The sequence below is a fragment of the Polaromonas sp. genome, assembly GCF_036676035.1.
In the GTDB taxonomy this organism is placed as follows: domain Bacteria; phylum Pseudomonadota; class Gammaproteobacteria; order Burkholderiales; family Burkholderiaceae_C; genus Polaromonas.
This window is the reverse complement of the sequence record NZ_JAKFDR010000029.1, coordinates 1-45,397: the sequence shown is the minus strand read 5'-3', so window position 1 is coordinate 45,397 and position 45,397 is coordinate 1. Positions and strand designations below refer to the sequence as shown.

At 63.1% G+C, this 45,397-nt stretch carries 32 protein-coding genes and 1 rRNA gene; 28 read left to right on the top strand and 5 right to left on the bottom strand.

Translation table 11 applies throughout. The features are described 5' to 3' along the window. Window positions 1-192: 192 nt before the first annotated feature. A complete protein-coding gene (locus V6M61_RS05515) occupies window positions 193-1,149 on the bottom strand; it encodes a LysR family transcriptional regulator (protein ID WP_332775565.1) in 957 nt (318 codons plus the stop codon). Between the two features lie 107 nt (window positions 1,150-1,256). Between V6M61_RS05515 and V6M61_RS05510 the strand changes: the two genes are divergently transcribed. From V6M61_RS05510 to V6M61_RS05465, 10 genes are all read left to right on the top strand, one after another. Next, on the top strand, window positions 1,257-2,708 hold the full coding sequence (locus V6M61_RS05510; RefSeq protein ID WP_332775564.1) for an aldehyde dehydrogenase family protein: 1,452 nt from the start codon (window positions 1,257-1,259) through the stop codon (window positions 2,706-2,708). Between the two features lie 50 nt (window positions 2,709-2,758). Beyond that, window positions 2,759-3,724, top strand: coding sequence for an ABC transporter substrate-binding protein (locus V6M61_RS05505; protein ID WP_332775563.1), 966 nt, complete (start codon window positions 2,759-2,761; stop codon window positions 3,722-3,724). Between the two features lie 121 nt (window positions 3,725-3,845). Beyond that, window positions 3,846-4,907: a multiple monosaccharide ABC transporter substrate-binding protein gene (chvE, locus tag V6M61_RS05500; RefSeq protein ID WP_332775562.1), complete on the top strand. Its 1,062-nt coding sequence runs from the start codon at window positions 3,846-3,848 to the stop codon at window positions 4,905-4,907. A gap of 96 nt (window positions 4,908-5,003) precedes the next feature. Next, on the top strand, window positions 5,004-6,521 hold the full coding sequence (mmsA, locus tag V6M61_RS05495; protein WP_332775569.1) for a multiple monosaccharide ABC transporter ATP-binding protein: 1,518 nt from the start codon (window positions 5,004-5,006) through the stop codon (window positions 6,519-6,521). Window position 6,522: 1 nt separating this feature from the next. Then, on the top strand, window positions 6,523-7,800 hold the full coding sequence (gene mmsB / locus V6M61_RS05490; protein WP_332775561.1) for a multiple monosaccharide ABC transporter permease: 1,278 nt from the start codon (window positions 6,523-6,525) through the stop codon (window positions 7,798-7,800). Between the two features lie 114 nt (window positions 7,801-7,914). Then, complete coding sequence (locus V6M61_RS05485; RefSeq protein ID WP_332775560.1) at window positions 7,915-9,438, top strand: sugar ABC transporter ATP-binding protein; 1,524 nt, start codon at window positions 7,915-7,917, stop codon at window positions 9,436-9,438. Next, a complete protein-coding gene (locus V6M61_RS05480; protein WP_332775559.1) occupies window positions 9,431-10,480 on the top strand; it encodes an ABC transporter permease in 1,050 nt (349 codons plus the stop codon). Before V6M61_RS05485 ends, V6M61_RS05480 begins: the two co-directional genes overlap by 8 nt. Before the next feature lie 8 nt (window positions 10,481-10,488). Then, on the top strand, window positions 10,489-11,511 hold the full coding sequence (gene yjfF / locus V6M61_RS05475) for a galactofuranose ABC transporter, permease protein YjfF (RefSeq protein WP_332775568.1): 1,023 nt from the start codon (window positions 10,489-10,491) through the stop codon (window positions 11,509-11,511). Window positions 11,512-11,535: 24 nt separating this feature from the next. Next, on the top strand, window positions 11,536-13,272 hold the full coding sequence (locus V6M61_RS05470; RefSeq protein ID WP_332775558.1) for an IlvD/Edd family dehydratase: 1,737 nt from the start codon (window positions 11,536-11,538) through the stop codon (window positions 13,270-13,272). A gap of 36 nt (window positions 13,273-13,308) precedes the next feature. Further along, on the top strand, window positions 13,309-14,238 hold the full coding sequence (locus V6M61_RS05465; protein WP_332775557.1) for a dihydrodipicolinate synthase family protein: 930 nt from the start codon (window positions 13,309-13,311) through the stop codon (window positions 14,236-14,238). A 280-nt stretch (window positions 14,239-14,518) separates the two neighbouring features. On the opposite strand, the gene V6M61_RS05460 is transcribed toward V6M61_RS05465, so the two are convergent. Continuing rightward, the gene (locus V6M61_RS05460; RefSeq protein WP_332775556.1) at window positions 14,519-14,800 is read right to left on the bottom strand and encodes a LysR substrate-binding domain-containing protein; all 282 of its coding nucleotides are present in this window, start codon (window positions 14,798-14,800) and stop codon (window positions 14,519-14,521) included. 135 nt (window positions 14,801-14,935) lie between these two features. On the opposite strand from V6M61_RS05460, the gene V6M61_RS05455 reads away from it, so the two are divergent. Further along, on the top strand, window positions 14,936-16,261 hold the full coding sequence (locus V6M61_RS05455) for an MFS transporter (protein ID WP_332775555.1): 1,326 nt from the start codon (window positions 14,936-14,938) through the stop codon (window positions 16,259-16,261). Here the strand turns inward: V6M61_RS05455 and V6M61_RS05450 are convergent. Beyond that, window positions 16,238-17,152, bottom strand: coding sequence for a LysR family transcriptional regulator (locus V6M61_RS05450; RefSeq protein WP_332775554.1), 915 nt, complete (start codon window positions 17,150-17,152; stop codon window positions 16,238-16,240). The genes V6M61_RS05455 and V6M61_RS05450 overlap by 24 nt on opposite strands. A gap of 107 nt (window positions 17,153-17,259) precedes the next feature. Here V6M61_RS05450 and V6M61_RS05445 point away from each other — a divergent pair, with 107 nt between their 5' ends. The 9 genes from V6M61_RS05445 (at window position 17,260) to V6M61_RS05405 (ending at window position 23,263) form a co-directional block, all read left to right on the top strand. After that, the gene (locus V6M61_RS05445) at window positions 17,260-18,648 is read left to right on the top strand and encodes an acyclic terpene utilization AtuA family protein (protein ID WP_332775553.1); all 1,389 of its coding nucleotides are present in this window, start codon (window positions 17,260-17,262) and stop codon (window positions 18,646-18,648) included. Continuing rightward, window positions 18,645-19,028, top strand: coding sequence for an AtuA-related protein (locus V6M61_RS05440; protein ID WP_332775552.1), 384 nt, complete (start codon window positions 18,645-18,647; stop codon window positions 19,026-19,028). Before V6M61_RS05445 ends, V6M61_RS05440 begins: the two co-directional genes overlap by 4 nt. A gap of 51 nt (window positions 19,029-19,079) precedes the next feature. Further along, the gene (locus V6M61_RS05435) at window positions 19,080-20,027 is read left to right on the top strand and encodes a Bug family tripartite tricarboxylate transporter substrate binding protein (protein ID WP_332775567.1); all 948 of its coding nucleotides are present in this window, start codon (window positions 19,080-19,082) and stop codon (window positions 20,025-20,027) included. Window positions 20,028-20,385: 358 nt separating this feature from the next. Beyond that, window positions 20,386-20,724, top strand: a complete 339-nt coding sequence (locus V6M61_RS05430; RefSeq protein ID WP_332775551.1) for a hypothetical protein — start codon at window positions 20,386-20,388, stop codon at window positions 20,722-20,724. Continuing rightward, on the top strand, window positions 20,721-21,170 hold the full coding sequence (locus tag V6M61_RS05425; protein ID WP_332775550.1) for an SRPBCC family protein: 450 nt from the start codon (window positions 20,721-20,723) through the stop codon (window positions 21,168-21,170). Before V6M61_RS05430 ends, V6M61_RS05425 begins: the two co-directional genes overlap by 4 nt. Beyond that, complete coding sequence (locus tag V6M61_RS05420; protein WP_332775549.1) at window positions 21,151-21,642, top strand: winged helix-turn-helix transcriptional regulator; 492 nt, start codon at window positions 21,151-21,153, stop codon at window positions 21,640-21,642. The genes V6M61_RS05425 and V6M61_RS05420 overlap by 20 nt, the downstream gene beginning before the upstream one ends. A gap of 79 nt (window positions 21,643-21,721) precedes the next feature. Beyond that, complete coding sequence (locus tag V6M61_RS05415; RefSeq protein ID WP_332775548.1) at window positions 21,722-22,153, top strand: GNAT family N-acetyltransferase; 432 nt, start codon at window positions 21,722-21,724, stop codon at window positions 22,151-22,153. Between the two features lie 78 nt (window positions 22,154-22,231). Beyond that, on the top strand, window positions 22,232-22,771 hold the full coding sequence (locus V6M61_RS05410) for a L,D-transpeptidase (RefSeq protein ID WP_332775547.1): 540 nt from the start codon (window positions 22,232-22,234) through the stop codon (window positions 22,769-22,771). A 141-nt stretch (window positions 22,772-22,912) separates the two neighbouring features. Further along, complete coding sequence (locus V6M61_RS05405; RefSeq protein ID WP_442957731.1) at window positions 22,913-23,263, top strand: DUF1304 domain-containing protein; 351 nt, start codon at window positions 22,913-22,915, stop codon at window positions 23,261-23,263. Window positions 23,264-23,390: 127 nt separating this feature from the next. On the opposite strand, the gene V6M61_RS05400 is transcribed toward V6M61_RS05405, so the two are convergent. After that, entirely contained in the window at window positions 23,391-24,074 is a 684-nt protein-coding gene (locus V6M61_RS05400; RefSeq protein WP_332775545.1) for a response regulator transcription factor, read from the bottom strand. A 102-nt stretch (window positions 24,075-24,176) separates the two neighbouring features. On the opposite strand from V6M61_RS05400, the gene V6M61_RS05395 reads away from it, so the two are divergent. The 5 genes from V6M61_RS05395 to V6M61_RS05375 all read left to right on the top strand — a co-directional run bounded on the left by V6M61_RS05395 (window position 24,177) and on the right by V6M61_RS05375 (window position 39,030). Beyond that, on the top strand, window positions 24,177-26,228 hold the full coding sequence (locus tag V6M61_RS05395) for a sensor histidine kinase (protein ID WP_332775544.1): 2,052 nt from the start codon (window positions 24,177-24,179) through the stop codon (window positions 26,226-26,228). A gap of 448 nt (window positions 26,229-26,676) precedes the next feature. After that, window positions 26,677-27,177 carry a hypothetical protein gene (locus V6M61_RS05390; RefSeq protein WP_332775543.1) on the top strand — a complete coding sequence of 167 codons (501 nt, stop codon included), beginning with the start codon at window positions 26,677-26,679 and terminating at the stop codon, window positions 27,175-27,177. A gap of 102 nt (window positions 27,178-27,279) precedes the next feature. Then, entirely contained in the window at window positions 27,280-29,931 is a 2,652-nt protein-coding gene (locus V6M61_RS05385) for a beta strand repeat-containing protein (protein ID WP_332775542.1), read from the top strand. A 126-nt stretch (window positions 29,932-30,057) separates the two neighbouring features. Next, window positions 30,058-36,069, top strand: coding sequence for an SdrD B-like domain-containing protein (locus V6M61_RS05380; RefSeq protein ID WP_332775541.1), 6,012 nt, complete (start codon window positions 30,058-30,060; stop codon window positions 36,067-36,069). Between the two features lie 72 nt (window positions 36,070-36,141). After that, window positions 36,142-39,030, top strand: a complete 2,889-nt coding sequence (locus tag V6M61_RS05375; protein WP_332775540.1) for a hypothetical protein — start codon at window positions 36,142-36,144, stop codon at window positions 39,028-39,030. 90 nt (window positions 39,031-39,120) lie between these two features. On the opposite strand, the gene V6M61_RS05370 is transcribed toward V6M61_RS05375, so the two are convergent. After that, on the bottom strand, window positions 39,121-41,058 hold the full coding sequence (locus V6M61_RS05370) for an ABC-F family ATP-binding cassette domain-containing protein (protein ID WP_332775539.1): 1,938 nt from the start codon (window positions 41,056-41,058) through the stop codon (window positions 39,121-39,123). Window positions 41,059-41,200: 142 nt separating this feature from the next. Between V6M61_RS05370 and V6M61_RS05365 the strand changes: the two genes are divergently transcribed. The 3 genes from V6M61_RS05365 to V6M61_RS05355 form a co-directional block, all read left to right on the top strand. Then, complete coding sequence (locus V6M61_RS05365) at window positions 41,201-41,683, top strand: (2Fe-2S)-binding protein (RefSeq protein ID WP_332775566.1); 483 nt, start codon at window positions 41,201-41,203, stop codon at window positions 41,681-41,683. A 169-nt stretch (window positions 41,684-41,852) separates the two neighbouring features. Continuing rightward, on the top strand, window positions 41,853-44,168 hold the full coding sequence (locus V6M61_RS05360) for a xanthine dehydrogenase family protein molybdopterin-binding subunit (RefSeq protein ID WP_332775538.1): 2,316 nt from the start codon (window positions 41,853-41,855) through the stop codon (window positions 44,166-44,168). Window positions 44,169-44,643: 475 nt separating this feature from the next. Beyond that, window positions 44,644-45,397 (top strand): 16S ribosomal RNA (locus V6M61_RS05355); the annotation flags it as partial.

Here is a 45,397-nt window from a genome sequence, read left to right as displayed (position 1 = left end):
CACGAAGTGACAAGCGTGGGGGCTAGACGGCCGCAGCGCCGGGCCGCCCCAAGCAAGGCCAGCCCCCTCGGGGGGCAGCGCAGTACACGAAGTGACAAGCGTGGGGGCTAGACGGCCGCAGCGCCGGGCCGCCCCAAGCAAGGCCAGCCCCCTCGGGGGGCAGCGCAGTACACGAAGTGACAAGCGTGGGGGCTAATCTTCCAGCTTGCGCCCATACAGGGTCAGGCTGGCGGCCTTCAGCGCCTTCATCATGACCTTGGCTGCCGGGGAGGGCAGCCGGTCGGTGCGCGTGATGATGCCAAAGGCGTCCATGTGGCAAGGCATGGCCAAGGGCAGCACCGAGACGATGCCGTGCGCCGCATAGTAGCGCGCCACGTCGGCCGCGAGCACGGCCAGCATGTCGCTTTGCTGCAGCATGCGCGTGATGAACAGCAGCGCCGCCGTCTCGATCACGTTGATCGGCGGCGCAAGCCCGTCCTCCTGGAACATCAGCTCGAAGCGGTGGCGCAGCACGCTGCCGGTGGGCGGCACAATCCAGCCGGCTGCAACCACGTCGCGCAAGGTCAGGCCGGTCATGCCCAGCAGCGGGTGGCCTGGCCGCGCCACGGCGCAGACCGGCTCCTCGGTCAGCGGCTCATAGCGCAGATTCGTCTTGTCATGCTCGGCGAACAGGCGCGCCACGAGGATATCGAGCTTGCCCTGTTCAAGCCGCTCCAGCAGCACCGGGCTGGTCTCGATGTCGAGCGAGATGCGCAAACTTGGATGTTCCTGCTTGACGATGGCCACCGCTGGCGGCAACAAGGCCAGCCCCGGCGACGTGATCGCGCCGATGCCAACCTGCCCGAAGTGGCCGGCCTTGAGCGCGGTGAGTTCGTCGTGCGCCTGGTTCAGGCTGGTGAGCGCCATCCGCGCATGGCGGATCATGGTCTCGCCATACCAGGTCGGACGCATGCCCCTTGGCAAGCGCTCGAACAGCGTCACCTCCAGCACGTCCTCCAGATCCTTGAGCAGCTTGGAGGCCGCCGGCTGGGTCATGTTGAGCACTTGGGCGGCCCGGTGAATGTTGCCCTCCTCAGCCAAGGCAACCAGCAGCAGCAATTGCCGGGTCTTGAGCCGTGCGCGTATGAACCAGTGGGTGTAAGTGCTCATCGGGTTTTCCAGAATGCCTGTATTGATATCTATTTTGTCAAAAAAACGATTGGATCGATACGAATTTTGTTTATAGACTGGCTACCCAACTGAACAAGAGGTATTCATTGAAACTCGGCGAGCTACAGCAACACGCCCGGCATTACATCAACGGCCGCTGGGAAACCGGCGTCACCACGGGCATCAGCGAGAACCCCTCTGACACCAGGGAAGTGGTCGCGGAATATGCGCGGGCGGACCGCAGCCAGGCCGAGCTCGCCATCCGGGCCGCGGCCGAAGCGCTACCGCACTGGAGCCACAGTGCGCCACAGCGCCGCGCCGATGTGCTCGACCAGATCGGCAGTGAACTGCTGGCACGCAAGGACGAGCTTGGCGCGCTGTTGGCGCGTGAAGAGGGCAAGACACTGCCTGAAGCGGTCGGTGAAGTCGCGCGTGCTGGCCAGATATTCAAGTTCTTTGCCGGGGAAGCGTTGCGCATTCCGGGCGAAACCATGGCCTCGGTCAGGCCAGGCGTGCAGGTGGATGTGACACGCGAACCCGTAGGCGTGGTGGGCTTGATCGCCCCATGGAATTTTCCGTTCGCGATCCCCGCCTGGAAGATCGCGCCGGCGCTGGCCTATGGCAACACCGTGGTGTTCAAGCCCGCTGAATCGGTACCCGCCTGCGGCTGGGCGTTGGCCGAGATCATCAGCCGCTCCACACTGCCCGCGGGCGTGTTCAATCTGGTCATGGGCAGCGGCCGTGAAGTGGGGCAGGCCTTCGTGGACAGTCCGCTGGTCAATGCGCTGAGTTTCACCGGCTCGGTGGCGACCGGCGAGCGCATTCTCCAGTCCGCCGCCGCACGCCGCGCCAAGGTGCAACTGGAAATGGGCGGCAAGAATCCCCTGGTGGTGCTGGCCGATGCCGATCTCGAGCAAGCGGTCGAGTGCGCGTTGCAGGGCTCTTATTTCTCGACCGGTCAGCGCTGCACCGCGTCGAGCCGCCTGATCGTTGAGGCACCGATGCACGATGCCTTCGTTGCGCGGCTGCGGCAGCGCCTGGCGGCACTCAAGGTCGGCCACGCGCTGGAGCGCGGCACCGAAATGGGGCCGGTGGCCGATCGTAGCCAGCTTGACCAGAATCAGGCCTACCTCGAAATCGCGCGCAACGAAGGGGCTGAGCACGTCTGGGGCGGTGAATTGCTGGAGCGCCCGACACCCGGGCACTACATGAGCCCGGCGCTTTTTCTGGCCCGGCCGGAGCACCGAATCGCGCGCGAAGAGGTGTTCGGGCCCATTGCCTGTGTATTGCGCGCCGATGACTATGAGCACGCGCTGGCCCTGGCCAATGACACGCCATTCGGCCTGTGCGCGGGCATTTGCACCACCTCGCTCAAGCACGCCATGCATTTCAAGCGCCATGCCGAGGTGGGCATGACCATGGTGAATCTGCCCACCGCAGGCGTCGACTTCCATGTGCCGTTTGGCGGGCGCAAGGGGTCGAGCTACGGCCCGCGCGAACAGGGCCGCTACGCCGCGGAGTTTTACACCACCGTCAAGACGGGTTACATGCTGGCCTGAGCCGCCAGCCCGCAACAGTTGCTTTTTTCCATTTCAACCAAGGAGACAACATGAAACTGAACCGTCGTACCCTCGCTGCCGCACTCGCCTGCGCGCCCCTTGCCGGCTTGCTCCCGGCCTCGGCACTGGCCCAGAAATCCATCGTGCTGGGCTTTAGCCAAGTGGGCGCCGAGAGTGAATGGCGTACCGCCAACACAGAGTCGATCAAGTCGTCCGCCAAGGAGGCCGGCATCGAACTCAAGTTTTCCGATGCGCAGCAGAAACAGGAGAACCAGATCAAGGCGATCCGCGCCTTCATCGCCCAAAAGGTGGACGTGATTGCGTTCTCGCCGGTGGTCGAGTCGGGCTGGGAAACCGTGCTGCGTGAGGCCAAGGCCGCCAAGATCCCGGTGGTCCTGACTGACCGCTCGGTCAATGTGAAGGACACCTCGCTCTATGTCTCCTTCATGGGCTCCGATTTCGTCGAGGAGGGCCGCAAGGCCGGCCGCTGGCTGGTCGAGAAGATGAAAGGCACCAGCGGCGCGGTCAATATCGTTGAACTGCAAGGCACGGTGGGCTCCGCGCCGGCCATCGACCGCAAAAAGGGCTTTGAGGAAATCATCAAGGCCGACCCCAAATTCAAGATCATCCGCTCGCAGACCGGTGACTTCACCCGCGCCAAGGGCAAGGAAGTGATGGAGGCCTTCCTCAAGGCCGAGGGCAAGAAGATCAACGTGCTGTACGCGCACAACGACGACATGGCCATCGGCGCGATCCAGGCCATCGAGGAAGCGGGCCTGAAGCCGGCCAAGGACATCACCATCATCTCGGTCGATGCCGTCAAGGGCGCCTTCGAGGCCATGATCGCCGGCAAGCTCAATGTCTCGGTGGAGTGCAGCCCCTTGCTTGGGCCTCAGTTGATGGCGGCCGTGAAGGACATCAAGGCCGGAAAACCGGTCCAAAAGCGCATCGTGACCGAGGAAGGCATCTTCCCGATGGAAGTGGCCGCCAAGGAATTTCCCAAGCGCAAGTATTAGCCCACCCCCGAAGCGCCTTCGGCGCCTCCCCCTCGAGGGGGCGCCACCAGCGGCCCGGCAAAGCCGGTTCCGCGGTGGCCCCGCATTGATCGGACACCATTTGAAACTGGAGACAAGAAACATGAAACGCACTCTTCTCAAGGCCGCACTGGCCACCTGCATCGCCTCCCTGTTCGGCCTGGCCCAGGCGCAAGACAAAGGCAGCATCGGCATTTCGATGCCGACCAAGTCCTCGGCCCGCTGGATCGCCGATGGCGACAACATGGTCAAGGTGCTCAAGGAGCGCGGCTACAAGACCGACCTGCAGTACGCCGACGACGATATTCCGAACCAGCTGGCCCAGATCGAGAACATGATCACCAAGGGCGTGAAAGTGCTGGTGATCGCCTCCATCGACGGCACCACCCTGTCCAAGGCGCTGCAAAATGCCGCCGACAAGGGCATCAAGGTCATCGCCTACGACCGCCTGATCAAGGCTTCGAAGAACGTGGATTACTACGCGACCTTTGACAACTTCCAGGTCGGCGTGCTGCAGGCCGGCTCCATCGTCGACAAGCTTGGCTTGAAACAAGGCAAGGGGCCGTTCAATATCGAGCTCTTCGGTGGCTCACCCGACGACAACAACGCCTTCTTTTTCTACGACGGCGCGATGAGCGTTCTCAAGCCCTACATCGACAGCGGCAAGCTGGTGGTGCGCAGCAAGCAGATGGGCATGGACAAGGTCGGCACACTGCGCTGGGACGGCGCGGTGGCCCAGGCCCGCATGGACAACCTGCTGTCGGCCTTTTACGGCAAGGACAAGATCCACGCGGTGCTGTCGCCGTATGACGGCCTGTCCATCGGCATCCTTTCCTCGCTCAAGGGCGTGGGCTATTGCGCGGCGCAGCAGCCCTGCCCGGTGGTGAGCGGCCAGGATGCGGAAGTGCCCTCGGTCAAGTCCATCCTGAAGGGCGAGCAGTACTCGACCGTCTTCAAGGACACGCGCGAACTGGCCAAGGTCACGGCCAACATGGTGGACGCCACGCTCTCTGGCAAGCAGCCCGAGATCAACGACACCAAAACCTACAACAACGGCGTGAAGGTGGTGCCGTCCTACCTGCTCAAGCCGGTGGCGGTGGATGCTTCGAACTGGAACAAGGTCCTGATCGGTAGCGGTTACTACAAGGAATCGCAGGTCAAGTAAGGCGGCAATGTGCCAAGCGGTCCTGCGCTGCAAGGCGCGGGACCGTTCTCAATCCGAAGTTCAAATCTGCTTTAACTGAAAAGGCCGGCGTTGGAAATGATCCTGGAGATGCACGACATCCGCAAGACCTTCCCTGGGGTGGTTGCGCTGAACAAGGTCAACCTGCGCGTGCGCGCCGGCGAGATCCATGCTGTCGTCGGTGAAAACGGCGCCGGCAAATCGACCTTGATGAAGGTTCTATCAGGGGTCTACCCGCATGGCTCCTACAGCGGCGAGATCGTCTACCAGGGACACGAACGCCAATTCGAGGGCATCCACGACAGCGAACAGCTGGGCATCATCATCATCCACCAGGAGCTGGCGCTGGTGCCGCTGTTGTCCATTGCGGAAAACATCTTCCTGGGCAACGAGACAGCGACGCACGGCGTGATCGACTGGATGGCCGCGCACAGCAAGACCCAGGCCTTGCTGAAAAAAGTGGGCCTCAAGGAGTCACCCGCCACGCTGATCACCGACATCGGCGTGGGCAAGCAGCAGCTGGTGGAAATTGCCAAGGCCTTGTCCAAGCAGGTCAAGCTGCTGATCCTGGACGAGCCCACGGCCAGCCTCAACGAGAACGACAGCCAGGCGCTGCTGGATTTGCTGCTGGAGCTTAAGGGCCATGGCATCACCTGCATCCTGATTTCGCACAAGCTCAACGAGATTTCGCGCGTGGCGGACTCCATCACCATCCTGCGTGACGGCTCCACCGTGGAGACGCTGGATTGCCGCGACCAGGCCATCAGCGAGGACCGCGTGATCCGCGGCATGGTGGGCCGCGAGATGGCCGACCGCTACCCCAAGCGCCAGCCGCGGATTGGCGACACCGTGTTTGAAGTGCGCGACTGGAGCGTCTACCACCCGCTGCATACCGAGCGGCAGTTCATCAAGGGCGTCAACCTGCAGGTGCGGCGCGGCGAGATCGTCGGCATTGCCGGGCTGATGGGCGCGGGGCGCACCGAGCTGGCGATGAGCGTTTTCGGCCGCTCCTGGGGCCGCCGCATCAGTGGCCAGGTGTTGCTGCATGGTCAGCCCATCGACGTGAGCACGGTGGAAAAGGCCGTTCGCCACGGCCTGGCCTACGTCACCGAAGACCGCAAGGGCAATGGGCTGGTGCTGAACGAAGACATCCAGTTCAACATGTCGCTGGCCAACCTGGAAGGCGTTTCAACGGCGGCCGTGATCGACGATGGCCGCGAATACCAGGTGGCGCAGAGTTACCGGGAGAAACTGCGCATCCGCTGCTCGGGTGTCGGCCAGAAGACCGTCAACCTGTCGGGCGGCAACCAGCAAAAAGTGGTGCTGAGCAAATGGCTCTTCATCAGCCCCGAGGTGCTCATCCTCGATGAGCCCACGCGGGGCATCGACGTGGGGGCCAAGTACGAGATCTACACCCTCATCGCCCAGCTGGCAGCCGAGGGGAAATGCGTGATCGTCATTTCCTCGGAGATGCCCGAGTTGCTGGGCATGTCGGACCGCATCTATGTGATGAATGAAGGCCGCTTCGTCGCCGAAATGCCGACGGCCGAGGCCTCGCAGGAAAAGATCATGCGCGCGATCATGAAAGTAAACTGAGATGAAAACTCCCCCCCGAAGCGCCTTCGGCGCCACCCCCTCAAGGGGGCGCCACCAGCAGCCCGGCGAAGCCGGTTCCGCGGTGGCCCCTGCCTCGGCGCAAGTTCCAACGCCCGATGACAAGTCGCCACTCGACTACCTGAAGCACAACTTCCGCGAGTACGGCATGCTGATCACGCTGGTGGCGATCATGGCCTTCTTCCAGGTCATGACCGAGGGCACGCTGATGCAGCCGCTCAACCTCACCAATCTCGTGCTGCAAAACAGCTACATCATCATCATGGCGCTGGGCATGCTGCTGGTGATTGTGGCCGGGCACATCGACCTGTCGGTGGGCTCGGTGTGCGGTTTCATCGGCGCGCTGGCGGCGGTGCTGATGGTGAATTACGACTGGCATTTCGTGCCCGCCTCGCTGGTGTGCCTGGCGGTGGGCGGACTCATCGGCGCCGCGCAGGGTTATTTCGTCGCCTTCTTCCGCATCCCGTCTTTCATCGTCACGCTGGCGGGCATGCTGGTGTTCAAGGGGCTGGCGCTGGCGCTGCTGCAGGGCCAGTCGGTGGGGCCGTTCCCGGAGTCCTTCCAGAAGTTGAGCTCCGGCTTCATGCCGGACCTGTTGAGCACCGAGGGCTTGCGCCTGACCTCCTTGCTGCTGGGCGTGGCGGTGGCGGCGGTGCTGGCGGTGGCGGGCCTGCGCGCGCGGGCCAACCAGCTCAAGCACGGCATTGATGCCGAGCCCGCCGGCTTCTTCTTTGCCAAGACGGCGGTGTTTGCCGCGCTGCTCATTTACTTCAGCTACCTGCTGGCTTCATACAAGGGCCTGCCCAACGTGCTGATCGTGATGGCGCTGCTCATTTTTCTGTTCGACTTCGTCACCAGCCGCACCACCATAGGCCGGCGTGTCTATGCCTTGGGCGGCAACGAGAAGGCCGCCAAGCTCTCGGGCATCAAGACCGAGCGCCTGTCCTTCTACACCTTCGTCAACATGGGCGTGCTGGCGGCGTTGGCGGGCCTGGTGTTCGCCGCGCGCCTGAACACCGCCACACCCAAGGCTGGCCTGGGTTTCGAGCTGGACGTGATCGCGGCCTGCTTCATCGGCGGGGCCTCGGCCTCGGGCGGTGTGGGCAAGGTCATGGGTGCGGTGATAGGCGCCTTTGTGATGGGGGTGATGAACAACGGCATGTCCATCCTGGGCGTTGGCATCGACTACCAGCAGGTCATCAAGGGCGTGGTGTTGCTGGCCGCGGTGTTTGTCGATGTCTACAACAAAAACAAGGCATGAGCCGCCCGGCCGTTCCGAAGGCGAATACCGCAGCGCATGGCGCGGAGGTTGCTCTATGAGCCGCCCGGCCGCTCCGAAGGCGAATGCCGCAGCGCATAGCGCGGAGCTTGCTCCATGAGTCAAACCGGTGCCCGGCCCGTGCTCGAACTCACGGGCATCCACAAACAGTTTGCCGGCATCCCGGCACTGCGTGACGTGCAACTGCGCCTGTACCCGGGCGAAATACACGCGCTGATGGGGCAGAACGGCGCGGGCAAGTCCACCCTGATCAAGGTGCTCACCGGCGTGCTTGAAGCCAGCGGCGGGCAGATGCGGCTTGCCGGCAAGCCGGTGCGGCCCGACTCGCCCCTGGCCGCCCAACGCCTGGGCATCAGCACGGTCTACCAGGAGGTGAATCTTTGCCCCAATCTCTCGGTGGCGGAGAACATCTTTGCGGGCCGTTACCCGCGTTGCGGCATCGCGCAGGGATGCCGCATCGACTGGACCGCGGTGAACCGCCGCGCGCGCGCGCTGGTGGCGCGCATGGGTCTGGACATTGACGTCACGCGCTTGCTGGCCAGTTATCCGGTCGCCGTGCAGCAGCTGGTGGCGATAGCGCGCGCCATCAGCATCGAATCGAAAGTGCTGATCCTCGACGAGCCCACTTCCAGCCTGGACGACGACGAAGTACAAAAGCTCTTTGAGGTGTTGCGCCGTCTGCGCGACGACGGCCTGGCCATCGTTTTCGTCACCCACTTTCTCAACCAGGTGTATGCGGTGTCGGACCGCATCACGGTGCTGCGCAACGGCAGCTGGGTGGGCGAGTGGCCCGCCAGCGAGTTGGGCCCCCAGGCCTTGATCGCCGCCATGCTGGGCCGGGAACTGGCGGCGCAGTCCGCAAGCGCGGCGGTGTCTCCTGTGTTTGATGAAGAAGCACCGGCACTGCTGCAAGCCGAGGGCCTGGGCCAGAGCGGCCAGTTGCAGCCGGTGGACCTGCGCGTGCGTGCCGGCGAGGTGGTGGGTCTGGCCGGGCTGCTCGGTGCGGGGCGCACAGAGCTGGCACGGCTGCTGTTTGGCCTTGAAGCGCCGGATCGCGGCGTGCTCAGGATCGATGGCCAGACGGTGACGTTTTCCAACCCCGCCGATGCCATCCGGCACGGCCTGGCGTTGTGCCCGGAGGAGCGCAAGACCGATGGCATCGTAGCCGAGCTGTCGGTGCGGGAAAACATCGCGCTCGCGCTGCAGGCCCGCATGGGCGTTCGCCGCTTTTTGTCGCGGGCCGAGCAGACCGCGCTGGCCGAGCGCTTTGTGCAGGCGCTGGGCATCAAGACCGCGAGCGTGGACACGCCCATCGGTCTGCTGTCGGGCGGCAACCAGCAAAAGGCCATGATCGCGCGCTGGCTCGCGACCGAGCCGCGCCTGCTGATCCTGGACGAACCCACACGCGGGATCGACGTGGCCGCCAAGCAGGAAATCATGGAGCAGATCCTGCGCCTGGCGCAGGCGGGCATGGCCGTGGTTTTCATCTCTTCCGAAATGAGCGAAGTGGTGCGCGTGGCGCACCGCATCGTGGTGCTGCGCGACCGCCGAAAAGTGGGCGAACTGCCTGCGGGCAGCAGTGAAGACGCCGTGTATGAACTGATCGCTGAACATGTCTGACGCTTCTTCATCCTTCCTGACGGCGGCGCTGCGGCATCGCCTCGCCTGGCCGTTGCTGACGCTGGCATTGTTGCTGGCCGTGAACACGGCGTTCAACGCGAGTTTTCTGCACCTCGAATGGCGCGACGGCCATCTGTATGGCAGCCTGATCGACATCCTCAACCGCGCGGCGCCGCTGGTGCTGGTGTCGCTGGGCATGACGCTGGTGATCGCCACGCGCGGCATCGACATTTCTGTGGGGGCCGTGGTGGCGATCGCGGCAGCGCTGGTCGCCTGGATGATCGGCGGGTCGGTGTCGGGAAGCGTGAGCCGCTTCCCGATGCCGCTGGCGATTCTGGCGGCGCTGGGCATGGCGCTCGCGTGCGGACTGTGGAATGGACTGCTGGTGGCCAAGGTCGGCATGCAGCCGATCATCGCCACGCTGATCCTCATGGTGGCCGGCCGCGGCATCGCGCAGCTGATCACCGGCGGACAGATCATCACCATCTACTACGCACCCTTCTTCTTTCTGGGCGGCGGCTACTTGCTCGGCCTGCCCTTCTCGCTTTTCATCGTGGCCGTGGTGTTCGCCGTGCTGTACCTGGCCGTGACACGCACAGCCCTGGGGCTGTTCATCCAGGCGGTAGGCATCAACCCGACGGCGGCACGTGTGGCCGGCATACAGGCGCGACGACTGATCGTTGCCGCCTATGCCTTTTGCGGTTTGTGCGCGGGCATTGCGGGCCTGCTGATCAGCTCCAACGTCAAAAGCGCCGACGGCAACAACGCGGGCCAGTTGCTCGAACTCGACGCCATCCTGGCCGTGACGCTGGGCGGCACGGCACTCACGGGTGGGCGCTTCAGCCTGGTGGGCAGCGTGATCGGCGCCTTGATCATCCAGACCCTGACCTACGCGATCTACTCGCTGGGCGTGCCGCCCGAGATCAACCTGGTGGTCAAGGCGGTGGTGGTGTTTGCCGTGATGCTGCTGCAGTCGCCCGAGTTCCGGGCCACCGTGGGCATGTGGGTGCGGCGGCCGGTAGCGCGGGAGCTGCGGTCATGAGTGAAACGATGTTGGAGCGACTCGATGCCGGGGTGCAAAGCGGGCAAGGCGCGGCGCCGCTGCGTTTGCGCTTCAATCCCAAGTACCTGCCGCTGGCGGCAACCATCTCGCTTTTCGTGGCCATGGCAACGATGGGCTCGGTGCGCTACACCGGTTTTTTCTCGGCGCAGGTGTTTCTCAACCTGCTGATCGACAACGCCTTTCTGATCGTCGCCGCCGTGGGCATGACCTTTGTCATCCTGTCGGGCGGCATTGACCTGTCAGTCGGTTCGGTGGTGGCGCTCACCACCATGGTGTCGGCGTCGCTGCTGGAGCACCATGGCTGGAGCCCGGCGGTGGTGATTCCGCTGGTGTTGCTCATGGGCACGGCCTTTGGCGCGCTCATGGGTTTTCTGATCGAACGCTTCCGGCTGCAGCCCTTCATCGTGACGCTGGCGGGCATGTTCCTCGCGCGCGGCCTGTGCTATTTGATCAGCATTGACTCCATCAGCATCACCAACGAGTTTTATTCAGAAGTGTCGCAGCTGCGTATTCCCCAGTGGGAAGGCGCGTCTCTTTCCATCAGCGCGCTGATTGCCACGGGGGTGCTGCTCGCGGCGGTGTTCATCGCGCACTGCACATCCTTTGGCCGCGCGGTGTACGCCATTGGCGGCAGCGAACAGTCGGCGCTGTTGATGGGCCTGCCGGTGCGCGCCACGCTGGTGGGGGTGTATACGCTCTCGGGCTTTTGCTCGGCGCTGGCCGGCGTGATTTTCACCTTCTACATGCTCTCGGGTTACGGCTTGCACGCCACGGGGCTGGAACTCGACGCCATCGCCGCCGTGGTGATTGGCGGCACGCTGCTCACCGGCGGCGTGGGCTATGTGGCCGGCACGCTGTTCGGGGTGCTGATGCTCGGGATCATCCAGACGCTGATCGCCTTTGACGGCTCCCTGAGTTCCTGGTGGACGCGCATCGTCGTCGGTGTGCTGTTGTTTACCTTTTGCCTGCTGCAGCGCCTGTTGACAAACCGCACACCCAAACCCTCCTGAAATTTTATTGACCAGACCTCACCCATGACAAACACCACGCGAAAATTACGCTCCACCGAATGGTTTGGCTCGGCCGACAAAAACGGCTTCATGTACCGCAGCTGGATGAAAAACCAGGGCATCCCCGATCATGAGTTCGATGGCCGCCCCATCGTCGGCATCTGCAACACCTGGTCGGAGCTCACGCCCTGCAACGCCCACTTTCGCAAGATCGCCGAGCATGTGAAACGCGGCATTTCGGAGGCCGGCGGCTTTCCGGTCGAGTTCCCGGTGTTCTCCAACGGCGAATCCAACCTGCGCCCCACCGCCATGCTCACACGCAACCTCGCCAGCATGGACGTGGAAGAAGCGATTCGCGGCAACCCCATCGACGCCGTGGTGCTGCTCACGGGTTGCGACAAGACCACACCGGCCTTGCTGATGGGCGCGGCGAGCTGCGACATCCCGGCCATCGTGGTGACCGGGGGGCCCATGCTCAACGGCAAGCTCGAAGGAAAAAATATCGGCTCGGGCACGGCCGTGTGGCAGCTGCACGAATCGCTGAAAGCGGGCGAAATCCAGTTGCACCAGTTCCTGGCAGCCGAGGGTGGCATGTCGCGCTCGGCCGGCACCTGCAACACCATGGGCACGGCCTCCACCATGGCCTGCATGGCCGAGGCACTGGGTACCTCGCTGCCGCACAACGCGGCTATTCCCGCGGTGGATGCGCGTCGCTATGTACTGGCGCAGATGTCGGGTGCGCGGGCTGTCGAGATGGCACGCGAGGGCCTGACGCTGTCGAAAATCCTCACCCGCGAGGCCTTCGAAAATGCGATCCGCGTCAACGCGGCCATTGGGGGCTCCACCAACGCGGTGATTCACCTCAAGGCCATTGCGGGCCGCATGGGCGTCCAACTGGACCTGGAGGACTGGACCCGCATTGGCCGCAACACGCCCACCATCGTCGACTTGCAGCCCTCCGGCCGCTTCTTGATGGAAGAGTTCTACTACGCCGGTGGCCTGCCCGCCGTGTTGCGCCGTCTGGGCGAAAACGGCCTGCTGCCACACCCCAACGCACTCACTGTCAATGGCCGTTCGATGTGGGACAACGTGCGTGAAGCCCCGCAGTACAACGACGAGGTGATCCGCCCACTCGACAACCCGCTGATCGCCGACGGCGGCATCTGCATCCTGCGCGGCAACCTGGCGCCGCGCGGCGCCGTGCTCAAGCCCTCCGCGGCGTCGCCAGAGCTGCTCAAGCACCGCGGCCGTGCGGTCGTGTTCGAGAACCTGGAACACTACAAGGAGCGCATCGTCGATGAAGACCTCGACATCGATGCCAGCTGCGTGATGGTCATGAAAAACTGTGGCCCCAAGGGCTACCCCGGGATGGCCGAAGTCGGCAACATGGGCCTGCCGCCCAAGCTGCTGCGCCAGGGGGTCAAGGACATGGTGCGCATCTCCGACGCGCGCATGAGTGGCACGGCCTACGGCACCGTGGTGCTGCATGTGGCGCCCGAGGCTGCTGCGGGCGGGCCGCTGGCGGCCGTGCGCGATGGCGACTGGATCGAACTCGACTGCGAACAGGGCCGCTTGCACCTGGACATCAGCGAGACCGAACTGACCGAGCGGCTGGCCGTCTTGAATGGCAGCGCGACGGCGGGCGGGCGCGGTGGCTACCAGCGTCTCTATGTCGACCACGTGCTGCAGGCCGATGAGGGCTGCGACTTCGACTTCCTCGTCGGCTGCCGTGGTTCCGAGGTGCCGCGCCACTCCCATTGATTCCTGAGCCCCTTAAGTTTTACTGCCCAAGCAACCATGACCACACCACGCCAGCCGCGCTACCGCGGCATCTTTCCCGTCGCTCCCACCACCTTCACCGAAGCGGGCGAGCTTGATCTGGAAAGCCAGAAGCGCTGCATCGACTTCATGATTGACGCCGGCTCCGACGGCATCTGCATCCTGGCCAACTTCTCCGAGCAGTTCGTACTCTCGGACGAGGAGCGCGAAACCCTCACCCGCACCCTCCTCGAACACGTGGCCGGCCGGGTTCCCGTGATCGTCACCACCACCCACTTCAGCACCAAGGTCTGCGCCGAGCGCAGCCGCCGCGCACAAGACATGGGCGCGGCCATGCTGATGGTCATGCCGCCCTACCACGGCGCCACCTTCCGCGTGAGCGAGCCGCAGATCCACGAGTTTTATGCGCGGCTGTCGGATGCGGTGGACATCCCCATCATGATCCAGGACGCACCCGCCAGCGGCACCGTGCTCTCGGCCGCTTTTCTTGCCCGCATGGCCCGCGAGATCGAACACGTTGCCTATTTCAAGATCGAGACAGCCGGTGCCGCGTCCAAACTGCGCGAGTTGATCCGCCTGGGCGGCGATGCCGTGGAAGGGCCGTGGGACGGCGAAGAAGCCATTACCCTGATGCCCGACCTCGATGCCGGCGCGACCGGCTCCATGACCGGCGGCGCCTACCCCGACGGCATCCGCCCCATCATCGAGGCGCACGCTCAAGGCGACCGCGACAAGGCCTTTGCCCTCTACCAGCAGTGGCTGCCGCTGATCAACTACGAAAACCGTCAGGCTGGCCTGCTGGCCGCCAAGGCGCTGATGAAGGAAGGCGGCGTGATCGCCTGCGAGGCCCCGCGCCATCCGCTGCCGGCGATGCACCCGGACACCCGCGCGGGCCTGATCGAGACCGCACGGCGGCTCGATCCGCTGGTGCTGCGCTGGGCGCGATAGGCAGCGCCATCGGGTGCTTGGGTAGTACTTTTTTTGGCCCGGATTTATGAGCTGTTTTAGCCTGTGGCCCAATTATTGAGACTTCCATAAATCATGACAGTCAACTGACTACCGTTCGCCCTGAGCTTGGTCGTTGGGCTTCGACAGGCTCAGCCTGAACGGTGTGGTGTCATGAATTACGAAAACATCAATAACTTGAGCGCAAGTAGCTATTGAATTAATAGCGGCTTTGGCAAGGTCTTTGGATCGGTCGCCAAGCAGTCACAGGGTAATGAAAAGATCAGTCCTTCATCCGAAAAACAATCAAATCATGCAAAGCCTGTGCGGCAACTGACAAGCTGCCCTCCTGCCTGAGCACCATATAGATCTTCCGTGTCAGATTCGCAATCGCCAAAGGTCGGATCACCAAACTCTTGCGTTCAAAGTGAAACAGTGTGAGCGCGGGCCCCACGCTGGTGCCCAGGCTTGCCTCGACCATGCCCGTGACGATCGTCAACTGATCGACCTCCAGCAGCGTGTTGGTCTGCGGCGGATGCAGCGCTGCATCAAGTACCTGGCGCACGTTGCTGTTGCAAGGACGTGGTGAACCTGATGGCGCGGCATTTCGACGGCTCCGAGCTCGGCGGCGGCCGGCGATCGCGCCATCTGCACTGACATGCCCGTAGGCTATGCTTAGCGCCACTTCAGGAGCTGAACCATGGTCCTCTTTTCCCAGGATGCCCTCAACCCCGGCGTGCGCAAGCGCGAGGTGTTTGGCTGGGCCATGTACGACTTTGCGAACTCGGGCTACACCACGGTCGTGATCACGGCCGTGTTTGCCGCCTATTTCGTGGGCGGCATTGCGCAGAAGGCCGAGTGGGCCACCTTTGCCTGGACGGCGGCGCTCAGCGTGTCCTACGCGATTGTCATGCTCACCATGCCGAGCATCGGTGCCTATGCCGACTTGCGCGCGGCCAAGAAACGGCTGCTGATGCTGACGACAGTGGGTTGTGTGGTGACCACCGCAGCGCTCGCGCTCGCAGGGCCTAGCAGCGTAGTGTTCGCAATGTTGTTGATCATCCTGTCGAACACTTTTTTTTCGTACGGCGAATCGCTCACCGCCGCCTTCCTGCCGGAGCTGGCCAGGGCTGAGGCCCTGGGCAAGGTCAGCGGCTGGGGCTGGAGTTTTGGTTACTTCGGCGGCATGCTGGCGCTGGGGCTGTGCCTGGGCTATGTGATTTGGGCCCAAAGCCAGGGCATCCAGGCCGACCAGTTCGTGCCCGTCACCATGCTGATCACGGCGGTGATTTACGGCCTGGCATCGCTGGTCACGTTCCGCCTGCTCAATGAACGGGCCCAGCCCAACCCGGCTGCCTTGCGTCAGAGCGGCATGAGGGCTTCGCTTGCCCAGTTGCAGCAGACTTTTCATCAGGCCAGGCGTTACCAGGACTTCATGTGGCTGCTGGCCTGCGCCGTGTTTTACCAGGGGGGCGTGGCCGTGGCCATCGCGCTGGCTGCCATTTACGCCGAACAGGTGATCGGCTTCCAGCCGCAGGAAACCATGGTGTTGATCTTCGTGCTCAACCTTGCGGCCGCCGGCGGCGCGTTCGCCTTTGGCTATTTCCAGGACCGCATCGGCCACAAGCCTGCGCTGGCCATCACGCTGGTGGGCTGGATCGCCACTTGCGTGATCGCTGCCGTCACCACGACCAAGGGCGGTTTCTGGTACGCCGCCGCGATCGCGGGCCTGTGCATGGGCTCCAGCCAGTCGGCCGGTCGCGCCATGGCCGGCATGTTCTCGCCCAAAAGGCAACTGGCGGAGTTTTACGGCCTGTGGACCTTCGCGATACGGCTGGCCAGCATCATCGGGCCGCTAAGCTACGGCGCCATCACCTGGATGACGGGCGGTAACCAGCGCACGGCCATCCTGTCGACGGCCGTGCTGTTTGCCGTGGGATTGCTGCTGCTGATTCCGGTGAATATGCAACGCGGGCGTGAGTCGGCGCTGCGGGTTGATGCCTCAGTCGAGCTTCAACGTCCCTAGCCGCGCCAGGATCAGGTCGTGCAAGGTCTGCGCCGCCACCGACAGGCTCCCTTCGCGCCGTTGCACCAGGTAGACCGTGCGCGTCAGTGCCGGCAGTGCTAGCGGCCGCGTCACCAGGGTCTCGCGGCGGAAATGAAACAGCGCAAGCGCCGGCACCACGCTGATGCCCAGCCCCGCCTCGACCAAGCCCATCACGGTGGCCAGATGCTCCACCTCGAACACCGCATTGAGCCGCAGCGGATACAGCGCCACGTCGAGCGCTTGCCGCACGCTGCTGTTGCGGGCCATCTGGATGAAAGGCCACGGCCCAATCTTCTTGGCCGTGAGGCGCGGCTCGCTTGCCAGCGGATGGTCGGCGCGGCAGACCAGGTGAAAGCAGTCGCGGCAGAGCTTGCGGCTGCGCAGGTCGCTCGCGGCCGCACCATCCGCGCCCGAGGCGGCCAGCGCGAAGTCGGCCTGGCCGCTGCGCACGAGGGCGATGCACGCGTCTGACAGCGCGTCGTTCAGGTCGACCGTGATGCCCGGCCACTGCTGCATGAATTCCGCGAACACGGCGGGCAGCCAGCCGGCCGCGAGCGAGGGCAGGGCGGCGACGCGCACGCGGCCCTTGCGCCGCTCGACATGGGCGGCCAGGTCTTCCACCGCGCCGCCCATGTCACTCAGCAGGCGGCGCGCCGGGCCCTCGAACAGCCGGCCTTCGGGCGTGAGTTGAACGCTGCGCGTGTCGCGGTCGAACAGGCGGGTGCCCAGCGCATCCTCGAGCGTGCGGATCAATGCACTGAAGGCGGGCTGCGACAGATGGCAGGCTTGCGCCGCCCGCGTGAAGTTGCGCTGGTCGGCCAGCGCCAGGAAGGCACGCAGTTGCCGCGTGGAGAGATCGGGGGGCTTCAATGGTTTATTTGCAATGCAGATGAATCGATCTGGATTTTCGATTTTACAAATGAAGCTGCTCGACCTACAGTGCGACCCATGCCCATAGACAAAGAGACAAGCAAGCGATGAATACCATGGCTCACCCTGCGCTCCTGGTCGGCTGCGCCGCCGGCTTTTCCGGCGACCGGACCGATGCCGCCGGGCCGGTGGTTGATACGCTGATCGCCCGGCTCCAGCATGGCCCTGCCGGCCAGCGCGCCTTCCTGATCTTCGAAGCACTGGCCGAGCGCACGCTTGCGCTCGCGCAACTGCGCCGCCGCGCCAACCCGCAGGCCGGCTACGAGCCGCTGCTGGACGACATGCTGCGACCGGTGCTGGCGCGCTGCCTGCAGCATGGCATCCGCATCGTCGGCAACTTTGGCGCGGCCAACCCGCAGGCGGCGGCGCGGCATATTCGCCGCATGGCCCAGGAGCTGGGCCTGCCCGCGCCGCGCATTGCCGTGGTGGGCGGTGATGATTTGTCGGGCGCGCCGCATCGCCCGCTGCTGCGCGAGCAACTGGGCGCGGCGATTGACCACATCCAGATGGTCAGCGCCAACGCCTACATCGGCGCCGAAGCGATTGACGCCGCGCTGGCCGCCGGCGCGCAGATGGTGGTGGCCGGGCGCGTGGCCGACCCGTCGCTGACCGTCGGGCCGGCGATGTCGCATTTCGGCTGGCGTGCGGACGATTGGGACCGCATTGCGCGCGCCACCATGGCCGGGCATTTGCTCGAATGCGGCGCGCAGGTCTGCGGCGGCTACTTTGCCGACCCCGGCTACAAGGAGGTGCCACAGCTGCACGCCGTGGGCTACCCGATTGCAGAAATCAGCAGCAACGGCGATTGCGTCATCGGCAAGGCGCAGCACACCGGCGGGCTGGTCAGCCTGGCCAGCGTCAAGGAGCAACTGCTGTACGAGGTGCATGACCCGGCCGCCTACCTGACGCCCGACGTGGTGGCCGACATCAGCGCCGCGCAGATTGAGTTGCTGGCGCCGAACCGCGTGGCCTTGACGGGTGTGCGCGGCCACGCACGGCCGGCCAGCCTGAAGGTCAATGTCTGCCATGAGGGTGGCTGGCTGGCCGAGGGTGAAATTTCCTATGCCGGCCCGCGGGCCGAGGCACGCGCCCGCCTGGCGGCCGATGTGCTGCGCCAACGCCTACCCGGTTTGAGCCTGCGCGTGGATTTGATAGGCGCGCTGAGCATCATGGGCGACGATGCCGGCAGCCTGCTGGAGGCGACACCCGCCGGCGCTGCGCGGGACGTGCGCCTGCGCGTGGCTGCTACTCATGCAGAGCGGGCTCAGGCTGAACGCCTGCTGAGCGAAGTGACGGCGCTGTACTGCTGCGGCCCGGCCGGCGGCGGCGGTGTGCGTACCGCCCTGACACCGCGGCTCAACACCCTGTCGGGGTTTGTGCCGCGCGAAGCGGTGCCTGTGTATTTTGAAATGCTGGACAGCTTGGAGGTTTCATGAGCAGCGCCGTGACTTCAACCTTCACTGTCCCGCTGTACCGGGCCGCCCACGGGCGCACCGGCGACAAAGGCGACCGCTCCAATATCAGCGTGATCGCCTGGCACCCCGACCTTTACCCCGTGCTGTTGGCGCAAGTGACCGAAGCGGTGGTGGCGCGCCACTTTGCGCACCGCCGGCCCAGCCGCGTGCAGCGTTTTGAACTGCCCTTGCTGGCTGCGCTGAACTTTGTGCTCGACGACGTGCTCGATGGCGGCGTCAACGACGCGCTCAACCTGGACACCCACGGCAAGGCGCTGTCGTTCTGGCTGCTGGATTTGCCCATTGAGGTTCCCGTTTCGCTGGCAGCCTTGCTGGCCGGGCCGGCCCCCACTGATTTTTAACTAGAAGGAGACAACATGAACCCCTTAATGACTACCCGCATCCGTCCTGTGATGCTGGCCGTGGCCAGCCTATGCGTCTTGGCGCCCGGGCTCGTGCAGGCGCAAGGCTTTCCCGACAAACCCATCACCTTCGTTGTGCCCTTTGCCGCCGGCAGCGCCACCGACCAGCTGGCGCGCGCCATCGGTCAGGCCGTGAGCAACGACAGCAAAGTCAGCGTGGTGGTGGACAACAAGCCCGGCGCCAACAGTTTCATCGGCGCGCAGGCGGCGGCCAAGGCCAAGCCGGACGGCTACACCGTCTTCATCACCACCAACACCACGCAGGCCGCCAATGAGCACCTGTTCAAAAAGCTGCCTTACGACCCGGTCAAGGACTTCACGCCGCTGACCGCACTGGGCCGCGGCGGCCAGATCATGGTCGTCCACCCCACGCTGCCGGTGACCAACGTCAGCGAGTTCATTGCGCTGGCCAAAGCAAAACCGGGCCAGCTGTCCTTTGGCAGCGGCAGCTCGTCCAGCCGCGTGGCGGGCGAGCTGTTCAAGCAGATGACGGGCACTTACATCCTGAACATCCCCTACAAGAGCAACCCGCCCGCCGTGACCGACCTGCTGGGCGGCCAGATCGACATGATGATCACCGACATGGCCACCGGCCTGCCGCAGGTCAAGGCCGGCAAACTCAAGGCGCTGGGGGTCTCAACCCGGCAGCGCTCGCCGCTGGCGCCCGAGCTGCCGACCATCGCCGAGGCCGGCGTGACGGGCTATGAAATGACCTACTGGTTTGCCGCCTACGCGCCGGCCGGCACCCCCGCCGATGTGACGGCCAAACTGAGCGACATGCTGGTCAAAGCCGCCCGCAGCAGCTCGGCAGCGCCCTTCTACCAGGCCAGCGGCACGGAGATTTTCACCAGCAGTCAGGAGGAGCTGCGCAAGTTCCAGGCGGCCGAGACGGTGAAATGGGGCAAGATCATTAAAGGTGCGGGCATTGCACCTGAGTGATGGATTTGCCTTGTTTTACCCAGCAGTCCGAAAGCGGTGCGACATACTTTGTCATCCTGAGCCCTTAGCCCGCGCTCAGGACAGGCTCCGCGAAGGATCCCGGTATGCTGGCAAGATTCTTCGCCTTGCTCAGAATGACAGCATGGGTGGCGTCGCCTTCGCTACGGACTGCCGGCTAACAGCTATTTTGGCCATTAGTCCAGCAGATATGGGCGTAATTAGCTATTAAATTGATAGCAATTCTGGGGCTTCATTGCGAGATCGCAGGTGTATCACGTCATAACAGGTAAGTTCACTTGCAAAATACAAGTAACGCTGATAACCTGTCAGGCATCTCACTTCCCATCTGGAGGCCTCAATGCCCGCAACAAGCCAGTGCGCTGACGCAGCATCCGATCAACTTGCTCACATTGCGACAGCATTTGCAGGAGACGCGTCGGTGACGCAAGGAAAAATGTTTGGATCGACAGCGTTGAAAGTCAACGGCAAAGTTTTTGCGATGGTGGTCAAGGGTAAATTTGTTGCCAAGCTTCCGACGACGCGCATTGCGGTATTGATGCGAGAAGCAGGCGCTGAGAGTTTCGACCCCGGTCACGGAAAACTGATGAAGGAGTGGGTTGCACTCGGCAGTCATCGCGACCTTTGGACCAGCCTCGCGCGTGAAGCTCGCCAATTCGTCCTCGGGGGAAAATCATGATGACACTCAAACATGAGGTATCCATTGCTGCGGACGTCGAGACCGTGTGGCGAACCCTGTCTGACTTGCTCGCCGTCAAGCAGCACAACCCCTCGGTCGTCTCAGTGCGCATCCTCACTGACAAGACGACGGGGATAGGCGCTGCGCGTCGATGTGAAATGAGAACCAAAGACTGGGTTGAAGAGAAAGTCTGGGCGTTTGATCCCCCTCACGTCATCGGCCTCGAAGTCGCCGCCAGTTCGTGGCCGGTAGCGTTCATGAAGTGGCGAACTGAACTGCGCCCCGATGGACGGAACACTTTGGTCAAGCAAGAAATGAACTACAAGCTGAAATTCGGAGTACTTGGTCTCCTGCTCGACAAACTGGTGATGCGTCGCAAACTGGACGCCAGTATCCAGGAGGTCTTTGAGAGACTGAAACTACACGTTGAAAACGCGCGGCCCTGAACCCGGCGCGCTGGACCCGGCGATGAAAAGACAATCGCTTCGCCGCTCGAATTGCCCCATCAACATTACGCTTGAGATGCTGGGAGACTCATGGTCTTTGCTCGTCGTACGCGACCTGCTGTTTAGCGGCGCGACGCGCTTCAACGAATTCCTGGGCGCAGAAGAGAAGATCGCAACCAATATTCTTGCGGATCGACTGGAGCGGCTTGAGTGCGCGGGCATCATCGACAAACTTCGCGACCGGGACGATGGTCGCCGTCATATCTACCGCCTCACAGAGAAGGGCATTGACCTCGCACCTGTGCTCGTCGAAATGATCCTGTGGGCATCTCACTACGAAGCGACCTCGGCCCCGGCCGCCGCCGTTAGCGCAATGCGCAAGGATCGCGCAGGCTTCATTGGCAATCTTCGCGCCCGCTGGGAGGCCGCATCTGAAACGAAGTCAATCGAGACACCCGTCAGCAGCAAATGACGCCACCCCAGCGACAAGCGAGCTTCCTCAGCGCAGGGACTGCGGCATACATTACGCTAAGTCTTTTAAGGAGGTCACCTTGGCGCTCGAGTGGAGTTATTCGTTGGAACGCATTGAGTGGGAAGAGCTCTCCCGCCTTTACCTGGCTGCCCCTCTTGGGCACAAGAAGTCTTCCGATCTGGAGGTCGTATTTTCAAACAGCATGTTCAGGTGCTTTGTTTACGATGCTGGACGATTGATCGGGGCCGGTCGCGCACTGGCCGATGGCCTTGATTGCTCCTATATTTGTGATGTCGCCGTTCATCCGGACCATCAAGGCTCCGGCATCGGCAAGGACATTGTCTCCAGGCTCGTTGACCTCTCAAAAGATCACAAGAAGATCATCTTGTACGCAGTTCCAGGCAAGGAGCCCTTTTATCGCAAGCTCGGCTTTAAACGCATGGCGACCGCGATGGCCATTTTTGCGAACCAGGCTCAAGCGCTTGAGCGGGGGCTGGTCAATGAAACATGACCGTGCATTCAAGCCGACGCCGCTTCGCGGTGTGACTTGAATATCAGGCATATCAGGCCTTGGAAGTCCCAAATCCGAATGGACACCCAGATCGTTGTCAGCATTGATCAACAGCGGCTCCACCTGTATTGCCAAGGTGAACTCGTACGGGACTACTTGATATCGACAGCCAGGAACGGCGTTGAAGAACAGAAAGGCAGCGCTTGCACCCCCCGGGGCGCGCATGTCATCCGGGCCAGGATCGGCTCGCGTTGTCCGGTCGGAACGGTTTTCGTGGGCCGTAGACCGACCGGGGAGGTATTTTCCCCAGAGCTGGCTCAGGAATATCCGCAAAGAGACTGGATACTGACCCGCATCCTGTGGCTGTCCGGCTGCGAGCCAGGGCGAAACCGCTGCGGCTCAGTTGATACGCTGCGCAGGTACATCTACATCCACGGATGCCCCGACGGCTCGCCCATGGGAATCCCTGCATCGCATGGCTGCATCCGGATGAGGAATGCAGACATTGTCGAATTGTTTGACTTGGTAGCGGTCGGGACGCAAGTGCCATCGAGGCGAGCGCAGTTGACTTGGCGCATAAGGGCCCCCAAAGCGCGGACGCTCGTGCGCGTGACGTGAATCTGCTGGGCCCTGCCCGGGATCGGTGAGTCGTTTTTGCCTGTAGCCCTTGTCCGGTATGCGTCACCAGCTATTGAATTTGTAGTGGATGTTCAATACGATGCCGGATCCATCAATTACTCAAGGGGCTCTGCCGTGTTCATGCTTGCAAACATCGTCATTGGTCTGATCGCGCTGGTGCATGTCTACATTCTCGTGCTGGAGATGTTTCTGTGGGACAAGCCGGCCGGGCTGCGGGCCTTTGGCCAAACCCGGGAAGCGGCCACGGCCTCCAAGGTGCTGGCGGCCAACCAGGGGCTGTACAACGGCTTTCTCGCCGCCGGCCTGTTCTGGGGCCTGAGCCTGGGGGTGGCAGGTTTGGGCGTGAAGGTCTTCTTCCTGGGCTGCGTGCTGATCGCCGGTGTGTACGGCGCGGCGACCGCCAGCCGGAAGATCCTGTTCATCCAGGCGATCCCGGCGGCGATCGGGCTGGGGCTTGTGTTTTTGGCGTGAGTAATCTCAAATTTGCTATTAATTCAATAGCTATTGACGCCCTATTGGAAAGGGCTAAAGGGAGAAATCTCGGGCGTAAAATTCGGCCCGCCCGCCTCAACCGGTGCAAGTGGCAGGGCGTCTCCCGTCAGTCCCGGATCTCTGCCTCGGCGTAAAAGCGGTAACCGGCATTGCGCGCGGTATTGACAGGCAATGCCACGCCGGTCGCCTGCTCGGCCTTGCGACGCAGGCGCCGCATCTGGGTGTCCAGCCGGCGCTGATCGTAGATCATAAAATCCTCGCCCAGCGCGCGAACAATATCCTGGCGGCTGATGATTTTCCCCGGCTCCGCCATCAAGACCTGCAGCACCGTCACGTCCTGCTGGGACAATGGGATCGCGCGAAACCCCGGAGGCAGCAGGCGGCGCGGCCCCAGTTCCAGGACCCAGTGACCGCTGGCTTCGGGTTCTCCGAGGCGACGTTTGAGCGCTGTCAGCGTGGCGGCGAGTTCGTCAAGGTCCGCGGTCTTGGTCAGGTAGTAGTCCGCGCCGTCGTCCAGCCCGGCAATCTTGTCGGGCGTGGCTCTGCGCGCTGTCAGAACGACAATGCCAGTCCGGTGACCTTGCTGGCGCAGCAGTCGTATCAGCGCCATGCCATCGCCGTCGGGCAGCGTCAAGTCGATGACTGCGATGCGATGGATGGCCGGGTCGTATATCTGCTGAAAATCGGCGAGGCTGGCGGCGGCGTCGACCTGATGGCCGATATCCGTTAGAAATTCGGCAAGTTCCTGCCGCAAGACAATCTCGTCTTCAAGCAAAATGAGGTTCTGCATCGCGTGAGGATAGCCGATGCCATCAAGAATTTATCCGAGTGTTTCTGAGCGGCCACGCAAGGATCGAAAATCCCGGCGCGCAGCGTGCTACGCTCGGCCGCCATGAAACGTCTAAGCTTCGTCCTGTTTGTGATCGCCGTCCTGCTCCCGCTGTCGGCGCTTGCGCAATCGGCGTTGACCTTGCAGTCGGGCGCGCGTCAACTTCTAGGTAGCGGCCACCTGAGCCTGTTGCGCGACGTCGGCGGTCGCATGACGGCCGACGCGGCGCTGGCTTCGGACCAATGGAAGGCGCTGCCGGGTGCGGCCAGTGCCGGCTATACATCGGACACGATCTGGCTGCGGCTGGAAGTGGAGCGGCATTCGGACGCGCCGCAAGAATGGGTGGTGCGCTTCACGAATGCCTTGCTGGACGATGTCCGCCTGTATCGGCCGGATGGCCTGCGTGGCTGGTCAGAGCAGGTCGCCGGCGAGAATCTGGGGCGCTCCAATTGGCCCGTGGATGCGCGTAGTGTCGTCTTGCCGGTACGGATAGCAGCGATCGGACGCGAGGTCTGGCTGGTTCGACTGCAGAGCAAGAATGCGATGTCCACCGATCTGGAAGTCTGGCCCCGCGCCGCGTTCGATGATTCTTCGCGGCGGGAGTATCTCTACTACGGCCTGTACTTCGGTTTTTACGTGCTTCTGATCGTGCTGCACGCCTTCTTCTGGCGCATGACGCGGGAGGCGCAGAGCGGCTGGTATCTGCTGTATGTGTCGCTGCATACGCTGACGGAGTTGATGACCTTTGCCATTCCCCAGCAGTTGTTCGACATGCCGGCCGGTGTTTCGGACCCGCTGCTGGGCATGTCGATTTGCGGCGGTCTGGCCGTGGGCGTCCATTTTTCGCTGCAGCAGCTGGACTTGCCGGCAGTGTGGCCCCGATTCAGCAAGATGGTGCTGACAAGTGCGTGCGGGGTTTCTCTGGCCGGCATTGGCTTGGTGCTGTCTGGTCGTTATGCCGCCGGCATGATTCCGGTTCAGCTATTGGCGATGATTCTGGTCGTGGTGTTCATCAGTCTTTCGCCATGGCTGATCATGCATGGACACAAGCCGGCGCGATTCTTCCTGCTGGTGTTCGGTATTTTCTATGCGGGCGTGATGGTCAGTTTTCTGCGCAACATGGCCGTTGTGCCCATGAATTTCTGGACGAGCCATGCCGCTGCGGTTGGCGCGCTCCTGCATATGGCGCTGATGAGCTTGCGTCTGAATCTGCGCTATGACGAGCTGCGGCGCGACAAGGCGATGGCGCAGGCCGAAACGGTGCGCGCGGTGCGTGAGCTCAACGACAGTCTTGAAGATCAGGTCACCAGGCGCACCGCCGCCTTGCAGCAGGAAATCACGCAGCGCGTGCAGCTCGAGCAGGAGTTGCGCAAGGCGCTGGATGTCGAGCGGCAGATCAAGGAAGAGCAGCAAGACTTCGTGGCCATGGTGTCGCATGAATTCAGGACGCCGCTGGCCATCATCACTACCACCGCGCAGCAAATCGCGAAAAACCTGGATGCCGCGCGTGAGAAAACGCTGGCGCGTTGCCAGAATCTGCGGGATGCGGCGCGCCGCATGGCGGCGCTGGTCGATGAATACCTGACCGCTGACCGCATGGACGCCAGCGCGACGGCATTCAGGCCGGCGCCATGCGATCCACGTAGCTTGATAGATGATGCACTGCAGGAATGGCCGCGCGAACGGATAACGACCGCTTTGCATTCGCTGCCGCCGCAGTTCGTTTGCGACAAGGGCTTGCTGCAAGTGGCATTGCGTAATCTGCTGAACAATGCCGAGCGCCACTCCACGGCCGGGCAAGCCATTCATCTGAAGGCCGCCACGCGGGACGATGGCTTGATCTGCCTGTCTGTCAGCAATCACGGCGGACCGATCCCCGAGGATGAAATTCCGCGCCTGTTCCAGAAGTATTTTCGCGGTCGTTCCGCACAACATCAGCCGGGCGCCGGACTGGGTCTGTATCTGGTGCGGCGCATCGTCGACATGCATGGCGGTGAAGTGCGGCTCGGCAGTGACGCGCAGTCGGGCCTGGTCACGTTCTCCTTGCTCCTTCCGGCGGGCGGGGATGGCCTGGATGGCGGCCCATCGGTCACCACGCTGAGCACCGCGGCTTGAGCTGGCGGAAATAACCATGGCTAGACGCGGCCGCGCCATGTCGGCCGCAACGCGTGCCCGGAATCTGCCGGTCAAGCGATGGACGCTCTCCGCATGGCGGTCCTGTCGATGATTAAAGCCCACCTTATTTAGTCGGGTATCGCTTAGGTTTGCTCAATTCACCGCGGCAATTTCTCGCTATTCTCCCGACTTACTTATTGTTACTTGTTGTTTTGGGGAAGCTTGAACTGCCTTTGCCGCAGAGAGATGAATCAGGCATGAACAAAGCAACCGCGTCGCCTGGAGCAAGGCGCGTGCAGACACTCCTCAACGAGAGTCTTTTAATAGGCTACTTAAGGTTACATTTATCTGTAAAAATTACTTACAATAAGTAACAATTATTTGCATTTTTGGCTGCAGGGGCAATGGCGCAGCGTCCTGGCCTGAGCTTGGCAACTGGAGTTGACAGATGAAGCTATTTTTGAGTTTTTGTATTTTTGCCGCCAACCTGGTACTGGGGCAGGCCGCATGGGCTCAGAGCTCCACGGTGACCTCTCAGCTTCGCGCCCAGCGTGTGGAAATGCTGGCTGGAAAAACGGTGTTCAAACCCGCTACCGAAGGCAAGCCGGGCGAGGTTCTTGAATACAGCGGCACCTACCGCAATGGCGGCGCGGCAGCGGTGGATAAACTGCTGGCCACCATCCCCGTGCCTGCAGGCACCACCTTCATTGCCGGTAGCGCCGAGCCGGCACAGGCGCAGGCCTCGACCGACGGCACCCGCTTCGCACCCATGCCGCTGCTGCGTAGCGTCAAGCAAGCGGACGGCAGCGAGCGCAAGGAGCCGGTGCCGCTGGCCGAATACCGCGCCTTGCGCTGGGAAATCGGCACGCTGGCTGCCGGCCGCAGCGCCGTCGCCAGTTTGCGGGTGCGCATCGACGCCCCGGCGGCCATAACGGCCGTCAAACCTTAATTCCACCCAGTTTCCCCGAGCTGTTTTGCCGACCGCAGGTTGGTAGGGGTTTCCGCGTTTGTTGTTTCATCGTTGTCCTTGAAGTCAGGAGAAAACCCCGCCATGTATGCCATCCTCATGAGCCCAGCGCCTTTGCGGCCTGAGCGCCTCTTTACCCACTGGATTGTGGGGTTGTTCGCGGCCTTGGTGCTGGCCTTGGCCGGCTTTGCGGCGCATGCCGCGCCGCCACCGTCCGGCACCTCCATCAGCAATCAGGCCTCGGCCACTTACTCGGACGCTTCGGGCGTGTCGCGCACCGTCACCTCCAACGTCGTGCAAACCACCGTGCAGCAGGTCGCCAGCTTGACGCTTGCCGCCAACGGCGCCCAAAACGCCACGCCCGGCAGCGTCGTCTACTACCCGCATACCCTGACCAACACCGGTAACGGGTCGGATGGCTTCAATCTGGCCACCGGCAACGCCGGCGGCTTCACGATGGCGGGCGTGCAGATCTTTGCCGACAACGGCAGTGGCCAGCCTACCGGCGCGCCGATCACGTCCACCGGATCGCTGGCGGCGGGGGCCGTCTTCAAGTTCATCGTGGCGGGAACGCTGCCGGGCACGGCGACCGCGGGGCAGACCAATGCCATCACGGTCACGGCGACCAGCCTGTTCGATGCCACCAAGACCACGACCAATACCGATACCACCACGGTGTCCAACAATGCGGTGATCACGCTGACCAAGGCGGTGAGCGCCTCCAGCGGTGCGCCCGGTTCCGGCCCTTACACCTACACGCTGACCTATACCAACACCGGCAACAGCACGGCGACCGCCGTGGTGATCAGCGACATCGTCCCGGCCGGCATGACCTATGTGGCCGGTTCCGCCCGCTGGAGCGTGACGGGCGCCGCAGCGCTCAGCGACAGCGGCGGCAGCAGCGGCAGCGCGCCCAACACCCTCACCTCGCAGTACACCGCCGGCACGACCACGTACCGGGCGACGCTGAACCAGGTGGCGCCCGGCCAGTCGGGCACCATCAGCTTCAATGTGAATATCGGCGCTGCCACGGCACCCGGCACGCTGAACAACACGGCCACCACGTCCTACAACAACGGCGCCGCCACGGTGACCGGCTCCTCCAACACCGTGCCCTTTGCCGTGCAGCAAACGGCCGCGGTGACGATCACCGGCCAGACGGTGGCAGGCCCGGCGACTCCCGGCTCCACGGTGAGTTTCACCAACGTGGTGACCAACGCCGGCAACGGTGTTGACACCTTCAATATCACGACGAGCGGCAGCGGTTTCCCCGCGGGGACCACCTTCCAGCTGTACAAGAGCGACAGCGTCACGCCGCTGGTTGACACCAACAGCGACGGCACGGTTGACACCGGCCCGCTGGCTGCCGGCGCCACCTACAGCGTGATCCTCAAGGCCACGTTGCCGCCAAGCGCCACCAATGCCGGCGCTCCGTTCAGCGTGACCAAGACCGCCACCTCGGTGTTTGACCCGACCAAAACGGCCAGCACCACCGACACCCTGAGCGCCATCGCCAGCGCCTCGGCCGACCTGACCAACAACGCGCCCCTGCCCACGGCCACTGCGGCCCAGGGTGCCGGTGCCGGCCCCGAGGCCACGGCCCGGGTCACCAACGCCGTTAATCCGGGCGCCGCGACCAGCTTCACGCTGGTGGCCAACAACACCGGCCCCTCGCCCGACAGTTACAACCTTGGCGCGAGCACGGTGTCCAGCTTTGCCAGCCAGGTCCTGCCCGCGGGCTGGACGGTCAGCTTCAAGGCCGATGGCGGCGCAGGCAACTGCTCCACCACGGGTGCGACCATCACCAACACCGGATCGGTGGCGGCTGGCGGCTCGGTCACAGTCTGCGCGGTGGTCACGGTGCCTGCGGGCTACACGGCAGGCACCAACGATGTGTACTTCCGCATCCTGTCGCCAACCTCGAATGCAAGCGACACCATTCACGATGCCGTGACGGTCAACGCGGTGCGCGCCATCAGCATCACGCCCAACGGCGCGGGCCAAACCTACTCGGGCGGCTCCTATGTGTACAGCCACACGCTGGTCAACACGGGCAACGTGAGCGAAGGCAATGGCACGGCGAGCACGGTCGTCCTGGCCGCCGCCAACAACCAGGCCAGCTGGACCTCTACGCTGTACTACGACGCCAACAACAACGGCGTGCTGGATGCGACCGACCCGCAAATCACCGGCAACCTCAACACGGTCACCGGCCTCAGCGGCGGACTGGCTTCCGGCCAGTCCATCACGGTATTCGACAAGGTGATCTCCCCCAGCGGCGCCGTACCTGGTGCGGTGAACGCCACCACCATCACGATCACCACCACCAATGGCAGCTATGTCTCTGCCGCGCCCGCACCCGCAGTGGCCACGGACAGCACCACGGTGATCGCCGGCAACCTGAATCTGATCAAGGCCCAGGCCCTGGACACGGCTTGCGCCGGACCCACCGGCGGCACGACCTATAGCACCGCCAACTTGAGCGCCAAGCCCGGCGAGTGCGTGCTGTACCAGGTCACGATCACCAATGTGGGCTCAGCCGACGCCACCAGCGTTGTGGTGTCTGACTCCACGCCCAGCTACACCACGCTGAGCAGCGCGCCGGCCACCACGGTGGGAACCATAGGCGCCGGTGCACCGGCTGTGGGGGCGACGGGTACGGTGACCGCCAACATCGGCACCCTGACCCCTGGTCAATTGGCTGTGCTGACCTTCGGCGTGAAGATCAACCAGTAAACAGCCTGGCATTTTGCGGGGGAGGCGAGCCGCTTCCCCTGCTTTTCAGAGGTCGTGTTTGCCGCCTCTGAAAAGCAGTCCGCTGCAAGTTCTTTAACGCCTTTAACGCGCCGTTAAGTCATACCCATGTTTTTTCGCCTGCTGCGCAAGCTGCTGTCCACCTGTTTGCTGCTGCTCTTCTGGGCGGTGGCGCAGGCCGCGCCGACGCCGGCAGGAACAGTCATCAGCAGCACAGCCACCGCCACCTATGTGGATTCGGCGACCGGGCTGTCGGTGCGGCTTGTTTCCAATACCGTGAACACCACGGTCAGCAGGCTTGAGGCGCTCACGCTGGTCGCCGGGCAGAACCTGCTGATCGCTACCGGTGCCCCGTTCACCATCAGCCACACGCTGACCAACACCGGCAACAGCGCCGCAAGCTACCTCATCACGGCGGGCGTTGTGCCCGGCAGTGTTTTTACGCCCGTCAATGTGCGGGTGGTGCAGGACGGCAACGGCAACGGCCTGGCCGACGCAGGCGAGCCCGTCGTCCCTGCCGGCGGCACCATCACCCTCGCAACCGGGCTCAGTGCAGGCTTGCTGATCACCGGGCAGGTGCCGGCCGGGGCCAATCCCGGCCAGACGGCGCAGCTCATGCTGCGTGCGGTGAGCCAGCTGCAGGGCGCAACGGCCAGTAACACAGACACTCTCAACCTGACCAACGGTGCGGCGGTCCAGGTGACCCTGGCTGCCTCGTCCGCCGCGGCGACCCCTGGCGCGCCTGTCAGTTTCACCGCCACCGCGGTCAACAACGGCAATGTGGCGGCGAGCGCCACGGCAAGCACCGTCAACGGGGCGCCCGCCAACCTGTTTTTGCTGCGTGTTCCCGTTCCGGCCAACACGACGTTTGCCGCCGCGCAAGTTTCGCCGAATGCCGGCGCACAGACCCTCTACCATGTGCTGGGGTCTCCCGCCAACAGCTACCTCTCCACGGTGCCTGCGGGTGCGGTGGTTGACGTCATCGCATGGGGCATCGCCAGCCTGCCCCAGAACGGCAACCTGCAGGGCCAGTTCAGCGTTGCGGTGAACGCCAACGCAGCCGGCACGGTTTCCGGTACGGCCTATGCCGACTGGACCCAGCAAGGCGCGCCTTTGACCACCGCGAGCAATACGGTCGTGCTGCCACTGCCGGCGCGATCGGCCACCATCGGTTTTTACAACGGCGCCAGCTACGCCCCCCCTCCCGTCACGCAGGTCAAGCCCGGCAATCCGCTGTTCGTGCAGGCGGACGCGGCGGTGTGCAATGCCGATCCGGCCCAGATTGGCACCGTGCCGGTGACGGTCACCAGCCAGCTCACCGGCGACACGGAGACCTTCACCGCTGTCGAAACCGGGCCCAATACCGGGGTGTTCCGCATCCAGCCCAACGTGCCGACGGCCAATGCGGCCAGCCATATCGTGGCCTCGGGGGACGGCATACTCGAGGTGCTGCGCAACGATACGATCACCGCGACGCTTACCGCTTGCGGCGGCGTCTCCATGTCGGCCACCACCACGCTGCTCATCGACCCCAGTGGGGTGGTCTATAACAGCACCACCAACCAGCCGGTGGCCGGTGCCACGGTGCAGCTCATCGACGTCGCAGGCTCGGGTAATGGGGGCAATCCGGGCGGGCCGGCCGTGGTGTTCGCGGCCGACGGCGCCACTCCTGCGCCCAGCGTGGTCGTCACGGCCGCAGACGGCCGCTATGCCTTCCCGCTGCTGCCGCCGAGCACCTACAAGCTAGTGGTGACCCCACCGGCCGGCTATGCCTTTCCGTCCAAACTGCCCCCCGCGCTGCAGCCGGCCGGCCGGATCATCGACGCGCAGGGCTCCTACGGTGGCAGCTTCAGCGTCGGCATTGGCGCCAGCGTGCCGGTATTCATCGACCTGCCGCTCGACGCTGGCGCGACGGGGGCCTTGTTCATCCAGAAAACCGCCAACAAGACCACGGCCGAGCTCGGTGATTTTGTCGACTACTCCATACGTTTTAACAACGTCACCGCGGCCGCTCTGCCTGGCACGGTGCTCAGCGACATGCTGCCGGCCGGTTTTGCCTATGTCCGCGGCACCGCGCGGCTTAACGGCGCATTGCTTCCTGATCCCACCGGCGGCTCCGGACCCAGCCTGCAGTTTGCGCTCGGCAGCATCGCAGTCGGCAGCCAGCCGACTTTGAGCTACCGGGTGCGCGTGGGCGTGGGCAGCCAGGGCGGCACCGGTATCAACACGGCGCAGGCCGCCAGCGGCGCCGTGCAGTCCAATCGTTCCAGCGCGCGCGTGCAGGTGGTGGGCGGGGTGTTTTCCAGCAAGGCCTACATCATCGGCAAGGTGTTCGCCGATTGTCGCCGCGATGGCGTGCAGGATGCGGGCGAGCCTGGCGTTCCCGGTGTGCGCATCTACCTCGAGGACGGCACCTATGCGGTGACCGATGAGGAAGGCAAATACAGCTTTTATGGTCTGGAGCCGCGCACCCATGTGGCCAAGGTCGACAGCATCACCCTGCCGGCGGGCGCCACGCTGCAGGTTCTGAACAACCGCAATGCCATGGATCCTGCCAGCCGTTTCGTCGACCTCACCAACGGCGAACTGCACAAGGCCGACTTTGCCATTGCCCAATGCACGCCCGGGATACGCGAGCAGCTTGCCGCGCGCCGCAAAGCCATGGCCAACCCTTCGGAAATCCTGCAGGCTGCCGGCAGCCTGCTGTCGGCCAACAAGGCCGCGAGCGCGGTGGATACGCGAACCTTGCCCTCCAGCGGCACCCGCGGCCTGCCGGGTGCAAGCGCTTCGGCGGGAACGCTGGGTGCCGTGGGCGATCCCGGCGGCCCCTTTGCCCAGAATGCCCAGGGTCTGCCCACGCCCGTCTACACACCGGCCAGCACCTTGATGAAGGCCGCGCCATCCGACCCCGCGGCTTCTCGGGTGCCCGAGCAGACGCCCCACGCGGCACTGGCGCCAGGCAGCGAGCCACTGGAAAACCTGCTGCCCGAGCTCAGCCCCGAAGTCGGCTTCGTTGGCCTGCGCAATGAGCAGGTGTTGCCGGGCACCCAGACCCGGGTGCGTGTGAAAGGCCCCTTGGGCGCCATGTTTGAGCTTTCCGTGAATGGCCAGTCTGTCCCCGCCAGCCAGGTGGGCAAGAAGAGCAGCCTGGAAAAAAATGCCGTGCTGGGCTGGGAGTACATCGGTGTCGACCTCAAACCCGGCCGCAATACGCTGGACGTGCGCGCTGTAGACGGCTTCGGCAATGCGCGCGGCAGCGCGCAGCTCACCGTGCTGGCCCCGGGTCCACTGGAAAAAATCGGGATCGAGGCGCCAGCACAGCCGGTGGCCGACGGCGCCACGGCGCTGGCCATCGGCATTTTTCTGCGCGATGCGCAGGGGCTGCCGGTTGCGGCACGCACGCAGCTGACCCTGCAGGCCAGTCTGGGCCAGTGGCAAACGCCAGACCTCGACCCGCGCCAGCCCGGCACCCAGGTGTTCGTCGAAGGTGGGGAAGGCCGCTTCCTGCTGCTGCCTCCGGCCCAGCCCGGAAAGGCCGAACTCAGCGTGAGCGCAGGCACGGTCAAGTCCACATCCAAGATCGAGTTCACCCCCAATCTGCGTCCCATGATTGCCGCAGGCATCGTCGCCGGCACCATCAACCTGCGCAATCTCAACCCCTCGGCCCTGCAGCCTGCGCAAAGCAGCGACGTGTTTGAGCGCCAGATCCAGAGCGCCTCGCGCGGCTTTGACAACGGCAAGGGAAATGTGGCGGCGCGCACGGCGCTGTTCCTCAAGGGCAAGGTGCTTGGCTCCACCTTGCTGACCCTGGCTTACGACTCGGACAAGCCGTCGGACACCGCGCTGTTCCGGGACATCCAGCCCCATCAGTTCTACCCGGTGTATGGCGATTCGTCGGCGCGCGGCTTCGAGGCCCAGTCCACCGGCAAGCTGTATGTCATGATGCAAAACGGCACCAACTACGCGCTGCTTGGCGATTACGCCACCCAAAGCGACCATCCTGCGCGCCAGCTCACGCAGTATTCCCGCGCACTCAATGGCGTCAAGGCTCGCCTGCAGGAGGGGCCGGTTACGGTGGAGGGCTTTGCCAGCCGCACCTCCACCACGCAAGTCGTTCAGGAGTTCCGGGCCAATGGCACCTCGGGGCCGTTCCGCCTCAATCTCAACGGCGTGGTCAACAGCCAGCAGGTTAACGTGATCACGCGTGACCGCAACCAGGCTTCGGTCATTGTGAAAGACGTTGCGCTGGCGCGGTTCACCGACTACGAAATCGAGGCCTACACCGGCCAGCTGCTGCTCAAGAGCCCGGTGCCCAGCGTTGACCCCGACCTCAATCCGGTCTTCATCCGGGTGAGTTACTCCGTCGACACCGGTGGTCCCCAGCATTCTGTCGCAGGCGCCGATGCACGGCTGCAGATCACCCCCGGCCTGACGCTGGGTGCGACCGCCATTCGCGACACCGACCCGGTCAACCGGCAAAATCTCATGGGCGTCAACCTGAGCGCCAAACTCGGTGAGAAGACCGTGGCGACGGGCGAGGCCGCCCGCAGCCGCACCGACCTGCGGGGCAGCGGCGCCGGCCAGCGTGTGGAAATCCGCCACGAAGGTCAGGAATTGCAGGCCCGTGTCTGGGGTGTGCGCACCGACGCCGGCTTTTACAACACCAGCAGCACGCAATCGGCCGGGCAGTCGGAATATGGTGCCAAGATCGGCTATACCCTGGACCCGAAAAACCGCCTGGTGGGCGAGGCCCTGAAAACCTCCAACAGTGTCACGGGCGCTGAGCAAACCGGCGTCGAGCTGAAGCTGGAGCGCAGCCTGCCAGGCAATGCCAAACTCGAAGTGGGCGCGCGCTATAGCAGCGCCAATGCCCAGTCGGCGCTGTCGGCCACGCCGCTGGCCGGTACGTCGACGCCGGTGGTGCCGTCGCCGGCAGCGCTGGCCGCTGCATCGCCCCAGGTCGGCTACACCAGCGCGCGGGTCAAGCTCACGGTGCCGGTGCCCGACGTGCCGCAGGCCGATGTCTATGGCCTGGCCGAATACGCCATTGACGGCAGCGGCGGCCGCGAGATTGGCGTCGGCGGCAATTATGCGATCAACCCCACCACCAAGCTGTATGTTCGCCACGACTTCATCAACAGCCTGAACGGCCCTTACACCCTTAGCCCCGCAGTGTCGAAGTACACCACGGTGGCCGGCCTCAACACGGAGTTGTCCGACAGCACGCAGCTGTTCAATGAGTACCGCATGGGCGACAGCATCAATGGCCGCAGCAGCGAGGCTGCCATCGGCCTGCGCAAGCTCATGCGCTTGTCCAACGGCATCGGCCTGTCAGCCAGCGTTCAGCGCATCAAACCCATTTCCGGCGCGGTGACGGACGACTCCAGCGCCGTGACGGTTGGCGCTGACTACACGGCGGCAGCCACCTGGAAAGCGTCGGGCCAGCTGCAGTGGCAAACCTCGACCACCTCACGCAGCTGGCTGCTCACCGGGGCGCTGGCCAACAAACTCGATGAAAACTGGACGCTGCTCAACCGCGGCCTCTACAGCGTGCAAACCAGTGTTGGCACGGCCACCGGCGAGCGTAAGCTGATCACGGCGCAGTCCGGCATCGCCTACCGCCCCGTGGACTCCGATGTCTGGAATGCTTTGGGCCGCATCGAATACAAACGCGACGAAGACAGCACCTTGGGTCCTGGGCTGAAACGAAATGAATCCGGGCTGATACTCTCCACCCATCTCAATGTACAGCCCACCCGCTCCTGGGCTGCCAGCGCGCGCTACGCAGTCAAGCGGGGCAGCGACCGCTCCAACGGGATCAGCAGCCGCTCCTTGACGCAGCTGATCGGCGGCCGTTCCAGCTGGGACCTCACCGAGCGCTGGGACATCGGCGTGCAGGCCTACCGTATGTGGGGTAACGGCGCGGCCGAGACCGCCGTGGGCGTCGAGGTGGGTTACCTGGCCTGGAAAAACCTGTGGCTTTCGATGGGGTACAACGTCAAGGGCTTCCGGGCTCCTGACCTGACCGGGGAGGCGTACACCCAGCGCGGTCTGTACCTGCGGATGCGTTTCAAGTTTGACGAAAACCTGTTTGAATCCGGAACAAAAATTAATCAATGACTTGCCTGGCCAGCCATACGTGGCGGCACTATCGCCTAACGATGAATGTCGAAAATAAAGCAGTCTTCAGTAATGACCCATTCTTTTAAATTCAACTGTTTTTCTTGGTTGCATAGCATCATTTGTTTTCTTAAAAGTACAAAAATGCATTTGAGTGGTTTTAAAAAACATAGCGCTAGAAAAAACGGTGAGAGAGGAAGCTTGGTCCAGGTACTTGTTTTGCTGGTCTGGTTGCTGGGTTCTTCTTCTGTTTTTGCATTAACTACATCGGCAGTAAAAGATCTCTCCTGTGTAGGTTTTCGCGCTGGCAACACCTCTTGCTCCGCTGGCGAATTTGCTGTGGCTCCTATTTTCAGTGCTGCGCCTGGCACGCCGGCTTTTTGCGTTGCAGGCAGTGCTTTTAGTTTCAAAGTGGAGTTGGGACTTTCTGGCACCAATGCCGACCGCATGGATATTGGTTTTTTTGTAGGTCAACAAGGCAACGATCCACGTGCTACCACGGCGGGGAACATTTGTTCAGTGGCAACATTTCCAAAAACTCCATTGCCATGGAAGGATGTTGATGGTGACAGCTGTGGTGATTTTGCAGCCGGCGGCAATCAAACAATAACTATTGACGAAATCAAGGTTCTTTGCACGGGGGATGCTGCAACAGGTGATTTGTCAATGCCTTATGTGCTTACCTATTGGCAAAATAATGGCAATGTCTGTTCGGGGCCGGCCAATGTCTCAAATGGTGCGCCTTCCAAATGTAATGCGGGAACAGGCTCTATCAGCGGAACATTCCCTGTTAAGGTTGGGGCGTATGTCGATGTAACTAAAGCCACTTTACCTGCAGGCAACACTACGCAGTTGTTCACATATACGGCAACCGGCCCCGCTGGATCCAAAGTTGGTGCATTGGTTGGAACGGTTTATACGCCTGATAACACGGCAGGAAATCAGCCAACCAATACGGTGACTGTCTCTGTCACAGGAGGGCAGACGGTTCGTTTTTTCATCAATGCAACCTCAACCGCCCAAACGCTGACGATTACCGAAGCGGCAACTACGGGTTGGGAATCTACGGCAAATGCGATCAGTTGTTCATCTGTCACGGGTTCCCCCCCGATTACAACCAATCTGGCAAGCCGCAGTATTGCCGCTAATTTAAGCCTTGCCAATAGTGCAGCCAGCTGCACATTAACCAATCAGCAAAGCTCAAAAATCACCCTGGCAAAAACCGTTGGCGGGCGCGTCAACAGTGGAGATCAATTTACCGTCAGCGCAAGCGGTGGCGGCACTTTGCAGGGAACTGCCTCAGCCACGACGTCCGGCACCGGTACGAGCGCAACAACAACTTTCTACAGCAGCCCTGGCGCAGCGGTGACCCTGGCCGACGTAGCTGCCGGCACCACGGCATTGAGCAACTATGACACCCGTTTAACCTGTACCAATGCCTTGTCAGGCACGGCCGGATATACGCCCAATTCCAGCTTGCCTGACAACTCAAGCACCACCAGTACCAGCATTACCCCCGTTGCGGGCGATGACATCACCTGTACCTATACCAACACGCCCAGGCCCAGAGTCAGTTTGAGCAAAACCATCAGCGCTGTGGGTGGCGGACGTGTCAACGGCACGGATCAGTTCATCCTGGCGATGACAGGCGCCACTTCGGTGACTACCACGGGCACGGGAGCATCGGTCACATCGGCGCCAGTAGCGCTGGTCGCGACAGCGGGGACTCAGATCACCTTGTCAGAAACAGCGGCTTCTACCACGCCAGCAACCAATTTAAGCAACTACACGACCACCTACGCCTGCACCAACAGCGGGACGGGCGGTACGACTGTCACTTCAGGCACAGGCACCAGTTTCAGTTTTACGCCAGTCAACAATGACGTGATTGCGTGTACTTTCACAAATACCCGCAAAAGTGCCACTTTAACGTTGAGAAAAACCTGGGTGGATGGAGTCAGCGGAGATACTGCGACCGTAACCAGTTCCGGCTTCACCAATAACGCCACTTCAGGCCTTTCCACGAGCAGCGGAAACAACACCGATACGGGCAGTGCAGCAACGGTTTATGCCGGTGAAACAGGGACCATCAGTGAAACCTTTGGGATAGGCGCGAGTGCCAGCTACACCGCCAGCTTGTCTTGCAGCGGTAACACCACGCCACTGTCAGGCAGCAGTTTGACGATTAATCCTGCCGATGCCGCGATCATTTGCACATTGACCAATGTTGGTGTGCCGCCACCCAACAGGCTGGCCCCCAACGGTGCACAAACGGCGCAGCCCGGCACGGTCGTGTTTTATGCGCATACTTTTCATGCTGGCAGTAACGGGCAGGTCACCTTCGCACTGACCAACGCTGCCATGCCCACCGGATGGCCCTGGAATCAGGTGCTTTACCGCGACAGCGACTGCAGCGGCACGCTTGATGCTGCGGAGCCGGATATCACCACCCCCCTCACGCTCACAGCCGGACAGACGCTGTGTCTCGTCGTCAAGCAGTTTGTTCCGGCAGGAATTTCCTCGGGGGCGCAGAACGCGACCACGCTAAGCGCTACTTACACCACGGCCAGCTCAAGTGCGCTGCTGGCCGTTATTGATGTCACCACGGTGGACGCGGCCAGTGCGCTGGCGCTGAGCAAGCGCGTGAGCAATACCACGCAAGGCGGCCCAGCTGGCACAACGGTCAATGCCAACCCCAACGATACCCTGCAGTACACGCTGACGGCGGTGAATAACGGCAGCGCGGCGCTGTCCACGCTGGTCATCAATGATGCTACGCCGGCCTTCACCACCTACCTCTCCGCGGCTTGTCCGCCTACATTGCCAGCCGTGATCACTGCCTGCAGCGTGAGCATCCAGCCCGCAGTAGGCGCACAGGGCGGCCTGCAGTGGACCTTCACCGGCTCGCTCGCCTCCGGTGCGCAGCTGGCGGTGACCTACCGGGTCAAGGTGGATCAGTAATTCCTTCTCCTTGCCGGCAAGGCCACGGGGAGGATTGGGCTGGAGGCCAAAAATGCTTGTAAATAAGGTGCGAGCGGCGCGCCCGCCCGTTCAGCCCGCCAGAGTCTCCCAGCGCTGCAGCGCGGTCATCAGCTCTTCTTCCAGCTTGGTGTTTTTGGCGTTGAGCTCGGCGGCGCGTTTGGGGTTGCTGGCATACAGGCTGCCGTCAAACAATTCCTGCTCTATCGCCTTTTGCTGCGACTCGAGCTGCTGGATCAGGGCGGGCAGGCCGTCCAGCTCGCGCTGCTCCTTGTAGCTTAGCTTCTTTTTTGATAGCTGCTTAACCGCGTCTGGCCCGTCTTTATTGGGCTCGGCGCTTGTTTTGCTTGCGGATTTGGCACTGGAGGGTGCGCTGGGGGCTTTGCCGCTGCCGGTGATTTGCGCCGCCCGCCTCGATTGGGTGATCCAGTCCGACACGCCGCCTTCATACTCGCGCCAGAAGCCGGGTTTCTCCGGCGTGCCTTCGTAGGCGATGGTGCTGGTGACCACGTTGTCCAGAAAGCGCCGGTCGTGGCTGACCAGGAACACCGTGCCTTCGTAGTTTTGCAGCAGGTCCTCCAGCAGCTCCAGCGTGTCGATGTCCAGGTCGTTGGTCGGCTCGTCGAGCACCAGCACGTTGGCGGGCCGCGCAAACAGGCGCGCCAGCAGCAGGCGGTTGCGCTCGCCCCCGGAGAGCGTGCGCACCGGGGAGTTGGCCCGGGCGGGCGAGAACAAAAAGTCGGTCAGGTAGCTCTTGACATGCTTTTTCTGGCCGTTGATCTCGACCCACTCGCTGCCGGGGCTGATGAAGTCTTCCAGCGTGGCGTCCAGGTTTAGCGAGTCGCGCATCTGGTCGAAGTAGGCCACCTGCAGGTTGGCGCCCTGGCGCACCTTGCCGGGCGGGGTGGTCACGTCGGGCTGCAGCTCGCCCAGGATCAGCTTGAGCAGCGTGCTTTTGCCGGCGCCGTTGGGGCCCAGCAGGCCGACCTTGTCGCCGCGCAGCAGGGTGGCGCTGAAGCGGTTGACGATGATTTTCTCGGCGCCCGGATGGCCGAAACTCTTGGTCACGTCGGTCAGTTCGGCCACGATCTTGCCGCTCTTCTCGCCGCTGGAAACGTCCAGGTTGACGCGGCCCACGGCGTCGCGCCGGGCCGCGCGGCTGGCGCGCAGGGCTTCGAGCCGGCCAATGCGGGCCACGCTGCGGGTGCGGCGTGCTTCCACGCCCTTGCGAATCCACACTTCTTCCTGAGCCAGCAGCTTGTCGGCCTTGGCGAAGATGACGGCTTCCTGCACCATCTGCTCTTCCTTCTGGATCAGGTACTGGGCAAAGTTGCCCGGATAGCTGCGCAGCTTGCCGCGGTCCAGCTCCACGATGGCCGTGGCGACCTGGTCCAGAAAGGCCCGGTCGTGGGTGATGGTGATGATGCTGCCGTTGAAGTTGACCAGCAGCTCTTCGAGCCAGCTGATCGAGTCCAGGTCCAGGTGGTTGGTGGGTTCGTCGAGCAGCAGCACATCGGGCTTGGCCACCAGCGCCTGTGCCAGCGCCACGCGTTTCTTGGTGCCGCCCGAGAGCGAACCGACGATGGCGTCCTTGTCCAGGTGCAGGCGGTGCAGGGTTTCTTCCACGCGCTGCTCCCAGTTCCAGCCGTCCAGCGCCTCGATTTCCGACTGCAGGGCGTCCAGGTCGGTGTGCTCGTCGGCCGCCAGGTATTGTTCAACTATGTGCCTGGCCCTTGCCAACCCTGCGCTGGCAGCTATGAAAACTGTAGCGTGCGGGTCCAGGCTGGGCTCTTGCGGCACGTAGGCGATGCGCAGGTTCTGTTGCAGCTGCAGGGTGCCGTCGTCGGGTTTCTCCAGCCCGGCCAGGATTTTGAGCAGCGAAGACTTGCCGGTGCCGTTGCGGCCGATCAGGCCAATGCGTTCGTTGGCCTCAAGGGCAAAATCTGCGTGGTCCAGCAGTGCGACGTGCCCAAAAGCGAGTTGGGCGTCAAGAAGGGTAATTAGTGCCATGTTGGACAGGATTATCCGGCTCGCGGGATTGGGCTAGTGGTTTTCAGGGGTTTGGCGGTCTGGATGGCGCCCTGTTTGCTGGCTATAGTGAGGCAGTCGTGAAGGGCTGTCGCCTTTCAAGGAGTTCCGCGTGCAATCACCGATCAAGCTGGATATCAATGGCCAGGCCGTGCAGACCGAAGCCGACCCCAACATGCCCCTGCTGTGGCTGCTGCGGGACGTGCTGAACCTGACCGGCACCAAATTTGGCTGTGGCGTGGCGGCCTGCGGCGCCTGCACCGTGCGGGTCAACGGCCAGGCGGTGCGCTCCTGCGTGACGCCGGTCTCCACGGTGGCCGGCAAACGCATCCAGACCATTGAAGCGCTGGGCACGCCCGACAAACCCCATGCCCTGCAACTGGCCTGGATTGCCGAGCAGGTGCCTCAGTGCGGCTATTGCCAGTCCGGCATGCTGATGGCGGCAGCGGCGCTGCTGGAAAAAAAGCCCAAACCCACCGACGCCGACATTGACGCGGCCATGACCAATATCTGCCGCTGCGGCACCTACCAGCGGGTCCGGGTGGCGATCAAGCGGGCGGCGGGCATGAAGGCGCCCAAGGCTGTGCTGGCGGGAGCCAAAGCGTGAGCGCCGTCGTACGCAGCGAAGGACCGCCCCGAGCAAGTACAGCCCCCTCGGGGCTGACGTCCGCGGCTCCAAGCCTGCCTGCGCAGGCTTGGACGGACGGAAGAGCCGCTGAGTCTCTCAGCGGCACGTCCAGCGCAGTACGCAAAGCGACAAGCGTGGGGGCTACATCATGAAGCGCCGAGCCTGGCTGTTGAGTGCGGCAGGTGCTGCCGGCGCGCTGGTTGTGGGCTGGAGCGTGATGCCGGCGCGGTCGCGCCTGGGCAGCGCGGCGCGCCCGTGGTCAGCGTCGGAAGGCGCGGGCGGGACGGAGCTACAGGGCGTGGTGCTCAACGGCTGGATCAAAATCGCCGCCGACGGCGCGGTAGTGCTGGCCATGCCGCGCAGCGAGATGGGGCAGGGCGTGCACACGGCGCTGCCCATGCTGGTGGCCGAAGAGCTCGATGTGCCGCTGTCGCGCGTGAGAATTGAGCAGGCGGGCGCGGACAGCATTTACGGCAATGTCGCCATGTTTGTGGCCAGTTTGCCGTTTCATCCGCTGGACTCGGAAGGCGAGCATGACGACGACGCCCAGACCGGCAAGGCCACCAAGGTCAGGGTGGGCGAGTGGATGGTGGGCAAAATCGCCCGTGAATTGGGAATCAACGCCACCGGCGGCTCGTCCAGCGTGGCCGACGCCTGGGACGTGCTGCGCATGGCGGCCGCCACGGCGCGGGCCTCGCTGCTGGGTGCGGCTTCGCTGGAGTGGAAACTGCCGGTGGCGGAGCTGGGCATCAAAAATGGCGTGATCTCCCACCCGTCGGGCCCCTCGGCGCACTATGGCGAGCTGGCCAAATTTGCCGCAGCCACCCCGCCGGGCAAGGTCACACTCAAAGCACGCAAAGACTGGCAACTGATTGGCCAGAGCGCGCCGCGCCCGGATGTGCCGGCCAAAGTCAACGGCACGGCCCGCTTTGGGCTGGATGTGCGCGTGCCCGACATGCTGTATGCCGCGGTTCGCCTGTGCCCCATGCTGGGCGGCTCGCCCGGCGCCATCGAGCCCAATGCGGCGCTGGCCCAGCACGGCGTGGAGCGCCTGGTGCATTTGCCTGCTTACGCCGGCTCGACCGCAGGTTTTGCCGTGGTGGGCAAGACCACATGGCACGCCCAGCAGGGCGCGCAGGCGGTGCAGGTCAGCTGGCAGCAGCGCCCGGTCGGCGCGCTGGACAGCCGCGAAATTGAACGCGAGCTGGAAGCCGTCCTGAACAAGGATGAAGGCTTTACCTTTTATGAGAAGGGCTCTGTGGAGGCGGCCGAAGCGGCGGCCAGCCGCAAGGTCGAGGCCGTTTACAAGGCGCCTTACCTGGCGCACGCCACGCTGGAGCCCATGAACTGCACGGCGCAGGTTAAAGGCGGCAAGGTGCATGTCTGGGTGCCGACGCAGGTGCCGCAAATGGCCGCGGCCATCGCCGCCCGCGTGGCTGGCGTGCCGCTGGACGCCGTGACGGTGACAACGACTCTGCTGGGCGGCGGCTTTGGCCGCCGGCTGGAGGTGGACTATGTGGCGCAGGCGGTGCGCGTGGCCATGGATTGCGGCGGCCGGCCGGTGCAGCTGGCCTGGTCCCGCGAAGAAGACACCACGCATGACTTTTACCGGCCCATGCATGTGGCCCGGTTGCGGGCTGCGGTGGACGCGCAGGGGCAAATCAGCAGCCTGCGCATCCAGTCGGCGGGCGACGCCATCACGCCGCGCTGGATGGCGCGCGGCCTGCCGGCACTGGCCGGGCCGGTGGATGCGCCGGACAAAACCACGGCCGAAGGCCTGTTTGACCTGCCTTACGGCTTTCCCAGCCAGAAAATGTCGCATGTGGCGACCCGCATGGGCGTTCCGGTGGGCTTCTGGCGCTCGGTCGGTCACTCGCACAACGCCTTCTTTTCAGAAAGCTTTATGGATGAGCTGGCGCGGGGGGCGAAACAGGACCCGCTGGAGTGGCGGCGCACCCTGCTCAAAGACGCGCCGCGCTACCTGGCCGTGCTCAACCTGGCGGCCAGCAAGGCGGGCTGGGGTGGCCCGCTGCCGGCCGGCCAGGCGCGCGGGGTGGCCTTGCACGAGTCGTTTGGCTCCATCGTGGCGCAGGTGGTGGAGGTTTCGCTGCCCAATGGCAAGCCGCGCGTGCACCGGGTGGTCTGCGCCATCGACTGCGGCACCGTGGTCAACCCCAGCATCGTGGCGCAGCAGATGGAAAGTGCGGTGGTCTTTGCGCTCACCGCGGCCTTGCACGGCAAGATAGACATCCATGAAGGCGTTGTGCAGCAGAAGAACTTCCCCGATTACCCAATGCTGCAGCTGGCGCAGGCGCCGCTGGTGCAGACCCATATAGTGCCCAGCACGCGCACGCCGGGTGGTGTGGGCGAGCCAGGCGTGCCGCCACTGGCGCCTGCGGTAGCCAATGCCCTGTTTGTTCTGACCGGCAAACGCTTGCGCTCCTTGCCACTGACGCTTGCTTAAGCAACGTCCTGTAGGCCGCCGCCGCGCGGCGTACAAAAACTTTTTGTCATCGGGTTTGTAGGGCGGGGAAACCCGTGCTATAGTCTATGGCTCCGCTGACGAAACAGCCTCTTATTGAGGCGGCGAGTTGGCAGAGGGAGTCGGGTTAGAAGGTCAAATAAAATTTCAATTTTGTTTGACTCGGACGAAAAATCCGGTATATAATTCGAGGCTCAGCTGATCACAGCGAACGACGAAAACGAAGCGGCAAATTGCTGCCAAGTAGGTAGTCAGGATCATTAAAAATTTACAGCCGATAAGTATGGGCGTTTGAAGGCGATTGCCAGGCTGCATCTCTTGTAGATGTGGCCAGGTCTTCTGACCTTAAACGCTCATAGAGATAGAAGTGAAGTTCACTTCAATTCCGTTTTTATGAGTTTTCTTCCCGCTGCTGGCTTTGGTTGGCGGTGGGGAGTTGAAAATTATTGCAGTGATTAAACTATAGAGTTTGATCCTGGCTCAGATTGAACGCTGGCGGCATGCCTTACACATGCAAGTCGAACGGCAGCACGGGAGCAATCCTGGTGGCGAGTGGCGAACGGGTGAGTAATATATCGGAACGTGCCCAGTCGTGGGGGATAACGTAGAGAAATTTACGCTAATACCGCATACGATCTAAGGATGAAAGCGGGGGATCGCAAGACCTCGCGCGATTGGAGCGGCTGATATCAGATTAGGTTGTTGGTGAGGTAAAAGCTCACCAAGCCGACGATCTGTAGCTGGTTTGAGAGAACGACCAGCCACACTGGGACTGAGACACGGCCCAGACTCCTACGGGAGGCAGCAGTGGGGAATTTTGGACAATGGGCGAAAGCCTGATCCAGCAATGCCGCGTGCAGGAAGAAGGCCTTCGGGTTGTAAACTGCTTTTGTACGGAACGAAACGGTCTGCCCTAATACGGCGGGCTAATGACGGTACCGTAAGAATAAGCACCGGCTAACTACGTGCCAGCAGCCGCGGTAATACGTAGGGTGCGAGCGTTAATCGGAATTACTGGGCGTAAAGCGTGCGCAGGCGGTTATGTAAGACAGTTGTGAAATCCCCGGGCTCAACCTGGGAATTGCATCTGTGACTGCATAGCTAGAGTACGGTAGAGGGGGATGGAATTCCGCGTGTAGCAGTGAAATGCGTAGATATGCGGAGGAACACCGATGGCGAAGGCAATCCCCTGGACCTGTACTGACGCTCAT

What these genes read in the sequence shown, in the direction of transcription:
- V6M61_RS05515 (WP_332775565.1), bottom strand. Translation starts at nt 1,149, where the DNA reads ATGAGCACTTACACCCACTGGTTCATACGCGCACGGCTCAAGACCCGG.
- V6M61_RS05505 (WP_332775563.1), top strand. Translation starts at nt 2,759, where the DNA reads ATGAAACTGAACCGTCGTACCCTCGCTGCCGCACTCGCCTGCGCGCCC.
- chvE (WP_332775562.1), top strand. Translation starts at nt 3,846, where the DNA reads ATGAAACGCACTCTTCTCAAGGCCGCACTGGCCACCTGCATCGCCTCC.
- mmsA (WP_332775569.1), top strand. Translation starts at nt 5,004, where the DNA reads ATGATCCTGGAGATGCACGACATCCGCAAGACCTTCCCTGGGGTGGTT.
- mmsB (WP_332775561.1), top strand. Translation starts at nt 6,523, where the DNA reads ATGAAAACTCCCCCCCGAAGCGCCTTCGGCGCCACCCCCTCAAGGGGG.
- V6M61_RS05485 (WP_332775560.1), top strand. Translation starts at nt 7,915, where the DNA reads ATGAGTCAAACCGGTGCCCGGCCCGTGCTCGAACTCACGGGCATCCAC.
- V6M61_RS05480 (WP_332775559.1), top strand. Translation starts at nt 9,431, where the DNA reads ATGTCTGACGCTTCTTCATCCTTCCTGACGGCGGCGCTGCGGCATCGC.
- yjfF (WP_332775568.1), top strand. Translation starts at nt 10,489, where the DNA reads ATGTTGGAGCGACTCGATGCCGGGGTGCAAAGCGGGCAAGGCGCGGCG.
- V6M61_RS05470 (WP_332775558.1), top strand. Translation starts at nt 11,536, where the DNA reads ATGACAAACACCACGCGAAAATTACGCTCCACCGAATGGTTTGGCTCG.
- V6M61_RS05465 (WP_332775557.1), top strand. Translation starts at nt 13,309, where the DNA reads ATGACCACACCACGCCAGCCGCGCTACCGCGGCATCTTTCCCGTCGCT.
- V6M61_RS05455 (WP_332775555.1), top strand. Translation starts at nt 14,936, where the DNA reads ATGGTCCTCTTTTCCCAGGATGCCCTCAACCCCGGCGTGCGCAAGCGC.
- V6M61_RS05445 (WP_332775553.1), top strand. Translation starts at nt 17,260, where the DNA reads ATGAATACCATGGCTCACCCTGCGCTCCTGGTCGGCTGCGCCGCCGGC.
- V6M61_RS05440 (WP_332775552.1), top strand. Translation starts at nt 18,645, where the DNA reads ATGAGCAGCGCCGTGACTTCAACCTTCACTGTCCCGCTGTACCGGGCC.
- V6M61_RS05435 (WP_332775567.1), top strand. Translation starts at nt 19,080, where the DNA reads ATGCTGGCCGTGGCCAGCCTATGCGTCTTGGCGCCCGGGCTCGTGCAG.
- V6M61_RS05430 (WP_332775551.1), top strand. Translation starts at nt 20,386, where the DNA reads ATGCCCGCAACAAGCCAGTGCGCTGACGCAGCATCCGATCAACTTGCT.
- V6M61_RS05425 (WP_332775550.1), top strand. Translation starts at nt 20,721, where the DNA reads ATGATGACACTCAAACATGAGGTATCCATTGCTGCGGACGTCGAGACC.
- V6M61_RS05410 (WP_332775547.1), top strand. Translation starts at nt 22,232, where the DNA reads ATGGACACCCAGATCGTTGTCAGCATTGATCAACAGCGGCTCCACCTG.
- V6M61_RS05405 (WP_442957731.1), top strand. Translation starts at nt 22,913, where the DNA reads ATGCTTGCAAACATCGTCATTGGTCTGATCGCGCTGGTGCATGTCTAC.
- V6M61_RS05400 (WP_332775545.1), bottom strand. Translation starts at nt 24,074, where the DNA reads ATGCAGAACCTCATTTTGCTTGAAGACGAGATTGTCTTGCGGCAGGAA.
- V6M61_RS05395 (WP_332775544.1), top strand. Translation starts at nt 24,177, where the DNA reads ATGAAACGTCTAAGCTTCGTCCTGTTTGTGATCGCCGTCCTGCTCCCG.
- V6M61_RS05390 (WP_332775543.1), top strand. Translation starts at nt 26,677, where the DNA reads ATGAAGCTATTTTTGAGTTTTTGTATTTTTGCCGCCAACCTGGTACTG.
- V6M61_RS05385 (WP_332775542.1), top strand. Translation starts at nt 27,280, where the DNA reads ATGTATGCCATCCTCATGAGCCCAGCGCCTTTGCGGCCTGAGCGCCTC.
- V6M61_RS05380 (WP_332775541.1), top strand. Translation starts at nt 30,058, where the DNA reads ATGTTTTTTCGCCTGCTGCGCAAGCTGCTGTCCACCTGTTTGCTGCTG.
- V6M61_RS05375 (WP_332775540.1), top strand. Translation starts at nt 36,142, where the DNA reads ATGACCCATTCTTTTAAATTCAACTGTTTTTCTTGGTTGCATAGCATC.
- V6M61_RS05370 (WP_332775539.1), bottom strand. Translation starts at nt 41,058, where the DNA reads ATGGCACTAATTACCCTTCTTGACGCCCAACTCGCTTTTGGGCACGTC.
- V6M61_RS05360 (WP_332775538.1), top strand. Translation starts at nt 41,853, where the DNA reads ATGAAGCGCCGAGCCTGGCTGTTGAGTGCGGCAGGTGCTGCCGGCGCG.